The following is a 57,671-nucleotide window of genomic DNA, read 5'->3' as shown; positions in this document are numbered from 1 at the left end:
GGTGACGCGACTTCCCGGTGACGCCTGACACGCCCTGTCCCTTTCCGGGCTCTTCGCGACCACTTGCCCCAAATGCTTTGACCCGCCGTCGTGTGAGGGCTCAGGCTGGAGAGCCACGACGGGCACGGTCGGGCACGGTCGCGACACACGGAGGTGGGCATGGGGGAACCGGGCGATGTGGAGATCCTCAGCAGCAAGGAGTACGAGGCGAGGTACGGCGAGCACCGGGAACCCTCACCTCTGTCGATCGACCGCGTCAACGAGCTGTTCTCCGAGTTCCTCATGGCCGTCGCCCGCCCCAAGAGCGCCGACCCCGACGGCGGCCGAGACCTCGCCAAGCGCCTCCGCGACCATCTCGGCGCGGCCCCCACGGACCGCCCGGTGGTGAAGGCCGCGTACGCCTCCTTCGAACTGCCCAACGTCCATCTCGCCCTGGAGCGCTGGTTCGCCGCCGACGGTCGCACCCATGAGCTGATCGGCATGCGCGGCGGCCGGCACCACGGCGAACTCACCCTCGGCGACATCATCGACGCCGCCGACCGCTACGACCGCTTCGTCGTCGGCGCCGTCGACTACGCCCAGCTGCCCGTCTCCCCGGACGCCGAACTGGCCTGCGTCTCCTGTGGCTTCTACCTCGGCACGGACGGCGAGGAGCGGTTCGCCGTCCTGCTGCGCGGCCCGCAGGACGAGTACGGACGCAACAAGGTCGAGGTCGAAGTCCTCGCCGCCGAAAAGGAGTTCGCGGACCGGCTGCTCGCCGAGGTGGACGTGCTCGTGCGCGCGCACAGTGTCTTCCGCGGCCAGGTCCTCTCCTTCGAGGGTTCGGAGTTCGGGCACGGACTCGGTCCGTTCCGCTTCCACCGTCGCCCCGGTCTGACCCGCGACGACATCGTGCTGCCCGCCGGGCTGCTGGAGCGGGTGGAGCGCCAGGTCGTGGGGGTGGCCCGACGTCGTGATCAGCTCCTCGCGGCCGGTCAGCACCTGCGCCGCGGCCTGCTGCTGTACGGTCCGCCCGGCACCGGCAAGACCCACACCCTCCGGTATCTCCTGTCCCACCTGCCGCAGTTCACCGTGGTGATCCTGTCCGGCGAGAGCATCTCGGCCATCGGCCCCGCCTGTTCCCTCGCCCGGATGCTCCAGCCCGCCCTCGTCGTCCTGGAGGACTGCGACCTCATCGCCGAGGCCCGCGACTACGGCGGCGGTGAACAGCCCCTGCTCTTCCAGGTGCTGAACGAGATGGACGGCCTGGGCGATGACGCCGATGTCGCCTTCCTCCTGACCACCAACCGCGCCGACCTGCTGGAACCCGCCCTCGTCCAGCGCCCGGGACGCGTCGACCTGGCCGTAGAGATCCCGCTCCCGGACGCCGAGGGCCGCGCTGCCCTGCTGGCCCTGTACGGGGGTGGGCTCGGCCTGGGCGGGGAGATCACGGACGAGGTCGTGGCCCGCACCGAGGGCACGACCGCCTCCTTCACCAAGGAGCTCGTACGGCGCTCCGTGCTGATCGCCGCCGAGAGGGAGTCGGCGCGCACCGAGGCGGGCGATGTCCGCGAGGCCCTCGACGAGCTGCTGTCCGACCGCGACCGGCTGACCCGCAGGCTGCTGGGAGTGCGGGGCGCGAGGGACATCGAGGACGAGGAGTGGACGGAGGACTAGGACCCGCCGGGCAGGCCCTGACCGAGTGGCTCCAGCCGCGCCAGCTCCGGCCCGCTCAGCACCAGTTCCGCCGCCCCCGCCGAGTTCCGGATCGTTTCCGGGCGGCTGGCCCCGGGGATCGGGATCACCAACGGTGACTTCGCCAGCAGCCAGGCCAGGCCCACCTGCTGCGGGCTGACCCCGCGTTCGGCCGCCGTCTCGTGGAAGGCGGCGAACCGGACGGAACCCGTCAGGCCCGACGGGCCGTCCAGCGAGCTGCGGGAGAGGCCGCCCAGCGGGCTCCACGGCAGGAAGGCGAGGCCCAGCTCCGCGCAGAGCCGCAACTCGGCCTCACTGTCCCGGACCTCGGGCGAGTAGCGGTTCTGGACCGACACCAGACGGTCGCCCAGGATGCCGTGTGCCGCCCGGATCTGGTCGACGTCGGTGTTGGAGACGCCGGCCAGCCGGATCTTGCCCTCGTCGAGCAGTTCGCGCAGCGCGCCGACCGACTCCTCGAAGGGGACGGCGGGATCGGGCTTGTGGAGCTGGTAGAGGCCGATGGCCTCGACGCCGAGCCGCTTCAGGGAGCCCTCGGCGGCGCGCTTGAGGTGGCGCGGGTCGCCGTTCACCGTCCAGCTGCCGTCGGCCGGGCGGCCCCGGCCGCCCTTCGTGGCGATCAGGACGTCGGCGCCGGCCAGGGCGCGGGCCACGAGCCGTTCGTTGTGGCCGGGTTCGGCGCCGGGCAGGTGGTAGGAGTCCGCCGTGTCGAAGAGGGTCACCCCGGCGTCCAGCGCCGCCCGCACGGTCGCCAGGGCGCGCTCCTCGTCCGGCCGGCCCTCGATGGACAGCGGCATCGCGCCGAGCCCCACGGCACTCACCTTCAGCTCCCCGAGTGTGCGGTACCGCATGTCAGTCGCCGTCCTCTCCGAGGGTCTCCGCCACCGCCGCCGACAGCCACGCCGGTGCGGCGCGGAAGACGAAACCGAGGCGTGCGGCACGGGAGTTGTCCATGCCGTAGGAGCGGAAGAAGGAGAACGGCGAGACCTCGCCGACCTCGACGAGCTGGAGCACGACCTTGCCCTCAGGAATGCGTGCGACGACCGCCTCGCACAGGTCCACGGTGGTCAACAGGCCGTGGGAGGCCGCGTTGACGGGGCCCGTGAAGTCCTCGCCCACCGTCCAGGCCAGGAAGTCGGCGATCTCCTCGACGTGGATGTAGGTGGCGGGCTGGTTGGAGAAGGGCACCGCGATCGGCTCGCGGGTCCTGATCCGGGCGGCGTAGTGATCGAGGCGTCCCGTGAAGTCGTCGGCGCCGCCCAGCACATGGGCCACGCGCACGGCCACGTACGGGAAGTCGGGTGCGGCCGCGAACACCGCCTCCGCCTGCCGCTTGCCCTCGCCGTAGTGGGCGTCCAGGAACTCCGGCTCGTCCCAGGGGAGTTCGAGGTCGACGGCGACCGTCGACGGATCGACGGCGTCCTCCCGTACGGGCGCGAGCGAGTCCTCGTACTCGTACACCTCGACCGTCGACGTCATCACATAGCGGCCGGTGCGGCCCGTGAACACCCGGCGGGCGAGCGCCGCCTGGCGCGGGGTGTAGCAGACCTGGTCGACCACGACGTCGAACGTGCGCGAACCGAGCGCCTCCAGAAGGGATCTCTCGTCGTCGCGGTCGGCCACGAGATGCACCGCACCGGGCGGCGGCGCCGACGAGCCGCGGTTGAGGACCGTCACCCGGTCCCCGGCGGCCAGCAGCCGCGATATCAGCCGCTTGCCGAAATAGCGGCTGCCGCCGATGACCAGTACCTCTCGTGCCTTTTCCATGACCATAATTCTCCCGGCGTACACCCACGTCCTGAAGGGGGAACCATGGGAGTTCAGGCCGCGGCACCGAAAGAACCTCGGCATCTACGCCCCGCTGCCAGTGAAACCTCGGCGGGCTTCGACGCGCTGGACCGGGAGATCCTCCAGCTGCTCCAGACCGACGGCCGGATCAAGCTGAGCGAGCTGGGCCGCCGGGTCCGGCTGAGTCCCGCGGCCGTCACCGAGCGGGTGCGGCGACTGGAGGCGGCGGGCGTGATCAGCGGGTACGGCGCCCATGTGGTGCCGAGCCGGCTCGGGTACGGCATCCAGGCCTTCATCCGGGTCAACCCGCACGGCGGCTACAACCTCAAGCACCCGAGGACCCTGGAACTGATCGAGCGCCCGGAGATCATCGAGGTGCACCACGCGGTCGGTGAGGACTGCTGGATCCTCAAGGTCGCCGTCCGGGACACCGTCCATCTGGAGGAGGTGCTCGAAGGGGTCTCCGCCCTCGGCCGCACCACGACCTCGATCGTGCTGACCTCCCCGGTGGAGCGGAAGCCACTGTTGCCTTGACGTCGGCGTAAAGGACTACGTTCGTGGACATGCGCATCGGCGAGCTGGCCGCACGGGCCGGGACCACAACCCGGACGCTGCGGTACTACGAGTCACGCGGGCTGCTGCCCGCCCGGCGGGGCGGCAACGGATACCGGACCTACGACGAGAGCGATCTGCGGCTGCTGCGGCAGATCCGGACGCTCCAGGACTTCGGGTTCGACCTGGAGGAGACACGGCCCTTCGTGGAGTGCCTTCAGGCCGGTCACCCCGAGGGGGACACCTGTCCCGCCTCGATCGACGTCTACCGCCGCAAGCTGGCGGAGCTGGACGAGCTGATCGGCGAGCTCCAGGCGGTACGGGCGCAGATCGGCGTGCGGCTGGCCACGGCCGGGGGCGAGCCGCCCCTGTGCGAACTGGGAGGGCAGGAGCTGTGATGGATGTGACGGACGCGGACTTCGCGGACGAGGTGATCGGGGCCGAGCTGCCGGTGCTGGTGGAGTTCACGGCGGACTGGTGCCCGCCGTGCCGGCAGATGGGACCGGTGCTGCGCGCGCTCGCCGCCGAGGAGGCGGACCGGCTCAAAGTGGTGCAGCTGAACGTGGACCACAATCCACTGACCACGAACGCCTACAAGGTTCTCTCGATGCCCACGTTCATGGTCTTCCGCGGCGGTGAGCCGGTGAAGTCCATGGTGGGGGCCCGGCCGAAGCGGCGGCTGCTTGAGGAGATCGCCGACGTGATCTGATTCCGCCACAACGAAAGAATCCCCCCGGCAATTGCGCCGGGGGGATTCTTTTGCTTACACTCAATGGTTCGCGACTTTACGGGAATTGAGTCGCGAAGAAGTTCAGTAGGCACAGTATATCGGCGCGGGAGTGGAATTGTCAAACAGCGATGAAATTCGCGGTGAGCAGGAATTCATCGACACCCTGTACGCGCGCGTGGACGCCCTGCGCGCGGACACCGAGGTCGGAGTCACCGACGCCCTCGGCCAGGGCAACACGCCCATGCAGGCCCGGCTGGAGCGGGACATCCTGGTCGCCGAGCGCTCCGGGCTGCTCGCCGCGCTCAACGCGGTCGACGGCTCGCTGTGCTTCGGCCGGATCGACCTGACGTCCGGGACCAGCCACCACATCGGCCGTATCGGACTGCGCACGGACGACGCCGAACGCACCCCCGTCCTGATCGACTGGCGCGCGGAGGTCGCCCGGCCCTTCTATCTGGCCACCGGCCACACCCCGATGGGGCTCAGGCGCCGACGCCATCTCACCACCGAGGGCCGTACGGTCACCGCCCTGCACGACGAGATCCTCGACCTCGGCGACCAGGAGCGCACCGGGCACGAGGACCCGACCGGCGACGCCGTGCTGCTGGCCGCGCTGGACGCCGCGCGTACCGGCCGGATGCACGACATCGTCCAGACCATCCAGGCCGAGCAGGACGAGATCATCCGCGCCCCGCACCGCGGGGTACTGGTCGTCGAGGGCGGCCCGGGCACCGGCAAGACGGCCGTCGCCCTGCATCGCGCCGCCTATCTGCTCTACGAACATCGGGAGTTGCTCGCCAAGCGCGCCGTGCTGATCGTCGGCCCCAACCCCGCGTTCCTCGGCTACATCGGCGAGGTGCTGCCCTCGCTCGGTGAGACGGGCGTGCTGCTCGCGACGGTCGGGGAGCTGTTCCCCGGGGTGAGGGCGACGGCCGCCGACACCCGGGCCGCGGCGGCGGTGAAGGGGCGCGCCGACATGGCGGACGTCCTCGCCGACGCCGTACGCGACTGGCAGGCGCTGCCCGACCCGGTGATCGCGATCGAGCACGACCGGGAGGTGCTGATGCTCGACGACGGGCTGGTGAAGGTGGCCCGGGAGAAGACCCGGGACGCGCGGCTGCCGCACAACGTGGCGCGTGAGCACTTCGAGGGCCACATCCTCAACACCCTCACCGAGCTGTACGCCGAGCGGGTCGGCACCGACCCGTACGACGGCAGCAGCCTCCTCGACCCGGCCGACGTCACCCAGATCCGTGACGAGCTCGCCGAGAACCCCGAAGTATGGGCCGCCATCGACCAGTTGTGGCCCCGGCTCACCCCGCAGCGGCTGGTCGCGGACTTCCTCGCCGATCCCGTGGGCCATCTCCCCGACGAGGACGCGGCCGCGATCCGCCGTCCGGTGACCCGGAGCTGGACGGTCGCGGACGTGCCGCTGCTCGACGAGGCCGCCGAACTCCTCGGCGTGGACGAGCGGGTGGCGCGGGCCCGCGCCGAGCAGGAGCGGGAGACGCAAGTGGCGTATGCGCAGGGCGTCCTCGACGTGTCGTACGCCTCCCGTACCTATGAGTTCGAGGACATCGACGACGAGGACTCCGAGGTGCTGTCGGCGCACGACATCATCGACGCCGAACGGTTCGCCGAGCGGCAGGAGGAGGACGACCACCGCAGCGCCGCCGAGCGCGCGGCGGCCGACCGGACCTGGGCCTTCGGGCACATCATCGTCGACGAGGCGCAGGAACTGTCGCCGATGGCCTGGCGGTTGCTCATGCGGCGCAGCCCGACCCGCTCGATGACCCTGGTCGGCGACCCGGCCCAGACGGCGGAGGCGGCCGGTGTCGGCTCCTGGTCGGACATCCTGGAGCCGTACGTCGCGGACCGCTGGGAGCACACCCGGCTGGGCGTCAACTACCGCACCCCCGCCGAGATCATGGACCTCGCGGCGGCCGTCGTACGGGCCGAGAACCCGGACTTCGAACCGCCGAGTTCGGTCCGTTCCACGGGTGTACGGCCCTGGGTCCGCGCCACCGACGACCTGCCCGGCGCCGTCGCCAAGGCGGTCGAGGAGCTGACCCCCGCGGAGGGCCGGCTCGCGGTCATCGCCCCGCGCCATCTGCACCGCAGGCTGGCGGCCCGGCTGGACGGGGTCACGGCGGGCGCCGAGCCCGACCTCACCCGGACCGTCGTACTCCTCGAACCGCGCCAGTCGAAGGGCCTGGAGTTCGACTCGGTGCTGGTGGTCGAACCGGGGCTGTACGGGACCAGTGATCTGTATGTGGCGCTCACTCGGGCCACGCAGCGACTGGGCGTGCTGCACACCGGGCGGCTGCCGAAGGCGCTGGCGGTTCAGGAGGACGGGCTCGCCGTGGGTGAGGGGGAGTAGGTCGGGTGCAGCGACGGGGCCAGGGGCTCCAGGGATGCGCACAGGGCGGTCGGGAAGTCCGGCTCCCGGTCCTGAACCGCCTGGCAGCCCCCTTCCGTCGTCCGGAAGAACGGCTTCCAGCCCGACTCCTCGGCCTTGTAGAACCAGCGGTCGCCCAGCCGGGAGGTGCAGGCGCTGTCCGCCGGGTCGCCGCAGACCGGGCCGGTGCGCCAGGAGAGGTCCAGGACCAGCCACTTGCCGTCGCAGTGTTCCGCGTCGCGGTAGGTGTGCGCGGGCGCGTCGACCGCGTACACCGCCTGCTCGTAGGAGCCGGTGGTGCAGCCGGTGGCCGGGGGCGTGCAGCCCAGGTCGCCGCAGAGGCGCAGGGCGGGCGGGGTGGCGCCGTCGGTGGTGAAGACGGTGCCGGGGTAGCCGACCACCAGTTCGTGCCTGCCCAGTGGTGCGGTGAGCTTGACCCGGGCCCTGGCCGTGGTCGTCTTCGTGCAGCCGGAGGCCCGGTCGCCCGCCGGTGAGTCGTAGGTGACCTGGACGTGCACGGTGTTCCGCACGGGCTCGGTGAGGACGGCTTTGAGGTTGCGCACGCACGGCTTCGGGCCGCTGGGCACCGTCGCGGCGAGGGTCACCGTGCGCTGGTCGGAGCTGAGGGTCGCACCGGTGACCCCGATCGGCGCGGACAGGGTCCACGGGAGTGCGGTGGCCGACGGGGTGGGTCCGTCCTGACCGGCCACCTGAGTCCCGCACGCGCCGAGGAGCAGGACGGCGAGTGTGCTGAGCAGGGCGGCCAGGACCGCCCCGCGTCTGTCTCCGGACCGCACGTGCCGCCCCCGATTTCCCCGTGAATGACCCCGACCGGGCGACTCTACCGAGCGGCTCGGCCGGCTACGCGGGCCGTAGCCAGACCGTTGCCAGGGGCGGAAGCGTCAGTTGGACGCTGGCCGGGCGGCCGTGCCACGGGGTGGCCTCCGGTTTCACGGCGTCCGTGTTGGTGACGTCGCTGCCGCCGTACCTGGCGAGGTCGGTGTTGAGGGCCTCGTGCCAGGCGGGGATGTCGTCGGGGACGCCGAGGCGGTAGTCGTGGCGGACGACGGGGGCGAAGTTGGAGACCGCGAGCAGGGGTGTGCCCTCGGCGTCGTAGCGCAGGAAGGCGAAGACGTTGTCGTCGGCCGCGTCCCCGACGACCCACTGGAAACCGTCGGGAGTGGTGTCGCACTGCCACAGCGCCGGGGTGTGCCGGTAGCCGACGTTGAGGTCGCGGACCAGGTCACGGACGCCGCGATGGTCGGGTTCGGCGCCGTACGCCGGGTCGAGGAGCCACCAGTCCGGCCCGTGCGCCTCGGACCACTCGGCGCCCTGGGCGAACTCCTGCCCCATGAAGAGGAGTTGCTTGCCGGGGTGGGCCCACATGAAGCCGAGGTAGGCACGGTGGGTGGCGCGCTGCTGCCACCAGTCGCCCGGCATCTTCGACACCAGGGAACGCTTGCCGTGCACCACCTCGTCGTGGGAGATCGGCAGCACGTAGTTTTCGCTGTACGCGTAGACCATCGAGAACGTCATCTCGTGGTGGTGGTACTTGCGGTGCACCGGCTCGTGCTGGACGTAGCCGAGCGAGTCGTGCATCCAGCCCATGTTCCACTTCAGGCCGAAACCGAGGCCGCCGAAGCCGCCCGGACCGATGTGGTGGGTGGCCCTGGTGACACCGTCCCAGGCCGTGGACTCCTCGGCGATGGTGACCACGCCCGGGGCCCGCCGGTACACGGTCGCGTTCATCTCCTGGAGGAACGCCACCGCGTCCAGGTTCTCCCGGCCGCCGTGCTCGTTGGGCAGCCACTGGCCCGGCTCGCGCGAGTAGTCCAGGTAGAGCATGGACGCCACCGCGTCCACCCGCAGCCCGTCGATATGGAACTCCTCGCACCAGTAAAGGGCGTTGGCGACCAGGAAGTTGCGCACCTCACGGCGACCGAAGTCGAACTCCAGGGTGCCCCAGTCGGGGTGGGCGGCACGGAGCGGGTCCGCGTGCTCGTACAGCGGCCGGCCGTCGAACTCGGCCAACGCCCAGTCGTCGCGCGGGAAGTGGGCCGGGACCCAGTCCATCAGCACACCGATCCCGGCCTGGTGCAGGGCGTCGACGAGGAACCTGAAGTCGTCGGGGGTGCCGAGGCGGGCGGTCGGGGCGTAGAACCCGGTGACCTGGTAGCCCCAGGAACCGCCGAAGGGATGCTCGGCGACCGGCATCAGCTCGACGTGGGTGAAGCCGAGGTCCTTGACGTACGCCGGGAGCTGCTCGGCGAGCTGACGATAGGTCAGACCGGGTCGCCAGGAGGCGAGATGGACCTCGTACACCGACAACGGCGCCTCGTGCGCCGGGACGGCCGCCCGGGACTCCAGCCAGGCCGCGTCCTGCCACACATGGTGCGAGGCGTGCACGATGGACGACGTCTCGGGCGGGACCTGGGTGCGGCGGGCCAGTGGGTCGGCCCGCAGGGTCCGCGAACCGTCCGGACGCGTGATCGCGAACTTGTACAGCTCGCCCTCGCCGATGCCGGGCACGAACAGCTCCCAGACGCCGGAGCCGCCCAGTGAGCGCATCGGATGGCCCGTGCCGTCCCAGAAGTTGAAGGTGCCGGCCAGGCTGACGCCGCGGGCGTTCGGCGCCCACACCGTGAAGCGGGTGCCGGTCACGCCCTGGTGGGTCATGGGCTCGGCGCCCAGTGCCCGCCACAGTTCCTCGTGCCGCCCCTCGCCGATCAGATGCAGGTCCAGTTCGCCGAGGGCGGGCAGGAAGCCGTACGCGTCCTCGATCTCCTGTACCGATCCCTCGTACGTCACCAGCAGCCGGTACGCCGGAGCCTCCCCGAGCGGGAGGAGACCGCTGAAGAACCCGTCCCCGTCGTCGTGCAGCTCGGCGCGCAGGTTGTCGGCGAGGACGGTGACGGAGAGGGCGTACGGCCTGAAGGCGCGGAAGGCCGTGCCGCCGGGTACCGGGTGGGCGCCGAGGACGGAGTGCGGGTCGTGGTGGGTGGCGGAGAGGAGACGGTCGCGGTCGTGCGCGCCGACGGCGGGGGAGACAGGGGCCTCCGGCAGGGGGGCGGGCCTCGGGGCGACGGTCTTCTTCGCTTTCGCGGTGGGTTTCTCAGCCGCTGCCTTCTTGGCTGTCGCCTTCTTGGCAGTGGCTTTGCCGGCCGTCGCCTTCTTGGCCGTGGCTTTCTTGGCCATTGCCTCCTTGGCTGTTGCCTTCTTCGCGGCCGCCTTCTTCGCTGTCGCTTTCTTCTTCGGGTCCGATCCGCTGGGCGTGGGCGGAGTCACGGGGGAGCCTCCTCGGCGAGCGTGAAGTCAGAACAGGTCGGATGTGGCGTACCGCTCGATCGCCGCCAGCGGCACCGGCAGCCAGTCCGGGCGGTGCCTGGCCTCGTAGACGACCTCGTAGATCGCCTTGTCCGTCTCGTACGCGCGCAGCAGGACCGGGTCGGTCCGCGGGTCCGCGCCGCTGACCTCGGCGTATCCGGAGCAGTACGCGGCCCGGCAGGCGTGGGCCCAGCCCGGCGCCGGCGGGTCGGCGGAGAGCGCCGCGTAGTCGAAGGAGCGGAGCATGCCGGCCACGTCCCGGGCGGGCGGTTGCGGCATCCGCCGCTCGGCCAGCGGCTTGGACGGCTCGCCCTCGAAGTCGATCAGCGACCACTGTCCGTCGGGCGAGCGCAGACACTGGCCGAGATGCAGATCGCCGTGGACGCGCTGCGCGGTCCAGGTACGGCCCTCCGCGGCCAGGTCGGCCAGCGCGCTGAACGCCGAGTGCAGCCCCGGGCCGTACGACGTGAGCGCGGGCACCGCCTGGACGGCCGCGTCGAGACGCTCGATCATGCCGTCGACCAGGAGGCGCAGTTGCGCGGCGCCGAGCGTCACCGAGGGCAGGGCGCCGGCGAGCGCGGTGTGCACCTCGGCGGTGGCCCGCCCCAGCGCCCGCGCCTCCGCGCTGAAGTCCTCACCCTTGGCCAGCTCGCGCAGCGCCAGCTCCCAGCCGTCCGCCGCGCCCTTGACGAAAGGTTGCAGCACGCCGAGGACGTACGACTCCCCGTCCAGTTCGGCGCTCATCCACGCCGTCGGTGCCGGTACCCGGGGGCAGCCCTCGCGGGCCAGCGCCAGCGGCAGCTCCAGGTCGGGGTTGACGCCCGGCACGACCCGGCGGAGCAGCTTGAGGATGAACGTATCTCCGTAGACGACCGACGTGTTCGACTGCTCGGCGGTCATCACGCGGGGCACCAGACCCGACCGGATCTCCTGGCCGGGGTCCCGTTCACAACGGAGCCCGCCGATGCGGGTCCGGGAGCGCAGCGCCTCCAGGAGCACCTCGGCGGGCCGGGGGTCGTACAGGGCCTCGTACACCGTACGTCCGGCGAGGGGGCCCTCTTCCACATGGCCGATCAGCGCGGGCGCGAGATGGGGTGGCAGCGCCTCGCGCACGCCTATGAGGAGCTGGTAGCAGTCCCAGGGCGCGGCCGGCTGATGGGCCTGGACGAGCAGGTGGTACAGGCCCAGCTTGCGGTCGGCGGGCAGCAGTTCGGTCGCCGCGACCAGCGTGAAACCAGTGATCGGACGGCCCTTGCCGGCGAACCAGCGCTGCCGCGGCAGCCATTCCCGCAGCAGCGGATCAAGTGACGCAAGCAGGCCCGGATGTGTCGTGGCAGTACGGATGACGGCTTCCGACATGGCGTCGCGTCCTTTCCCCGGGTGGTCGGGGTGTTACTGATGCGTGCCCAGGGCGGGGCGGGAGAAACCGGGAATCCGCCGCCCCGCCGGGTCTCTCAGGCGGCGTCCTTGCGGAGCCGGAACCAGTAGAAACCGTGCCCTGCCAGCGTCAGCAAGTAGGGCAGCTCACCGATGGCCGGGAACCGCACCCCGCCGAACAGCTCCACCGGGTGCCGTCCGTTGAAGGTGCTCAGGTCCAGCTCCGTGGGCTGTGCGAAGCGGGAGAAGTTGTGCACGCACAGGACCAGGTCGTCCTCGTACTCCCGCAGGAAGGCGAGCACCGCCGGGTTCGACGATTGGAGCTCGGTGTAGGAGCCGAGGCCGAACGCCGGGTTCTGCTTGCGGATCTCGATCATGCGGCGGGTCCAGTGCAGCAGCGAGGAGGGCGACGCCATCGACGCCTCGACGTTGGTGACCTGGTAGCCGTGGACCGGATCCATGATGGTCGGCAGATAGAGCCGCCCGGGGTCACAGGAGGAAAAGCCTGCGTTACGGTCCGGGGTCCACTGCATCGGAGTGCGGACGGCGTCGCGGTCGCCGAGCCAGATGTTGTCGCCCATGCCGATCTCGTCGCCGTAGTAGAGGATCGGCGAGCCGGGCAGGGACAGCAGGAGCGCGGTGAAGAGCTCGATCTGGTTGCGGTCGTTGTCGAGGAGCGGGGCGAGCCTTCGCCTGATGCCGATGTTGGCGCGCATACGCGGGTCTTTCGCGTATTCGGCCCACATGTAGTCGCGTTCCTCGTCGGTGACCATCTCCAGCGTCAGCTCGTCGTGGTTGCGCAGGAAGATGCCCCACTGGCAACTGGAGGGGATGGCCGGGGTCTTGGCGAGGATCTCCGAGACCGGGTAGCGGGACTCCCTGCGTACCGCCATGAAGATGCGGGGCATGACGGGGAAGTGGAAGGCCATGTGGCATTCGTCGCCGCCGGACTGGTAGTCGCCGAAGTAGTCGACGACGTCCTCGGGCCACTGGTTCGCCTCCGCCAGCAGCACCGTGTCCGGGTAGTGCGCGTCGATCTCCTTGCGGACCCGCTTGAGGAACTCATGGGTTGCCGGAAGGTTTTCGCAGTTGGTGCCCTCCTGCTGGTACAGGTACGGCACCGCGTCGAGCCGGAAGCCGTCGATGCCCAGGTCCAGCCAGAAACGCAGGGCGGAGACCATCTCCTCCTGGACCGCCGGGTTCTCGTAGTTGAGGTCCGGCTGGTGGGAGAAGAAGCGGTGCCAGTAGTACTGCTTGCGGACCGGGTCGAAGGTCCAGTTGGACGCCTCGGTGTCGACGAAGATGATCCGCGCGTCCTGGAACTGCTTGTCGTCGTCGGCCCAGACGTAGTAGTCGCCGTAGGGGCCGTCGGGGTCCTTCCTCGACTCCTGGAACCACGGATGCTGGTCGCTGGTGTGGTTCATGACGAAGTCGATGATGACGCGCATGCCGCGCTGGTGGGCGGCGTCGACGAACTCGACGAAGTCGGCGAGGTCACCGAACTCGGGCAGGACGGCGGTGTAGTCGGAGACGTCGTAACCACCGTCGCGCAACGGCGACTTGAAGAAGGGCGGCAGCCACAGGCAGTCGACGCCCAGCCATTGCAGGTAATCGAGTTTGGCGGTGAGGCCCTTGAGGTCGCCGACGCCGTCGCCGTTGCTGTCCTGGAAGGAGCGGACGAGCACCTCGTAGAAGACGGCGCGCTTGAACCAGTCGGGGTCCCGGTCCTTGGCCGGGGTGTCCTCGAAGGTGTCCGGGACGGGCTCGTTGACGATCATGTTGTGGGTGACCCTCCGATCTGCGGGGTGGACGGTCGCAGGACGGTCAGGATGTGCGCGGGACGAGTACCCGGTTCGAGACGCACGTAGTTCGCCCTGCCCCAGTGATAGGTCTCGCCGGTGAGCTCGTCGCGCACCGGCACCGACTCGTGCCATTCCAGGCCGAGTTGCGGCATGTCCAACGAGACCGTGGCCTCCTGGGTGTGGTGGGGGTCGAGGTTGGCCACCACCAGAACCGTGTTCGAACCGCTCTGCTTCGAGTAGACGATCACCTCTTCCTTGTCCGCGTGATGGAAGTGGAGATCGCGCAGTTGCCGGAGGGCGGGGCTCGCCCGCCTGATCTTGTTGAGGCGGGTGATCAGGGGGGTGATGTTGTCCTTCTCCGATTCCCAGTCGCGGGGGCGGAGTTGGTATTTCTCGGAGTGGAGGTATTCCTCGCTGCCGTCCCTGAGGGGGGTGTTCTCGCAGAGTTCGTAGCCGCTGTAGATGCCCCAGGTGGGGGAGAGGGTGGCGGCCAGGACGGCGCGGACCTCGAAGGCGGGGCGTCCGCCGTGCTGGAGGTAGGCGTGCAGGATGTCGGGGGTGTTGGCGAAGAAGTTGGGCCGCATGGAGGCGGCGGCCTCGCCGGAGAGTTCGGTGAGGTACTCGGTGAGTTCCTCTTTGGTGTTGCGCCAGGTGAAGTACGTGTAGGACTGCTGGAAGCCGATCTGCCCCAGGGTGTGCATCATGGCGGGCCGGGTGAAGGCCTCGGCGAGGAAGATGACGTCGGGGTCGGTGGTGTTGATGTCCGCGATCACCCTCTGCCAGAAGAGGACCGGTTTGGTGTGCGGGTTGTCGACGCGGAAGATCCGTACGCCGTGGTCCATCCAGTGCCGCAGGATGCGCAGGGTCTCGGCGACCAGGCCGTCGAGGTCGGCGTCGAAGGCGATGGGGTAGATGTCCTGGTACTTCTTGGGCGGGTTCTCGGCGTAGGCGATGGTGCCGTCGGGGCGGTGGTGGAACCACTCGGGGTGTTTGTGGACCCAGGGGTGGTCCGGGGAACACTGCAACGCGAAGTCGAGGGCGATTTCGAGATCGTGCCTGCGGGCTTCGCTCACGAAGTGGTCGAAGTCCTCGAGGGTGCCCAGGTCCGGGTGGACGGCGTCGTGTCCGCCCTCCGGGGACCCGATCGCCCAGGGCACGCCGACGTCCTGGGGGCCGGCCGACAGGGTGTTGTCCGGGCCTTTGCGGAAGGTCGTGCCGATGGGGTGGATCGGGGGGAGGTAGACGACGTCGAAGCCCATGGCGGCGATCGCGGGGAGCCTGCGGGCGGCGGTGCGGAAGGTGCCGTGGGGGCGTTCGGGGGTGCCCTCGGAGCGGGGGAAGAACTCGTACCAGGAGCCGTACAGGGCCCGTTCCCGCTCCACCAGCAGGGGCAGTGGCTCGGAGGCGGTGACGAACTCCCGCAGCGGGTGCGCGGCCAGCACCGCGTCCACCTCCGGCGTCAACGCCGCCGCCAACCGGGCCGTGGCCGGGCGTGATTCGTCCCTGAGGGCGTTCACGGCGGCCCGGAGGATCTTGCGCTGTCCCTTGGGAGCGCCTTCGGCGGCCCGCTCGTACAGGCGCGCGCCCTCCTCCAGGACCAGCTCGGTGTCCATGCCGGCGGGGATCTTGATGCCGGCGTGGTGGCGCCAGGTGCTGATCGGATCGCCCCACGCCTCCACGTGGAAGGTCCAGTGGCCCACGGTCCCGGGGGTGACCTCCGCGCCCCAGCGGTCGGTGCCGGGGGCGAGTTCACGCATCGGCGTCCAGGGGCCGGGGCGGCCCTCGGGATCGGTGAGGACGACGTTGGCGGCGACCGCGTCATGGCCCTCACGGAACACGGTCGCGGTGACCTGGAAGGTCTCGCCGGTGACCGCCTTGGCGGGCCGGCGTCCTTGCTGGACGACCGGGCGGACGTCCAGGACGGGTATCCGTCCGATGCCGGAGGCGCCGGAGGCCCGGCCGATGTCAGGGGTGCCGTCCGTGGAGGGTGGCTCCGGTGGGGACGGTGGCCCGGTGACGGCGGGCCGGGTGCTGGACGTCGGGGGTGCTGACGAGTGGTGCGTGGCGGGCATGACCGCTCCTGTCCGCGTCAACTGGGGGTGGGCGGATGGCTGTGGGGAGGTGGGTCCTGCGTGGTGATCCCGAGTGGTGCCGTGTGGTCCCGTGATGTGGCTGGGGGTGTACCGGAGGAGCCTTCCCACCCTATTCGGGTGGGCAATCCGGCACTTTGTTAACTACTCACGCGTATGTCTACACACAAGACCGGCCCCGTCCGAAACGAACGGGGCCGGTGTTCGCAGAGCGTGCCCGCAGCCTCGCGCACGAGTGCTACGGGCCCGGAACCTGTAGGAGTCTGTCCGGTGAACCCGGCCCGCGTCCGGAGATCTCGCCGGACGCCGCCAGCGTGACCAGCGCCTTCGACACCTGAGCGGGCGTGGCCTTCGGGTGGCCGGCCAGATAGAGCGCGGCGGCGCCCGCGGCGTGCGGGGTCGCCATCGACGTACCCGAGTAGGTCGCCTTGGCGCTGTCGCCCCTGTGGGAAGATGACGTGATCGCGACGCCCGGGGCGAACAGGTCAAGGGCGGAGCCGTAGTTGGAGAAGCTCGCCCGGGTGTCCGTGGAGTCGGTCGCGCCGACCGTGATCGCCTCCTTCACGTCCGCGGGGGAGTAGAGGCCGGCCGGCAGCCCGTCGTTGCCCGCCGCGACCGCGTAGGTGACGCCGGACTTGATCGAGTTGCGTACGGCGGCGTCGAGTTGGGCGTTGTGGTTGCCGCCGAGGCTGAGGTTGGCGACGGCGGGCTTCCTGGCGTGTTCGGTGACCCAGTCGATGCCGGCGATGACCTGGGCCGTCGTACCGGATCCGGCGTTGTCGAGGACGCGGACGGCGACGACCTTGGCCTGCTTGGCGATGCCGTACTTGGTGCCCGGACGGTACCGGCGACATGCGTGCCGTGGCCGTTGCCGTCACCGGCGTACTTGTCGTCGCCGACGAAGTCCCAGCCGTAACCGGCCCGTCCGCCGAAGTCCTTGTGCGAGATGCGGATGCCGGTGTCGATGATGTACACCGTGACGCCGGAGCCCGCGGAATTCGGCCAGGTGTAGCTCTTGTCCAGCGGCAGATCCCGTTGGTCGACGCGGTCGATGCCCCAGGACGGCGGGTTCGGCTGGGTGCGGTCGAGGGTCACCCGGGTGTCCTGGACGACCGAGGCGACCCGGGAGTCCGCCGCGAGGAGCCTCGCCTGTCTCTCGTCGGCCCTGATCGCGTAGCCGTTGAGGACCGTGCCGTAGGTGTGGCTGATTCTCGCCCCGTACTTCTCGGCGATGCTCTGTCCCGCCGATGACGGAGCCTGCGTATCCCCCTTGAGTGTCACCAGGTAACTTCCGCCGACGGAGCCGGGGGCTCCGGCGCCGAGTATCCGCCCCTGGGGTGCGGCGTGCGCGGGCAGGGTGCTGGCCGAAAACGCGGCGGCACAGGTCACCGCGGTCAAGACCCCCGCCCGGCGCAGACGTCGGGTTCGCGTCCGTGCCATGGTGTGAGTTCCCCTCCTCGACTCGGCGTACGGCGGTCGTGGTGCGCCAGGAGTCACCGGCGGGTGACCGGTACGCCACTTGCAGCCTCTCGTGGGGTGTGAAGTCACCACAAGGACGCCTACCGGGGCGGAATCGGCCATATCGGCTACGGGGGGTGCGTGAAGGTTGCGGCGATTTCCGGCCCGATTCCGGTCAGATTCCGTTCTGTCCGCCTCCGCGGCACCGTGGTTACGGAGGCCCCTCACCGATACCGTCGGTGTCGACGACGGGACGCACAACGCGGTGCGTCCGCTTCCGCACGCCTGACGAGACGCCTGACGAGGTGGCAGTGGCAATGAAGGCTATCCGTCGTTTCACCGTCCGACCCGTACTCCCCGAACCCCTCCGCCCGCTGAGCGACCTGGCACGCAATCTGCGCTGGTCCTGGCACGCGGAGACCCGCGACCTCTTCCAGTCGGTCGACCCCGAGCAGTGGGCCGCCTCCGGCGGCGACCCGGTACGGCTGCTGGGCAGCGTGCCGCCCCGGCGGCTCGCGGAGCTGGCGGAGGACCGCCGCTTCCTGCGCCGGCTGACGGCGGTCACCGACGATCTCCACGACTATGTCTCCGGCGAGCGCTGGTACCAGGTCCAGCCCGGCGAACTCCCCGCCGCCGTCGCCTACTTTTCACCCGAGTTCGGCATCACGGCCGCGCTCCCGCAGTACTCCGGCGGCCTGGGCATCCTGGCCGGCGACCATCTGAAGGCCGCCAGCGACCTCGGCGTACCGCTGATCGGGGTGGGCCTGCTCTACCGCCACGGCTACTTCCGCCAGTCCCTGTCCCGGGACGGCTGGCAGCAGGAGCACTACCCCGTCCTCGACCCCAACGAGCTGCCGGTGGCGCTGCTGCGGGAGGAGGACGGCACCCCCGCGCAGGTGTCCCTGGCGCTGCCCGGCGGCAAGCAGCTGCACGCCCGCGTCTGGCTGGCACAGGTGGGCAGGGTGCCGCTGCTGATGCTCGACTCGGACGTCGAGGAGAACGACCTCGGCGAGCGGGGAGTGACCGACCGCTTGTACGGCGGCGGCAGCGAACACCGGCTGTTGCAGGAGATGCTCCTGGGGATCGGCGGGGTGCGGGCGGTGCGGACGTACTGCCGTCTGACCGGCCACGCCCAGCCGGAGGTCTTCCACACCAACGAGGGCCACGCGGGCTTCCTGGGCCTGGAGCGGATCGCCGAACTGTGTGCCGCCGAAGGGCTGGACTTCGACGCGGCACTGGAGTCGGTCCGGGCCGGAACGGTCTTCACCACCCACACCCCCGTCCCCGCCGGCATCGACCGCTTCGACCGCGAACTGGTCGCCCACCACTTCGGCCCCGACGCCGAACTCCCCGGCATCGACGTGGAACACGTCCTGCGCCTGGGCATGGAGACCTATCCCGGAGGCGAGCCGAACCTCTTCAACATGGCGGTGATGGGCCTGCGCCTCGGGCAGCGGGCGAACGGGGTCTCGCTGCTGCACGGTCAGGTGAGCCGCGAGATGTTCTCCGGCCTGTGGCCGGGCTTCGACGCGGACGAGGTTCCGATCACGTCCGTGACGAACGGGGTGCACGCTCCGACCTGGGTCGCCCCGGAGGTCTTCCGTCTCGGTGCCCGGCAGATCGGCGCCCAGCGCACCGAGGACGCGCTGACCGTCGGCGCCTCGGACCGCTGGGACGCGGTGGGCGAGATCCCGGACCAGGACATCTGGGAGCTGCGGCGCAACCTGCGCGAGCAACTGGTGGTGGAGGTGCGGCGGCGGCTGCACGCGTCCTGGCGGCAACGCGGCGCGGGCAGCGCTGAGTTGGGGTGGATCGACGGGGTGCTGGACCCGGACGTCCTGACGATCGGGTTCGCGCGCAGGGTCCCCTCGTACAAACGCCTGACCCTCATGCTGCGCGACCGCGACCGGCTGATGGACCTGCTTCTGCACCCCGAGCGACCGATCCAGATCGTGGTGGCGGGCAAGGCGCACCCGGCGGACGACGGCGGGAAGCGGCTGGTGCAGGAGCTGGTGCGGTTCGCGGACGACCCGCGGGTCCGCCATCGCCTCGTCTTCCTGCCGGACTACGGCATGGCGATGGCGCAGAAGCTCTACCCGGGCTGCGACATCTGGCTGAACAACCCGCTGCGCCCGCTGGAGGCCTGTGGCACGTCCGGCATGAAGGCGGCGCTGAACGGCTGCCTCAACCTGTCGGTGCTGGACGGCTGGTGGGACGAATGGTTCCAGCCGGACTTCGGCTGGGCGATCCCGACGGCGGACGGGACGGGCACGGACCCGGACCACCGGGACGACATCGAGGCCGCGGCCCTGTACGACCTGCTGGAACAGCGGGTCACCCCGCGTTTCTACGAGCGCGGCCAGGGCGGGCTGCCCGACCGCTGGATCGAGATGGTGCGCCAGACGCTGACCCTGCTCGGCCCCAAGGTGCTGGCCGGACGCATGGTCCGTGAGTACGTGGAGCGCCTCTACACCCCGGCCGCGCACGCGCACCGCGCGATGGATCCCGTGGCGGCGCGGGAGCTGGCGGGCTGGAAGGCACGGGTCCGCTCGGCGTGGCAGGGCGTGACCGTCGACCATGTGGAGACGTCCGTGACGACCACGACGGCGGAGCTGGGGACGACCCTGGGGCTGCGAGTCCGGGTCGGCCTGGGAGAACTCGGCCCCGAGGACGTGGACGTCCAGGCCCTCTCGGGCCGGGTCGACGAGGAGGACCGCATCACGGACGCGCTGACCGTGCCCCTGAAGCCGGTCGGCGGGCCTGATCCGGAGGGGCGGTGGGTGTACGAGGGGCCGCTGTCGCTCGACCGCACGGGGCCCTTCGGTTACACCGTCCGCATTCTGCCGGCGCACCGGCTGCTCGCCTCCGGGGCGGAGCTGGGGCTGATGGCGGTGCCTTCCGAGGAGGCGGTGGAGGCCGCGGGGGTGTTGCTGCGATGACGGCCGGAGGACTGGGCCCGGCTCAGTCCTCCTCCCCGCCGGACAACCGGCGCAGGACCACTCCGCAGCGGCGCGCGTAGGCGTGCTGCAACCCCCGGGTCGCCGGTCCGCCCGCCTTCGCGTACCACTTGGCGCCCCGGCTGAACGCGGACACCGTCAGCCACACCGTGCCGTCCCCGGTGCGGTCCACGACGAAGGACTCCTCGCCGCACTCCGGGTGGCCGGAAAGCGTCCCGTACGCCCACCCCGCGCGTCGCGGTTCCTCGACCGTCCACACCACCCGGCAGGGGGCCTTGATGACCCCGGCCAGGGTGACCGTGACATCCACGTCCGGTGCCGCCCGGTCCGCCGCCGCGTCGATGCCCACGCCCATCGCGCGGTGCATCTCCCAGGTCAGGACCGCTTCCGAGGCGCGGTCGAAGACGTCGTGGCCCTCGCCTATACGGGTGCGGACGTGGAGGGGGTGGAAGTCCGGGGGGCAGAAGCCGGGGCGGCGGGTCGCGCCCACGTCGGCGTAGGTGAAGGGGTTCGGGGGCTCAATCGGCGGCATGGGAGACAAGGGTAGGGCGGCACCCCGGAACGCCTTCCTCCCGGGTGCCGCCCGCCAGTCCCTCTCGGACTAGCTCACGTTCACGGCCGTCCAGGCCGCCGCGACCGCGTTGTACTCGGTGCTGCCGGAGCCGTACAGGGCGGCCGCCGCGGACAGGGTGCCCGTGCGCGCCGACTTGTAGTTGGTCGTCGACGTGAAGTACGTCGTCAGCGCCTTGTACCAGATCTGAAGCGCCTTGGCGCGGCCGATGCCGGTGACCGTGGAGCCGTTGTACGTCGGCGAGTTGTAGCTGACGCCGTTGATGGTCTTCGAACCGCTGCCCTCCGAGAGGAGGTAGAAGAAGTGGTTCGCGACACCGGACGAGTAGTGCACGTCCAGGTTGCCGACCGACGAGGACCAGTAGTTGGCGGAGCCGCCGTCCTTGCTGGGCTGGTCCATGTAGCGCAGCGGGGTGCCGTCGCCGTTGATGTCGATCTCCTCGCCGATGAGGTAGTCACCGACGTCGTTGGAGTTGGCCGCGTAGAACTCGACACCCGTGCCGAAGATGTCCGAGGTCGCCTCGTTGAGGCCACCGGACTCGCCGGAGTAGTTCAGGCCCGCCGTGTTCGAGGTGACGCCGTGGCTCATCTCGTGGCCGGCCACGTCGAGCGAGGTCAGCGGGCTGACGTTGCCCTCGCCGTCGCCGTACGTCATGCAGAAGCAGCTGTCGTCCCAGAACGCGTTGACGTACTGGTTGCCGTAGTGCACGCGCGAGTAGGCGGCGACACCGTTGTTCTTGATGCCGCTGCGGCCGAAGGTGGACTTGTAGAAGTCCCAGGTCTCCGCCGCGCCGTAGGCGGCGTCGACGGCCGCGGTCTGGTCGGTGGTGGAGCTGGAGGCCGCGCCGGTGCCCCACGTGTTGTCGGCGTCCGTGAACAGCGTGCCCGCGGAGGAGCTCGTGCCGTGGGCCTTGTTGTACGTCTTGTGGCCGCCGCGCGAGCCGTCGGTCAGCTGGTACGTCGAGCCCGACAGAGTGGTCGTCAGGCTGACCGTGCCCGAGTAGAGGCTCTTGCCGGTGCCGGTGGCGTTCTCGATGCCCTGGTACTCGAAGAGCTTCTTGCCGGTGGCGGCGTCGGTGATGACGTGCAGCTGGTTCGGGGTGCCGTCGTCCTGGAAGCCGCCGACGACGGTCTCGTAGGCGAGGACGGGGGTGCCCGAGCCGGCCCAGATGACCTTGCGCGCGCCGTCGGCGGCGGTCTTCTCCGAGCCCGCGGCCTTGGCGGCGGTCAGCGCCTGCTTCTCCGCCTTGGCGACGGTGAGCTTCGGGGTCAGGGAGGCGACCTTGATGGTTCTGGTCGTCGCCTTGGAGACGCCCTTGGTCGCACCGGACTTGGACGCGTGGACGACCAGGTCGCCGCCGAGGACCGGGAGGCCCGCGTAGGTGCGCTCGTAGCGGGTGTGGACCGTGCCGTCGGTGTCCTTGACGACGTCCTTGACGACCAGCTTCTCCTTGGCGCCGAGACCTATCTCCGCGGCGGTGTCGGCGGCGCCGGCCTGCTGCTGCTTGATGAGCGTGGTGCGCGCGGCCGGGGACAGCTGGAGGGGCGCGGCGGCGAGGGTGGCCTTGCCGCTCGTCTCCGCCGGGGTCTGGGCGGCGGCGGTACCGGTGGCCAGACCGGTGGTGAGGAGGGCTCCGGCGGCAACGGCGGTGGCGATGGCCAGAGTGGTGCGCTTGTGACGCGCGTAGACGGGGGTCACACAAGCTCCTTCGTGGGGGAGCCCGGCCTGACGTTGGGGTAGCGGGCCGGGGTAGTCGTGAAGTTGTGCGGCGGGTGTGAGGAAGCCTGGCATCAGGGCGCGTACATGTCAGGACCCTGAAGTGATGTTGGCTGAAAGTCGACTGTCGGGTGAATATTGCCGCAATGTAAAGCGACTTGACCTCGGCAAAGGCCCAACAAGCCGTCGGTAAGCGGCTGGCAAAAAGAGGGCGCCGCCCCGGGGAGTCGAACCACCGGGGCGGCGCCCTGTCCAGGAGGCCTCAGAAGGTGACGGCCTACGGGAAGGTGATCTTCCAGCTGTTGATGTAGCCGGTGTCGATGGCCGCGTTGTCCTGGACCCTCAACTTCCATGTCCCGTTGGCTACCTCGGAGGAAGCGTTCACGGTGTACGTGGTGTTGATGTTGTCCGCGCTGCCACCGGTGCCGTACGCCTTGAGGGTGTACGCCGAGCCGTCGGGGGCGACCAGCTGGACCTGGAGGTCACCGATGTAGGTGTGCACGATGTCGACCGCGACCTGGAGGTTGGAGGGCGCGTTGCCCGTCCGCCCGGAGACCGTGATCGACGAGGTCACCGCGGCCCCGTTGTCCGGAATCGATACGTCGGCGGTGTTCTCGAAGGACGTACCGCCGCCGCCACCGCCACCGGAGCGCGAACCGACCGCCACGGCCGCCCACGCGTCCTGCACCGCCTTGTACTCGGTGCTCGTGGTGCCGTACAGCTCACCGGCCGCCGCGAGGGTGCCCGTGCGGGCCGCCGCGTAGTTGGTGGTGGAGGTGAACTTCGTGGTCAGCGCGCGGAACCAGATCTTCTCCGCCTTGTCGCGGCCGATGCCGGTGACCGGGAGGCCGTCCGAGGTCGGCGAGTTGTAGCTGACGCCGTTGATGACCTTGGCGCCGCTGCCCTCGGACAGGAGGTAGAAGAAGTGGTTGGCCGGGCCCGAGGAGTAGTGGACGTCGACCGAGCCGATACCGGAGTACCAACTGTCCTTCGACGCGCCGTCCTTGCTCGGCTTGTCCATGTAACGCAACGGCGTGCCGTCGCCGTTGATGTTGATCTCCTCGCCGATGAGGTAGTCACCGACGTCGCTGGCGTTCGCCGCGTAGAACTCGACGGCCGTGCCGAAGATATCCGAGGTGGCCTCGTTCAGACCGCCGGACTCACCGCTGTAGTTGAGTCCCGCGGTGTTGGAGGTGACGCCGTGCGTCATCTCGTGGCCGGCCACGTCGATCGACACGAGCGGGTTGGTGTTGCCCGAGCCGTCGCCGTAGGTCATGCAGAAGCAGCTGTCGTCCCAGAACGCGTTGACGTACTGGTTGCCGTAGTGGACCCGGCTGTAGGCCGCCACCCCGTCACCGCGGATACCGCTGCGCCCGTGGATGTTCTTGTAGTAGTCCCACGTCAGCGCGGCACCGTAGTGCGCGTCCGCCGCCGCCGACTCCGCGTTCGACGCGCTGCCGTTGCCCCAGACGTCGTCGGAGCCGGAGAACAGCGTGCCGGTGCCGGAGGTGCCGCGGTTGAGGTTGTACGTCTTGTGGCCGCCGCGGGCGCCGTCGGTGAGGTTGTACGTCGAACCCGACTGCGTCGTCGTCAGGTTGACCGTGCCCGAGTACACCGTGTTGCCGGTGCCGGTCTCGATGGCCTCCCACTCGTACAGCTTCGCGCCGGTCGCCGCGTCGGTGATGACGTGCAGCTCCTGCGGGGTGCCGTCGTGCTGGAAGCCGCCCACGACCGTCTCGTAGGCGAGCGTCGGCTTGCCGTCGGCCGCCCAGATCACCTTGCGCGGTGCGTGGCTGACGGCGGGGCTCTTGGCCTTCTCCGCCTTGGCCGCGCTCAGCGCCTGCTTCTCCGCCTTGGCGGTCGACAGCTGCGGCTTCACGGAGGCGACCTTGATGGTCTGCTTCGTCGCCTTGGTGACGGACGCGGTGGCGTCGGCCTTGGTGCTGGTGACGACCAGGTCGCCGCCGAGCACGGGCAGCCCGCCGTAGGTGCGCTCGTAACGCGTGTGGACCGTGCCGTTGCCGTCCTTGACGACGTCACGGACGACCAGCTTCTCCTGGGCGCCCAGGCCGAGTTCCCTGGCGGTGTCCGCCTTGCCGGCGTTGGCCGTGCGCAGCAGCTCGGCGCGCTGGGCGGGCGTCAGCTTGACCGACTCGGCGCCCGGTATGACCTTGCCCGCGGCCGACGGTGCCTTCTCCGGGGCTGCGGACGCGGCGCCCGACTGGACGGCCGCGGCGATCAGGGCGGACACACCGACGAGCGCGACGGCGGCGGCACGGCGGTGCAGGGTGGTGCGCGGTGCGGTGTGGGAGGTGCGTCTGTGGGAGGAACTCTCTCTCAACACTGACTCCTTCTGCGGGCCGCGGGTCGCGCGGCCGGGGAGACCGGCCGGCTGGTGCGCCGACCGGGCACAACAAGGGCAGTACGCAGAACAGGGCAGTACGCGCGAAAGCGCGGCGGGCACTTCACACGGATGGAGCTGTGGGGTTGCTGTGAAGTTGCCGTGGGAAGAGTGGCAGGGGATCGCGGTTTCTGTCAGGACCGCGTCAGGAAGTTGGCCGGAAATCGTTCGTTGTCCGGGAGTTCATGTTCGTTATACGGAGTTCTCGTCACTCCCGGGGCAGGGTGCGGTCCCCGTGCCACGAGTGCCACAGCGCCGCGTACGCCCCGTCCGCCGCCACCAGCTCCTCGTGCGAACCGAGTTCGGTCAGCAGGCCGTCCGCCATCACCGCCACCCGGTCCGCGTCGTGCGCGGTGTGCAGCCGGTGCGCGATCGCGATGACGGTACGGCCCTCCAGTACGGCGGCCAGGGCGCGCTCGGTGTGCCGGGCCGTCGTCGGGTCCAGCAACGCCGTCGCCTCGTCGAGGATCAGCGTGTGCGGGTCGGCCAGCACCACGCGGGCCAGGGCGAGTTGCTGCGCCTGCGACCCGTCCGTACGGCAACCGCCCTCCCCGAGCGGGGTGTCGAGACCGTCGGACAGCTCACGCACCCAGGTGTCGGCGCCGACGGCGGCCAGCGCCGCCCACAACTCCTCGTCACCGGCGCCGGGTTCGGCGATCCGGAGATTGTCCCGGACCGTGCCCAGGAACACATGGTGCTCCTGGGTGACCAGCACGACCTGGCGGCGCAGCTGTTCGGGACCGAGCGCGCCGACCGGAACGCCACCGACGGTCACCGTGCCCTCGGTGGGCGCGTCGACGCCCGCCAGCAGCCGGCTCAGCGTGGTCTTCCCGGCACCGGACGGGCCGACGATCGCCAGCCGTTCCCCGGGTCGCACCGTCAGATCCACCCCGTGCAGCACCTCGCCGCCCCGGCCGTAGGAGTAGCGCACGCCGGTGACGTCGATCCGGTCGTCGGCGGGGGTCGGGGAGTCTCCGTGGAGGGCTTGAGGGGCTCGGGCCAGTCCCTCCACCCGGGCGAACGAGGCGCCGCTGCTCTGGAGTTGCTCGACCCGGACCAGGATCTGGTCCAGCGGGCCGGTGAGCTGCTGCAGATACAGGGCCGCCGCCACCACGGCCCCCAGGCTCATCGACCCGTGCGTGTGCAGCACACCGCCGACGATCAGGACCCCGGCGATCGGCAGGACGTAGGACACCTCGACGGAAGGGAAGAAGACACTGCGCAGGTAGAGGGTGTGCAGGCGGGTGCGGCGCGCGGTCGCGAGCGCGTCCCGGCTCGCCGCGATCCGCTCCTCCTCCAGCCGCAGCGCCTCCACCGTGCGCGCTCCCGACGCGGTCGACGCGACGATCTCGGCGACCTCCGACGTGGCCGCGCCCTCGGCCAGATAGCCGTCCCGGGCGCGGCGCAGATACCAGCGCAGCGCGAGCCAGATCGGCGCCAGGCAGAACAGGCCGACCACACCGAGCAGCGGGGCGAGCACGAACACCGCGACGAGCGCGATCAGGAAACGGACCGTGTTGATGAGGAGGTCGGGGCCGGCGTCGCGGAGGGTGGTGCCGACGGTGGAGACATCGGCGGTGCCGCGTGCCGTGAGGTCACCGGTACCCGCCCTCTCGACCGTCGACGCGGGCAGGGCCAGCGTGCGGTCCACGAACTCCTCGCGCACCCGGGCGAGGGTGCGTTCGCCGAAGCGGTGACCGACGAAGCGGGCCCAGCGGGCGAGCAGCAGCTCCGCCACGGCGCACAGGAGGAGGGCGAGGGCGAGGCGGTCCACCGCGCCCACGCCGGCCTTCGCCCGCACCTCGTCGATGATGCGGCCCAGCAGCCAGGGGCCGCCGAGCCCGGCGACGGCCGCGGCGGTGTTGAGGGCGAGGGTGGCGGCGAACGCGGTGCGGTCGGCGCGGATCAGACGTCGCGCCGCTTGCCGGACGTCTTTGGGGTCGGCTACGGGGAGGTGGCCGGAAGTCGTCACCGTACGGCCTCCTCAGTGTCGGTGTCCCTCGCGACGAGGGCCTTGTACGCGGGGTCGGTGTCGAGGAGGTCGTGGTGGGTGCCGGTGGCCGCGACCTTGCCGTCGACCAGGTGGATGACGGTGTCCGCGTGGGCCAGGACGAGGGGGGAGGTGGTGGTGACGACGGTGGTGCGGCCGGTGCGGGCCGCTTTGAGGCGGGCGGCCACGCGGGCCTCTGTGTGGGCGTCCAGGGCTGAGGTGGGTTCTACGGCGAGGAGTACCTCGGGGTCGGCGGCCAGGGCTCGTGCCAGGCGGATGCGTTGGCGTTGGCCGCCGGAGAGGTTGCGGGCGTTCGCGTCGATGGGGGAGTCGAGGCCGTCGGGGAGGGACTGGACGATGTCCTCCGCCGCGGCTGTGTGGAGGGCTTGGGTGAGGTGCGCGGTAGCGGGTGCCTCGGGTTGCGGTTTGGCGGGTGCGGCGCCGTCGTGGCTTGTCGCGCAGTTCCCCGCGCCCCTGAAAGCCCTGTACACACCGCCGATTACCTCGTGCAGGCGTCCCGCGAACACATCCGCCTCGTGGTCCGCCACCAGGATGCGCTGTCTGATCTGCGCCAAGGCGATCTCGTCCAGCGGTACTTCGGCCCACGTCGCCCTCGACGGGGCGTAGCGCCCGAGGCGGTCGATCACCTCCGCCGCGTCCGCAGGACGGGCTCCCGCCAAGGCCGTCAGGCGGCCCGGCAGGATCCGTACCCCCGACTCCGGGTCGTGCAGCGTCGACGGTTCCGCCGGGGCGTCCCTCGTTCCTCTGTCCTCCATCGGTTCCAGGTTCAGGAAACGTACGACCCTGCGTGCCGCCACCACACCCCGGCTCAGCATGTAGCCGCACTCGACCCAGAACGCCACCGGGCCCACCAGGACGGCGACATAGCCGTACACGGACACCAACTCGCCGATGCTGATGTGTCCTTGGGCGGCCAGGCGGGCCGCCAGCCAGGTCACGACCGCGAGGAAGAGCGTCGGCAGGCCGACGCCGAGGGCCTGGACCCAGCTGGTCACCGCACCGACCCGGTAGCCCTGTTCGCGCAGCCGTCCGGAGTCGCGCCGGAAGGCGTCGGCGAACAGGCCCTTGCCGCCGAGGCCGTTGAGGACGCGCAGGCCGCCCGCGAGGTCGGCGATGCGGGCGGTGAGGACGCCCTGGCGTTCGCGGTACTCGGTCTCGGTGCCCTGGAGGCGGGTGAGGAGCGGCCCGACCACGCCGACGATCAGCGGCATGCCGAGCAGGACGACCACGGCGATGACCGGCGAGACCGAGACCAGCAGGCCCGCGACCACGAGATAGGCGATCACCGCGCCGACACCAGGGCCGACCACGGTCAGGGCGGAGGCGATCGTCTGTACGTCGCCCACCCCGATCGTGACGACCTCCCCGGCCCCCGCCCGGCGGGAGAGCGCGGCGCCCAGCCGGACCGCGTGGCCCACGACCACCTTCACCGTACGGAAGTTGGCGTCCATCCGGACCCGGGTCATCGTGCGGTGCCGCATGATGCTCAGCCACGCGTTGAAGGCGCCCACCAGGAACAGCGCGGCCGACCAGACGGTGAGCCGGCCGAGGTCGCCCGGCTCCAGGCCCTCGTCGATCGCCTTCGCCATCAGATACGGCGTCGCCGCCAGCAGCACCATCCAGGTGCTGGCGATCAGCGCCCCGAGAGCGGAGCGGCCCGGCTGGCAGCGGACCAGCCACCACAGGTAATGCCAGCCGCCCCGGCGGTCGGGTGTGCCGGGATCCTCGTATGCGTCGATCATGTCCCCCCTGCCCAGAGCCGTGTCACGCCAGGCTGTCCCGCCACGCCCGGTGCAGATCCGCGAACCGGCCGGTGCCCGCGATGAGTTCGGCCGGAGAGCCGTCCTCGACGATGCGGCCGTGCTCCATCACCAGGACCCGGTCGGCGATCTCCACCGTGGACAGCCGGTGCGCGATGACCACCGCGGTTCGGCCGTACAGCACCGTCGACATGGCGCGCTGCACCGCCCGTTCGCCGGGGATGTCCAGGGAGCTGGTCGCCTCGTCGAGGATCAGGACCGCCGGGTCGGCCAGCAACGCCCGTGCGAAGGCGACCAGTTGACGCTGGCCCGCCGAGATCCGGCCGCCGCGCTTGCGTACGTCCGTGTCGTAGCCGTCGGGCAGGGCGCTGATGAACTCGTGGGCGCCGATCGCTTTCGCGGCCCGCTCGATCTCCTCGCGGGAGGCGTCGGGGCGGCCGAGGGCGATGTTGTCGGCGACCGTGCCGGAGAAGAGAAACGCTTCCTGCGTCACCATGACGACCCCGCGCCGCAGTTCGGGCACGGACAGGTCCCGCAGGTCGACGCCGTCGAGCAGGACCCGGCCCTCGGTGGGGTCGTAGAAGCGGGCGAGGAGCTTGGCGAGGGTCGACTTGCCGGCGCCCGTGGAGCCGACGACCGCCACCGTCTGCCCGGCCGGGAGGGTGAGGTCGAAGGTGGGCAGGACCTCGCCGCCGGTGCGGTAGGCGAAGCGGACGTCGTCGAAGACGACCTCCCGGCCGGGATGCTCGGACTCCAGGGGCGGGAGTTCGCGGGGTGCGGCCGGCTCGGGGACCGACGGGGTCTGGGCCAGCAGGCCCGCGATCTTCTCCAGCGAGGCCGCGGCCGACTGATAGGAGTTGAGGAACATGCCGAGGCGGTCGATCGGGTCGTACAGCCGGCGCAGATAGAGCACCGCCGCCGCCAGCACACCCAGCTCCAGTGAGCCGTCCGCCACCCGGTAGGCGCCCCACAGCACGATCAGCGCGACCGCCGTGTTGGCGACCAGCCGGGACCCGACGACATAGCGGGCCATCTCCAGCAGCGCGTCGCCGTTGGTGCGTTCGTGACGCTTGTTCAGTACGGCGAAGTCGGCGTCGTTGGCGGCCTCGCGCCGGAACGCCCGCACCGGGCGGATGCCGTTCATCGTCTCGACGAACTTCACGATCACGGCCGCGATGGCCGTGGAGCGCAGCGTGTACACCCGGCCCGCGCGCTGCCGGTACAGCCGTACCAGGAGGTAGAGCGGCACGAACGAGGCCACCGCGACCGCGCCGAGGCCCAGGTCGAGCCAGAGCAGCAGCGTGGAGATGTAGACGAAGGACAGGATGACCGTGATCAGTTCCTGGAGGCCCTCGCTGAGGAGCTCGCGCAGCGACTCGACGTCCGTGGTGGAGCGGGAGATCAGCCGGCCCGAGGTGTAGCGCTCGTGGAAGTCGACGCTGAGCGCCTGGGCATGGCGGAAGATCCGGCCGCGCAGATCGAGGAGGACGTCCTGGTTGATCCGGGCCGAGGCGCGGATGAACGCGTACTGAAGCCCGCCGGACGCCACCGAGCACAGCAGATAGGCCACGCCCACCGCGATCAGCGGCCCGTGCCGGTCCTCCCGGAACGCCGGTACGGCACGGTCGATCGCGTACGCCACCAGCAGCGGGCCCGCCTGCACCGCCGCCTGCTGGAGCAGCAGCAGAAGGGTCGTGCCGACGACCCGGGCCCGCATCGGCGCGAGCAGGGAGCGCAGGAGGAGGGAGGTCGCGCGGGGCGGGGTGGGCAGGACATCACGGTCGAAGGGGTCGCCGCCGCCCGCGCTCCTGCGGACGTCCGGTTCCTCGTCGTCGGCGGGGGCGGGCGCGGCCGTCGTCGGCGCGGTCATCGGGCGTCCTCCGTCGCGGGCAGGAGAGGGGCCTCGGAGCCGGACCCGGGGCGGTCCTCGGAGCCCGACATGAGATGGGCGTACTCGGCGTTCGTCCGCAGCAGTTCGTGGTGGGTGCCGACGGCGGTGATACGGCCCTTCGACAGCAGCGCCACCCGGTCGGCGAGCAGCACGGTCGACGGGCGGTGGGCGACGATCAGGGCGGTGGTGTCCGCGAGCACGTCGCGCAGGGCGGCCTCGACCGCGGCCTCCGTGTGCACGTCCAGCGCGGACAGCGGGTCGTCCAGGACGAGGAACCTGGGCCTGCCGACGACCGCGCGGGCCAGCGCGAGACGCTGGCGCTGGCCGCCGGAGAGGCTCAGGCCCTGCTCGCCGATCTGTGTGTCGGTGCCCTGGGGGAGGGTGTGCGCGAAGTCGGCCTGCGCGATGGACAGGGCACGGTCCAGTTCGTGGTCGGCGGCGCCCATCAGGACGTTCTCGCCGACGCCGGCCGAGAAGAGGGTGGGCTCCTCGAAGGCCATGGCGACCAGGGAGCGCAGCTCTTCGCGGGACATGGCGGTGATGTCCTCGCCGTCGAGGGTGATGCGGCCCTCCGTCACCTCGTGCAGGCGGGGGACGAGGGCGGTGAGCGTGGTCTTGCCGCTGCCGGTCGCGCCGACCAGGGCCATCGACTCACCGGGGCGGATGTGGAGGTCGACGAGGTCGAGGGTGGGCGCGGAGTCCGGGGCGGCGTCGGGGTAGCGGAAGCGGACGTTGTGGAACCGCAGCCCGGTGCTCTTGGCGCTCATGGCCCGGGCACTGGAGACGACGGTGTCCTCCGGCGCCTCGTCCATCACCTCGAAGTACCGCTCCGTCGCACTCGCCGCGTCCTGGCTCATCGCCAGCAGGAAGCCGATGGAGTCGATCGGCCACCGCAGCGCCAGCGCGGTCGACAGGAACGCCACCAGCGTCCCCGCCGACAGCTCCCCGTCCGCCACCTGCACCGACCCCAGCACCAGCGCCGCCCCGATCGCCACCTCCGGCAGTGTCACGATGACGGCCAGGATCGCGGCGAGCAGCCGGGCCTTGCGCAACTCCGTCCCGCGCAGCGTCCGGGACAGTTCCCAGAACGCCCGCGCCTGGCTGCGATGGCGGCCGAACCCCTTGATGATGCGGATGCCGAGGACGCTTTCCTCGACGACGGTCGTCAGATCGCCGACCTGGTCCTGGGCCTGCCGGGCCACGGAGGAGTAGCGCTGCTCGAAGAGCAGACAGGAGACGATCACCGGGATCGCGGGCCCCAGGATCACCAGCCCGAGCGTCCAGTCCTGGATCAGCATGATGATCACGCCGGCGAGGATCGTCACGCTGTTGACCAGCAGGAACGTCAACGGGAACGCGAGGAACATACGCAGCAGCATCAGGTCGGTCGTGCCCCGCGACAGCAGCTGGCCGGACGCCCAGCGGTCGTGGAAGGCCACCGGCAGCCGTTGCAGATGCCGGTAGAGGTCGGCTCTCATCTCCGCCTCGACATGCGACAGCGGCCGGGCCACCAGCCACCGCCGCAGCCCGAACAGCAGCGCCTCCCCGAAGCCCAGCAGCAGCAGGAACAGCGCGCCGAGCCACACGCCCGCCGGGTCCTGGTCGGCGACCGGGCCGTCCACCATCCACTTGAGGACGAGCGGGATCACCAGGCCGGTACAGGAGGCGAGGACCGCCACGAACGCGGCGGTGAACAGCCGCGCCCGCACCGGTCTGACGTACGGCCAAAGACGCAGCAGAGTCCTGACGGCGGAGCGTTTCCTGGTGGTTGCACGTGTCGTGGGCATCAGCAGCGAGCCTACGGATCGGCACTGACAACGCCTACCGAGTTTTGGCCCGACCGGGGTCGGGCGCTGGTCCTACGACCTGCGCGTTCGAAGGGGTCGTAGCGCGGCATCGACCGATCGGTTGATGCCCGTTCGAGCGCGACGGCCGATGTGCGCGACCCCTGCTCGCCGCGACGCTGAGGTCATGTCCGTCATCGAAGTCAGCGAGCTGCGCAAGTCCTACGACGGCCGAACCGTCGTCGACGGTGTCTCCTTCGCCGTCGAGGAGGGCGAGATCTTCGGCGTCCTCGGCCCCAACGGAGCCGGCAAGACCACCACCGTCGAGTGCGTCGAGGGCCTGCGGGTCCCCGACGCGGGCCGCGTCCGGGTCACCGGCCTCGACCCGGTCGCCGACCACGAGCAGGTCGCCCGTGTCCTGGGCGCCCAGCTCCAGCAGAGCGAGCTCCAGGCCAAGCTCACCGTCCGCGAGGCCCTGGAGCTGTACGCCTCCTTCCACGTTCGCCCCGCCGACTGGCGGCCCCTCGCCGAACGCCTCGGTCTCACCGACCGGCTCACCACCCGGTTCGCCAAGCTGTCCGGCGGGCAGAAGCAGCGCCTGTTCATCGCGCTCGCGCTCATCGGCGACCCTCGGATCGTCGTCCTCGACGAACTCACCACCGGCCTCGATCCCCGCGCCCGGCGCGACACCTGGGAACTCATCGAGGACGTCCGGGCCGGCGGCGTCACCGTCCTGCTCGTCACCCACTTCATGGAGGAGGCGCAGCGGCTGTGCGACCGGATCGCGGTGATCGACAAGGGGCGGATCGCCGCCCTGGACACCCCGGCCGGTCTCATCCGGCGCTCGGCGGGCGCCACGGTCATCAGCTTCACCCCGTCCGCGCCGCTGGGCGACCGTGAGCTGAACACCCTCCCGGGGCTGGCCTCCCTCGCCCACCACGACGGCCGCGTCACCTTGTCCGGCACCGACGAGACCGTCAGCGCGGTACTGACCCTCCTCGCCCGGCTCCACGTCACCGCCCATCAGCTTCGCGTCACCGACGCCACCCTCGACGACGCGTTCCTCGACCTGACGAAAGAGGCCGCGGCATGAACACCGCCGTCCTGCGCACCGAGATCCGCCTCTTCCGCCGCGAGCCCGGCGCCCTCTTCTGGATCCTGCTCTTCCCGACCCTGCTGCTGGTGATCCTGGGCTCGGTCCCCTCCTTCCGGCACGCGGAGGCCGACCTCGGCGGGCTGCGGACCATCGACGTCTACGTCCCCGTGGCCGTCCTGCTCGGGCTGATCGTGAGCGGCCTCCAGGCGATGCCGCAGACCCTCACCGGCTACCGCGAACGCGGCATCCTGCGCCGGATGTCGACCACTCCGGTCCGCCCGTCCGCCCTGCTCACCGCCCAGATGGCGGTGTTCGCCGGGGCCGCCCTCGGCTCCGCGCTGCTGGCCCTCGCCGTCGGCCGGCTCGCCTTCGACGTACGCCTGCCCGAGCAGCCTCTCGGCTATCTCCTCGCCCTGGTCCTGGCCGTCCTCGTCGCCCTCGCGCTCGGCGCGGTGGTCTGCGCGCTGTCCCGGACCACGAAGATCGCCGGTGCCATCGGCTCCGCCGTGTTCTTCCCGGCGATGTTCTGCGCGGGACTGTGGGCGCCGGTGCAGACCATGCCGGACGTCCTCGCCCGGATCGTCGGCTGCACGCCCTTCGGGGCGGCGGCCGAGGCGCTGAACCGGGCGGCGGCGGGCCACTGGATCGGCTGGACCCACCTGGGCGTCCTGGTCGCCTGGACGGTTCTGCTGACGGCCGGCGCCGCGCGCTGGTTCCGCTGGGAGTAGGCGGTCCACCGTGCAGACTGGGGGCATGACCGCGGCGGACGAGCAGATCGAGCGGCGCTGGAACCAGTTCCACACCTGGGGCGCCTACGGGCTGCTCGCCATCGGCAGCTTCCTCTCGGCCGTCACCGGCGACCTGATGATGGGGCCCGCCGAGTGGTACGCGGCCGGGGCCCTGGTGATCGCCGCCCTGGTGCTCCAGCTGTGGCACGGACCCCGCCGGGGCCGCCGGGTCCCGTCCCGGCGCGGGGTCGTCTACTACGTCCTGCGCTGGGCCATCGCCTTCGTCCTCACCTGGATCAACCCGTTCTTCGCGTTCTACGCGGTCACCGGCTACTTCGACGCCGACGAGGTCATCCCGGGCGTACGGCGGCAGCGGCTCGGGCTGTTCGCCACCTCGATCGTGGTGGCGGGCTCACAGTCCGGTGGGCTGCCGTTCCGCAGCTGGGCCCAGGTCGCGGTGTTCGGCGGACTGCTGGTCGCCAACAACGCGCTGCTGATGGCCGTCGCCCACCTCACCTTCCAGGAGGAACAGCGTTCCCGGGAGCGCGCGGCCACCATCGAGGCGTTGCGCCAGGCGCTCGACGAAAACGCCTCCCTGCACTCCCAACTCCTGGTCCAGGCAAGGGAAGCGGGCGTCGCCGACGAGCGCCGACGGCTCGCCGCCGAGATCCACGACACCATCGCGCAGGGCCTGACCGGCATCATCGCCCAGCTCCAGGTCGTCGCGAACGCCCCCGACCTGGACCTCGCCCGCACCCATCTGGCCCGCGCCTCCGACCTGGCCCGGCACAGCCTGGGCGAGGCCCGCCGCTCCGTGCACAACCTCGCCCCGGTGGCGCTGGAGAACGCGGGACTCGCCGAGGCCCTGAAGAAGACGGTCGCCGAATGGGGTGAACGGACGGGCGTACGCGCCGAGTTCACCGTCACCGGCACCGCCGAGCAACTCCACGACGAGGTCTCGGCGACGCTGCTGAGGATCGTCCAGGAGGCACTGTCCAACGCCGCCCGGCACGCCCAGGCCGGCCGGGTCGGCGTCACCCTCTCCTACCTCGGCGACGAGGTCATCCTCGACATCCGCGACGACGGCCGGGGCTTCGACCCCGCCACCGTCCCCGAACGCACCCGCACCGGCGGCTTCGGCCTGGACGGCATGCGCGCCCGCGCCGAACGCATCGCCGGTTCCCTCACCGTGGAGTCGGAGCCCGGCCAGGGCACGGCCCTGTCGGCTCGCGTACCGTTGGTCCGCCATGACCGCTGACATCTCGCTGCTCATCGTCGACGACCATCCCGTCGTACGGGACGGTCTGCGCGGCATGTTCGAGAACGCCCCCGGCTTCCGTGTCCTCGGCGAGGCGTCCAACGGGGTGGAGGCGCTGGAGCGCTCCGCCGTCCTCGACCCGGACGTCATCCTGATGGACCTGCGCATGCCGGGCGGCGGGGGAGTCGACGCCATCCGCGAGCTGACCCGCCGCGGCGCCCGCGCGAAGGTGCTCGTCCTGACGACGTACGACACCGACTCCGACACCCTGCCCGCCATCGAGGCGGGTGCGACGGGCTATCTGCTCAAGGACGCCCCGCGCGACGAGCTGTTCACCGCCGTGCGGGCCGCCGCCGAGGGCCGCACCGTCCTCTCCCCGGCGGTCGCCACCCGGCTGGTCTCCGCCGTCCGCACCCCCGGCAACGAGCCGCTCTCCGCGCGCGAACGCGAGGTGCTGACCCTCGTCGCCAAAGGCACGTCCAACCGCGAGATCGCCCGTGAACTCTTCATCAGCGAGGCCACCGTGAAGACCCATCTCACGCACCTGTACGCCAAGTTGGGCGTCAACGACCGCGCGGCGGCGGTCGCGACGGCGTACCGGCGGGGGATTCTGGGCTGATGACCTCTTCTCATCGGACCGGCGGCGAGGAGGAACTCGCCGCCGCGAAGAAGCGGCTGAGCCTCCCGCGTATCGTCGTGATCTGCGGCTCGACCCGTTTCATGGCCGAGATGGCCGAGGCCGATCTGCGGGAGACCACAGCCGGAAGGATCGTCGTCAAGCCGGGCTGCGACCTGAAGTCGCCGCACGCACTCTGGTCCGATCCTGTCGAGGCCGAGGCGCTGAAGGCTCGACTCGACGACCTGCACCGAGCCAAGATCCGGCTCGCCGATGAGGTGCTCGTGGTCGGCGACCACATCGGCGACAGCACCCGAGCCGAGATCGCCTACGCCCGGTCGCTGGGCAGGCCCGTGCGGTTCACCCACCCCGAAGTCGACCCCAAGTGATCACCTAGGCGGGATACGGCAGCAAGGTGGCGGCCTTCTTCTCCCACGCCGTCCTCAGCTCGGCCAGCAACTCCGGCTTGTCCGCGGCGAGATCGGCCTGCTCGCGGGCGTCGGCGGCCAGATTGTAGAGGTGGTCGGCCTTGTCGGCGTCCTGGTAGTACTTCCAGTCGCCGCGCCTGAGCGCCCGGTTGGCCCGCACCCGCCAGAACAGGTCGCGCTCCGGCAGCTCCTCGCCGCGCAGGAGATAGCCCGCGAGGCTCGTGCCGTCCAGGGGGTACGCCGGGTCGGGGCGGGCGCCGCCGAACTCCAGCAGGGTCGCCGTCCAGTCGGGGGAGAAGTTCGGCTCGTGGCTGACCTGGTGGCCGTCGATGCGGGCGGGCCAGCGGACGATCGTCGGGACCCTGATACCGCCCTCCAGGAGGACGAACTTCTCACCGCTGAGCGGCCAGTTGTAGGAGTAGCGTTCGCCGCCGTTGTCGCTGGCGAACACCACGACCGTGTTCTCCTCCTGCCCGGAGCGGCGCAGCGCGGCGAGCACCTCGCCGACGGCCGCGTCCAGGGACTCCACCATCTCCGCGTACTTCTCGACCGAGCCGCCGTCGTAGTGGTTGAGCGCGGCCACGACCTCGGCCTGGGACTTGGCGGCACGGATCTTCGCCTCGATCTCGGCGCCGGTCTCCTCGTCGCCCTCCGCGAGCCAGGGCCAGTGCGGGGTGGTGAAGTTGAGGTTCAGCAGCCAGGGCTTGTCGTGCTCGCGGCCCACGTACTCGACGGCCCGCTCGGTCAGGACCTCCGTGTAGTAGCGCAGGTCCTTGTAGGTGGCGTCGCCCTCGTAGAGGTCGTACTCGCCGAGCTGGCCGAGCTTGGAGAAGTACTCCAGCACGCCGCCGTGGTTGCCGAAGAACTCGTCCCAACCCGACTTGGTGGGGCTGTAGTCGGGCAGCCAGCCGCAGTGCCACTTGCCGATCAGGGCGGTGGCGTAACCGGCCTTCTTCAGCAGCGAGGCGAGCGTGGGATGGTTCGGGTCGAGGCCCTGCGTCCTGTTGCCGATCGGCTCGGCCAGCCCACCCGGCGTACGGCCCGGATAGCGTCCGGTGTAGAGGCTGAACCGCGTCGGGGAGCAGGTCGCCGACCCCGAGTACGCGTCCGTGAACCGCACGCCCTGCCGGGCGAGGCGGTCGAGGTGCGGCGTCTTGATGTGGGGGGCGCCGTAGGAGGAGAGGTCGGCCCAGCCGAGGTCGTCACCGAGGATGACGAGGATGTTGGGACGCCGGCTCGCACCGCCGACACGTGCGGTGAACGGGCGCTCGGCGGGAGCGGCTTCGGCGGCGGTGGTCGTACCGGCGACGGCGGTCACGGCACCGCCACCGACGAGACCACCGAACGTACGGCGGGAGATCTTCGGCATGCGGCCGAGTCTGATCGCCGGACCGGTGCCCTGGCCAGGAATCACAGACGGAGTTCACAGGGCTGCAACGGCCCCGCAACGCCGGGCCTCAGCGGCCGGGTGGGAGCGCCTCCAGCCGGTCCAGCACGGGGTCGAGCTCACGCCGCAGCAGCTTGCGCACCGAGAACACGCTCGGCACCCGCAGCGTCGACGGATCGAAGCGCACGAACCGCGGCTGCCAGTCGGGACCGAAGACGATCACGCCCTTCAGCGCGAAGTCCCAGAGCAGCCGTTTGCGGCCGCCGTTCATCAGCACCTCCCACCGGGGCCGCTCCGGACGGGCGGGGGGCGGGTACTCCGGCAGGGCGCACCGCTCCGCCACGACCTCGCGGAACGCGTCGTAGGCCGTCCGGTCGCAGTAGACCAGCAGCACCAGCCGCTCGGGCGGCAGCACGCGCAGGGACTCCACGAACTCCCACACCGTGCCCCGCCCCGTGCCCACCGACAGCGTGACCACCCGCGCCCGCGCGATGAGCCCGCTCACCACCCGCTGCCACTCGTGGTCGGCCACGTACATGCGCTCGGCGCCGGCCTCCGGCAGCTGCTCGCCGGGGCGGCCGATCGCGACCACCCGGCCGAGCCGCCCGAACCGCCGGACCAGGTCCTCCTCCTGAGTGCGCCCGGAGAGAAAGAAGAGGTTGGCGGCGCCTGCCCCGCCGCCGGAGAGTTCCAGGGGCATGGCGGACATGACCTGGTCGAGGTCGAAGGGGCGCAGATACAGGACGTGCCCGGTCGAGTGGGCCGCCCGCAGCGGGTCGAGGATCTGGGCGGTGTGCCGTCTGCCGCTCTGCGCCCAGACCCGCCCCAGGGCGAACGCGCCCCAGCCGAGGAAGAACACGGGGACGCACACGAGCAGGGCCGTCAGCCACCCGCCCCGGTGCGAGGTGCCTTCGAGAAGGTGGCGGACAGAGGCCTGGGCGACGAAGACGCTCCCCAGCCCGAACACGGCCCCGCTCACTCGCAGCACCCACCCGACGACGATCAGCCGCCGCCCCACGGCACGGTCCTGTCGCCCGCGTGGCGACCGGTCGTTGTTCCGCAGGAAGTACGTGTTCCCGTTGGTCACCGCCGACTCCTACCCGACGCGCAGCAGCAGAACCGCCCGCGCCGGAACCGTGATCGCCGCCCCCGCGCGGTGCACCACCCCCGGCGCCGACCCCTGCTCCTCCCGCGAGGTGTCGACGACGACCTCGTACCGTTCCGCCCACGGCGGCCCCGGCAGCACGAAGCTCGCCGGACGGTCCCCGGCGTGCAGCACGGCCAGGAAACTGTCGTCGAGGACGGGATCGCCGCGCTCGTCGCGGCCCGGGATGTCCCGCCCGGAGAGATACATGCCGAGCGTGGCGGCCGGCGCGTACCAGTCCCGCTCCGTCATCTCGGCGCCCCGTGCCGTGAACCACGCCAGATCGCGCAGCCCGTCCGCGGAGTGCGCCCGCCCCGAGAAAAAGGCCCGCCGCCGCAGCACCGGGTGCCGGTGGCGCAGCGCGATGAGCCGGGACGTCAGCTCGAACAGCGCCTTCCAGCCCGGCTGTTCCAGCAGCCCCCAGTTCAGCCAGCTGATCTCGTTGTCCTGGCAGTACGCGTTGTTGTTGCCCCGCTGGGTGCGCCCCAGCTCATCGCCCGCGACCAGCATCGGCACGCCCGTCGACAACAGCAGCGTGGTGAGCAGATTGCGCAACTGGCGGCGCCGCAGCGCCCGTACCCGCTCCTCGTCCGTCTCGCCCTCCGCGCCGCAGTTCCACGACCGGTTGTCGTTCGAACCGTCCCGGTTCCCCTCGCCGTTGGCCTCGTTGTGCTTGCGTTCGTAGGACACCATGTCGCGCAGCGTGAAACCGTCGTGCGCCGTCACGAAGTTGACCGAGGCGTACGGCCGCCGCCCGCCCCACGCGTACAGATCGCTCGACCCCGACAGCCGGTAGCCGAGATCCCGTACGTCCGGCAGCGCGCCGCGCCAGAAGTCCCGTACGGCGTTGCGATAGCGGTCGTTCCACTCCGTCCACAGCGGGGGAAAGGCGCCCACCTGATAGCCGCCCGACCCGACGTCCCACGGCTCGGCGATCAGCTTCACCCGGCGCAGCACCGGGTCCTGGGCGATCACCGCGAGAAACGGGGACAGCATGTCGACGTCGTGCATCGACCGCGCCAGCGCCGCCGCCAGGTCGAAGCGGAAGCCGTCGACGCCCATCTCCGTGACCCAGTAGCGCAGCGAGTCGGTGATGAGGCGCAGGACGTGCGGCTGCACGACGTGGAGGGTGTTGCCGCAGCCGGTGTAGTCGGCGTACCGGCGGGCGTCCGACTGGAGCCGGTAGTAGCCCCGGTTGTCGATGCCCTTCAGCGACAGCGTCGGGCCCAACTCGCCCGCCTCCGCCGTGTGGTTGTAGACCACGTCGAGGATGACCTCGATGCCCGCCTCGTGCAGTGCGCGCACCATGTCGCGGAACTCGCCGACCTGCTGGCCGGTGGTGCCGGAAGCGGCGTAGCCGGCGTGCGGGGCGAAGTAGCCGATGGAGTTGTAGCCCCAGTAGTTCTTCAGGCCACGGCGCAGCAGATGGTCCTCGTGGGCGAACTGGTGGACGGGCAGCAGCTCGACGGCCGTGACACCGAGCTTGGTGAGGTGCTCGATGGCCGCCGGATGCGCCAACCCGGCGTAGGTACCGCGCAGTTCCTCGGGGATGCCGGGGTGCAGTTTCGTGAAGCCCCGTACATGCAGCTCGTAGATGACCGAGTCCGCCCACGGTGTCTTCGGGCGGCGGTCGTCCGCCCACTCGTCGTCGGGGGCGTCGTCGTGGACGACCACGCCCTTGGGGACGTGAGGGGCCGAGTCCCGGTCGTCGCGCACGGTGTCCGCGACCTGCTGCTGGGGCCAGTCGCGGACATGCCCGTAGACCTCGGGCGGCAGGCTGAAGTCGCCGTCCACGGCACGGGCGTACGGGTCGAGAAGCAGCTTCGCCGGGTTCCAGCGCCCGCCGGTCCAGGGGTCCCAGCGTCCGTGCACCCGATAGCCGTACCGCTGACCGGGCCCGACGCCCGGCACGAACCCGTGCCAGATCTCGTGCGTCAGCTCGGTCAGCGGGGCCCGGGTCTCCTTGCCGTGCTCGTCGAAGAGGCACAGCTCGACGCCCTCCGCGCCGCCGGCCCACAACGCGAAGTTGGTGCCCGCGACCCCGTCCGGGCCCACCCGGAACCGGGCCCCCAACGGCACGGGCGCACCGGGCCACACGGGCACGGCCGGCGCCGACGGCGTGCGCCGCGCACCGTTCACGACGGCCGGCCGTACGTCGTCGGCCACCGCCTCCTGCTCGGCTGCGCTGGACACCTCAGGCCTCCCACGGCTCGCGGAACGACGCGAAAACGAGCGCACGGCGTCCCGGCCGCGGCTCCCCGTCGCGTCGTCCTCCCCACTGTTCTGCCCAGCGCTTGGGCAAGCGACCCCGAGGAGATGCAGGCACGCCCCCACGCCGCCCGGCACGCCCTCTCGCCGCACCGGACAAAGGCCCTAGTAGCTCCGCTACGAGAGCCTTCGCCCGGCACGCCGAGAGCACGCACCGAACGACGCGGGAACGCACCCGCACCTCCCCGGGGCCGCTTCCACTCACGTTTCCCCAGGGCGGGGCCGATCGTTGGGCCCTCCGTGAGGCATGCACACAGGCGCGCTCGGCGCGCAGGGGCCGCTCTGGCCGCCGTACTGACATGGGCAGGACTGCTGGCCGGCTGCACTTCGGAGTCGGGCGGGCTCGACCTCGGGGGGTTCGGGAAACCGCCCGCACCGCAGGACGTCATCCAGGTCACCCCGGACGACGGCAGCAAGGGCGTGGAACAGGACAGCCGGCTGCGGGTGCGGGTGCCCAGCGGGCGGCTCGAATCGGTGCGGGTGGTGAAGTCCCAGGACGCGCAGGACACCCCGGTGCCCGGTCACGTCTCCGAGGACGGGCTGAGGTGGGAGCCCGACGACGGGCGGCTCGCCCTCGCCGCGAAGTACACCGTCGACGCCGTCGCCCTCGACGGCCACGGCCGCCGTTCCGCCCGGCACACCACGTTCACCACCTACGTCCCGGAGGAGCGCTTCATCGGGTACGTCACCCCGGAGAACCGCTCCACGGTCGGCACCGGGATGATCGTCTCCCTCGGCTTCAACCGCGACATCGAGAACCGCGCGGCCGTCGAACGCGCCGTCCACGTCACCGCCGAGCCGCCCGTGGAGATCCGCCCGCACTGGTTCGACAAGGGCCGCCTCGACTTCCGCCCCGAGCACTACTGGAAGCCCGGCACCCGGGTGACGGTCTCGCTCCGGCTCCGCGACGTCGAGGGCGCCCCCGGCGTCTACGGCCTCCAGTACAAGACGTTCTCCTTCACCGTCGGCCGCCACCAGGTCTCCCTGGTCGACGCCGCCAAGCACACCATGCAGGTCAGGCGGGACGACGAACTGCTGGCCACGGTGCCGATCACGGCCGGGGCACCCCGGACGACGACCTACAACGGCAAGATGGTCATCACCGAGATGCTCGAAGTGACGCGTATGAACAGCCGCACGGTCGGCTTCGGCGGCGAGTACGACATCCCCGACGTCCCGCATGCCCTGCGCCTCACCGACTCGGGCACCTTCCTGCACGGCAACTACTGGGCACCGGACGCCCCCGGCAAGGTCAACGTCAGCCACGGCTGTGTCGGTCTGAGGGATGTGAAGGGCGGCGGTTCGGACACCCCCGCGGGCTGGTTCTTCGACCGCAGCCTCATCGGCGATGTCGTCGAGGTCGTCCACAGTGATGACAAAAAGGTCGCTCCTGACAACGGGCTCGGAGGGTGGAATATGGGATGGAAGGAGTGGAAGGCGGGCAGCGCGGTGAAGTAACCAGGTGGGGGGCCGGGTTGACGGGCGGGGAGGGGGTCACGGTTGGGACCGAACGGTGACAGTCGCACCCCGCCGACGGCCGGGATCTTCTGGTTAATATGCGCCGAGTGCGCGGGACGCGCAGGGGGTTGCGGGCCTGGACCGGGCCCGGCGAGGGGAGAAACACTTTGAACGTGCGACCGATATCGGGGGCGTCGGTTGACGCACGCGTGCGGCGGCGCAAGGGCTGGATGGCCGTGGTGTCCGGAGTGATGCTGGTCGCCGTCACCGCGTGCGGGGGCGGCGGCGGTGAGTCGGACGGCAAGGCCGGGACCGGCAAGGGCGAGGACGCGAGTGCCGCGGAGAGCAAGCAGTCGGCGGCCGTCGTCGCCATCGCGCCCAAGGACGGCGCGAAGTCGGTGGAGACCAGTGGCGCCCTCAAGGTGAGCGCCACCAAGGGCAAGCTGACGACGGTCGAGGTCAAGACGGCCAAGGGCGACAAGGTCGACGGCGAGATATCCGCCGACGGCGCCTCCTGGACGCCGTCCACCCACCTGGCCGGTGCCACCACCTACGCGGTGCACGCGGTCGCCAAGGACTCCGAGGGCCGTGAGGCCGCCGAGGACTCCAGCTTCACCACCCTGACGCCGAAGAACACCTTCGTCGGCAACTTCACGCCGGAGGACGGCTCGAAAGTCGGCGTCGGGATGCCCTTCTCGATCCGCTTCACCCGGGGCATCACCAACCCGGACGACGTCGAGAAGGCCATCAGCATCAAGACCGAGCCGGCCGTCGACGTCGAGGGCCACTGGTTCGGCAACGACCGACTCGACTTCCGCCCCGAGGACTACTGGGCCGAGGGCACCAAGGTCACCGTCGACCTCAACCTCGACGGCGTCGAGGGCCGTGACGGGGTCTACGGCAAGCAGGCCAAGACGGTCTCCTTCACCATCGGCCGCAACCAGGTCTCCGTCGTGGACGCCAAGAAGCACACGATGAAGGTCATGCAGGACGGCAAGGTCATCAAGACCCTCCCGGTCACCACCGGCAAGCCCGGCTACGACACCTGGAACGGCCAGATGGTCATCAGCGAGCGCCTCCGGGTGACCCGGATGAACGGTGAGACGGTCGGCTACGGCGGCGAGTACGACATCAAGGACGTCCCCGACGCCATGCGCCTGACCAACTCGGGCACCTTCATCCACGGCAACTACTGGGGCGGCGACGCCTTCGGCAACTACAACGCCAGCCACGGCTGCGTCGGCCTGCGCGACAACCGCGGCGGCGGCGACCGCTCCGCCCCGGCCGCGTGGTTCTTCGACCACTCGATCATCGGCGACGTGGTGGTCGTGAAGCACTCCAACGACGCCACGGTCGCCCCGGACAACGGCTACAACGGCTGGAACATGTCCTGGTCGGAGTGGAAGAAGTAGTCCGAGAAACAGTCCTGCGACGCTCGGCGTGCGGCCCCGGTGTGAGCTACTCCACCGGGGCCGTTGTCGTTAGTGGCCGTTAACCTTCCCCCATGACCGTAACTCTGGAAGTCGCCGAAGGCGTCGGCACCATCCTTCTCGACCGTCCGCCCATGAACGCGCTGGACGTCGCCACCCAGGACCGGCTCAAGGACCTCGCCGAGGAGGCGACGCGTCGTGACGACGTGCGGGCCGTGGTGGTCTACGGCGGGGAGAAGGTGTTCGCGGCCGGCGCGGACATCAAGGAGATGCAGGCCATGGACCACACCGCGATGGTCCTGCGCGCCCGCGCCCTCCAGGACTCCTTCACGGCCGTGGCCCGCATCCCCAAGCCGGTCGTCGCGGCCGTCACCGGCTATGCGCTGGGCGGCGGTTGCGAGCTGGCGCTGTGCGCGGACTTCCGGATCGCCGCCGACAACGCCAAGCTGGGCCAGCCCGAGATCCTGCTCGGTCTGATCCCGGGCGCCGGCGGCACCCAGCGTCTGGCCCGGCTCATCGGCCCGTCCAAGGCGAAGGACCTCATCTTCACCGGCCGGATGGTCAAGGCCGACGAGGCGGAGCGGCTGGGTCTGGTGGACCGGGTGGTCCCGGCCGCCGAGGTGTACACCGAGGCGCGGGCGTGGGCGGCGAAACTGGCACAGGGGCCGGCGATCGCGCTGCGGGCCGCGAAGGAGTCGATCGACACGGGTCTGGAGACGGACATCGACACCGGGCTCGCCGTCGAACGGAACTGGTTCGCGGGCCTGTTCGCCACCGCCGACCGGGAGATCGGCATGCGCAGCTTCGTCGAGGAGGGGCCGGGGAAAGCGAAGTTCCTCTGACCGTCCGGGCGGAAAAGCCGGTGGTGAAACTTCCCTGAACCACTTGCAATTGACGGGATGTCTCATCCGGGTCCCTCGATGGGGCGGTTTATGGGAGCCTTAACGCAACCTTAAGTCTGCCTTGTCGAGGGGGACCGTCGATTGCCACCAACCGAGCCTCCGTCGCAGGTCAGTGAGGCCGTCGACCACTCCGAACTGCCGCTGGCATATGCCGATCGAAAACAGCGGAACGGTGGATTCCGGGGGGCGTATTCGGCAGGAACGGCCCCGGAGGGCGCCCGGTGCGGCCATGATGGGGGCATGGCGGGGCTGGAGGGTATCGAACAGCCGCGGGGACACGGCCGTGCGACCGCGGCGCGCTGGTCGCCCACGGTCGAGGACGAACACGCGCAGAAGGCGCTGGAGTTGTTCGGAGATCCCACCGAGGCGGAGGTTCCGCTTCCGTCCCGCCCCGAGTCCGCGGCCACGGCCCGCCGGCTGACCCAGGTCGTCGTCCTCCGTCAGTGGGGGCTCACCCCGAAGATGACCGAGGACGCCGTTTTACTCGTCTCCGAACTCGTCGGCAACGCGGTCCGGCATACGGGCGCGCGGGTGTTCGGGCTCCGGATGCGCCGGCGGCGGGGCTGGATCCGCGTCGAGGTGCGCGACCCCTCGCGCGGGCTGCCGTGTCTGATGCCGGTGCAGGAGATGGACATCAGCGGGCGGGGGCTGTTCCTGGTGGACAAGCTGTCCGACCGCTGGGGCGTCGATCTGCTGCCGCGCGGGAAGACGACGTGGTTCGAGATGCGGGTCGCTGATCGGTAGCCGGGGCAAACCGCCCTTAAATGGGGCAAGTGACCACTACCGATCGTCGGACAGTGCTCCGCGCCACCGCCGGACTCGCGTTCACCGCCGGGTGCGCCACCCATGGTGCCGTCGCTCATCCGGCCCCCTCCCGGTCCGCCGGCCCCTCGGCCGGACCCCCCGCCCCCGGCCCCCGCCGCTTCCCCGGCCTTCCCGCCCAGCTCACCCACGGCCCCCGCGACCGCCCCCGCGTCGCCCTCACCTTCCACGGCAACGGCGACCCCGCCACCGCCCGGGCACTGCTCTTGGCAGCCGAGGCGCACGGCGCCCGTATCACCGTCCTCGCCGTCGGCAGCTGGCTCGACGCGCACCCCGAGCTCGCCCGCCGCATCCTCGACGGCGGCCATGACCTCGGCAACCACACTCTCCACCACCTCGGCGTCAACGACATGTCCGAGGCCGACGCGCTCGCCGAGATCGAGGGCTGCGCCGACCGGCTGCGCGGCCTCACCGGCTCCATCGGCAGCTGGTTCCGGCCCTCGCGTGCCGCCCGGGCCTCGCCGCTCGTCGAACGGCTGGCCCGCCGCGTCGGCTACCCGCACGTCCTGTCGTACGACGTCGACGCCCTGGACTTCACCTCGCCCGGCGCCCCCGCGATCACCCGCAAGGTGCTCGGCGAGGTCCGGAACGGGTCCGTGGTGAGCCTGCACTTCGGGTACGCCGACACGGTCGCCGCCCTCCCCGCCGTACTGGAAGCACTCGACCGCCGCGGCCTTGCCGCGGTGACCACCACGGAGCTGTTCAGCTGATGCACCGCCTTGTGAAGCAGACCCTGGCCACGGGGGCCGTCCTCGCCGCCCTCGCCGCCTGTGGCACCGACACCCGCGACCACGCCGCGCCCCACCGCACTCCGACCCAGGCGGCTCCGACCCGGGCGGCCGTCCCCGCGCCGCCGAGGAAGAAGCCCGTCCACGGACTGCCCGGCATGCCGCCGGTCCTCGATCCGCGGGACGTCTACGCCGCCGACCGCCCCAACAAGCTCTCCCCGGTCGTCAAGGACTTCCCGTCGCGGGTGTACGTCCCCAACACCGAGTCCGACACGGTCTCCGTCATCGACCCGAAGACGTACAGGATCATCGAGACGATCCATGTCGGCCGCCAGCCCCAACACGTCGTCCCCTCCTGGGACATGAAGACCCTGTGGGTCAACAACAACCGCGGCCACACCCTCACGCCCATCGACCCGAGCACCGGGAAGGCGGGCAAGCCGGTCGAGGTGCACGACCCGTACAACCTCTACTTCACGCCCAACGGCAAGTACGCCGTCGTCATGGCCTCCCTCGACCGCGAACTCGTCTTCCGCGACCCGCACACCATGGAGCGCAGGAAGACCGTCCCGGTCACCTGCTACGGCGTCAACCACGCCGACTTCTCCCTCGACGGCCGGTACTTCATCGTGTCCTGCGAGTTCAGCGGCGAGCTGCTCAAGGTCGACACCGAGAAGATGAAGGTCGTCGGACAGCAGAAGCTCCCCTTCCGCGGAGCCATGCCGCAGGACGTGAAGATCTCGCCCGACGGCAAGCGGTTCTACGTCGCCGACATGATGGCCGACGGCATGTGGGTCCTCGACGGCGACACGTTCGGCAAGCCGAAGCTGATCCCCACCGGCAAGGGCACCCACGGCCTCTACGTCAGCCGCGACTCGCGCGAGATGTACGTCTCCAACCGGGGAGAAGGAACCATCTCCGTCTGGGACTTCGCGCAGGACAAGGTGACGAAGAAGTGGCGCCTGCCCGACGGCGGCAGCCCCGACATGGGCGGTGTCTCGGCCGACGGCAAGGTGCTGTGGCTGTCGGGGCGTTACGACGCCGAGGTGTACGCCATCGACACCCGCACCGGCACCCAGCTGGCCCGCATCAAGGTCGGCAGCGGCCCGCACGGGCTCGCCGTCTACCCGCAGCCCGGACGCTACTCACTGGGCCACACCGGCATCTTCCGCTGATCCGCGGTCAGTTGACACGCCGCCGCACGAGTGAAGATCCGCAACCCGACCGGCCCGGACCGGGAGGGTGCTCCCATGATCACCACTCGTCTGCGGCGGCGTGCCGCTGCCGCCGTCCTGTCCCTCGCCGCCGTCTTCGCCACCACGGCGGCCACCGCTCCCTCGAAGGCCCCCACGACCCCTGACTGCAAGGTCCAGTTCGACGACCCGATCAAGGCCGCCGCCGACCGAACCGTCGACGTCGGTCGCATCACCCCCGAGCCGGTCTGGCGCAAGAGCTGCGGCACCCTCTACCGCAGCGACGGCCGCGGCCCGGAGATCGTCTTCGCCGAGGGCTTCAAGCCGAAGGACGTCGTCGACGGCCAGTACGACATCGAGAAGTACGTGCTGGTCAACCAGCCTTCCCCGTACGTCTCCACGACCTACGACCACGACCTGTACAAGACGTGGTGGAAGTCCGGCTACAACTACTACATCGACGCCCCCGGCGGCGTGGACGTCAACAAGACCATCGGCGACACCCACAAATGGGCCGACCAGGTCGAGGTGGCCTTCCCCGGCGGCATCGCCCGGAAGTACATCATCGGCGTCTGCCCGGTGAACAAGACCACCAAGGTCGAGATCATGAGCGGCTGTCAGAGCAACCCGCATTACGAGGCGTGGCACTGAGCAGCAGCACCTCCGCCCCCACCGGCCGGTAACCGGCCGCCTGGAACGCCCGCATGCTGCGGGCGTTCCCCGGCGCGACCTGCGCCCACAGCGGCTCGGCGACGAGCTGGCGGGCGGCCGTCACCAGCAGCCGCCCCAGCCCCCGGTGCCGTACGCCCTCGTCGACCTCGACCGAGACCTCCAGGCGCCCACCGATCCCGCGCCCCATGACGAGCACCCCGCCGTCCGCCGTCCAGGCCCGCACCTCGTCGCGGCGCCCGCGCGCGTAGACGATCCGCGGATGACCGGCGTCCTCGATCTCCCGCAACGCGAGCGGCGGTTCGCCGGGCAGGGGCGGGCCGACCAGCATCGTGTCGATCGTCTCGGCCCGACGCCCGGTCCGCTCCAGGAAGGCCGCCAGGAACCGCGGGTTCATGGTCGCGGCGAGCGGATCGCAGTCCAGCCCGCGCAGCGTCTCGTGCACCCAGTCCGGATCCTCGTCGGTGAAGACGACGGAGTGCGCGGTGAAGGCGAGCACCCCCGCGTCCCGAGGTGACGCCTGCGCCACGACCGTCGTACGGCCGTCCGCCGACGGGAAGACCCCGCGGGCCGCCGCGTCGAGAATGTCCCGAAGAGTCTCCACCGCACCCGCCCTTGAGTCTCCACCCACTGGAAGGCCCAGACTCACACACATGATCGACGACGGCACCGGACTTCTCACCATCGGCGAGCTGGCCCGGGCGACGGGCCTGACGGTCCGGACCATCCGCTACTGGTCCGACGAAGGCGTACTCGTGCCGGTGACCCGCTCCGCCGGGGGCTACCGGCTCTACGACACCTCGTGCGCCGCCCGCCTGGAACTGGTCCGCACCCTGCGCGAGCTGGGCCTCGGCCTGGACGACGTACGGAAGGTGCTGGACGGGGAGCGGACCGTCGCGGAGGTGGCGGCGGCGCATGTGACGGCGCTGGACGCGCAGATCCGTTCGCTGAAGGTGACCCGGGCGGTGCTGTCGACCGTGGCGCGACGCGGTTCGACCGCAGAGGAGATGACCCTGATGAACAAGCTGGCACGGCTGTCGGCGGCCGAACGGGCCCGGATCGTGGAGGACTTCACGACGGAGATCTTCGACGGGCTCGACACCGCCGACCCCGACATCCGCACGCGGCTGCGGTTCGCCCCGGCGGATCTGCCGGACGACCCGACGCCCGAGCAGGTCGACGCGTGGGTCGAGCTCGCCGAGATGATGCAGGACCCCGAGTTCCGGACGCTGATGCGCAGGATGATCGAGTTCAACGCGGCCGACCGCGGCCCGGACGTCCCCGCGGGCACCTCGCTGTGGTTCATGAGCCGCCTGGTGCAGCTCGCGGGGGAGGCGCTGGAGCGGGGGATCACGCCGGACGCGCCCGAGGCCGCCGACCTGCTCCGGGGGCTGCTCGGCGACGCGGACCCGACCGAGGTGCTGACCCGGCTGGAGGCGGGCTCCAACGTGCGGGTGGCCCGCTACCGCCGGCTGTGGGCCGCGGTGGCGGGGCTCGGACCGCAGGCGGCGTACGAGGAGGAGTTCGCGTGGGTGGTCGCCGCGCTGCGCTCTCGGACCGCCGGTTAATCTGACCCCCGGCAACAAGCCAAGCAAGGTACGACGAAAAGGGGCGGATCGGTGGCGAACATCGACGAGGCACGCAAGGACTTCGAGCGGATCGACACGGACGGTGACGGCTTCATCACCGCCGCGGAGTTCAAGACCGCCCTCGCTCAGGAAGGCGACTGGAACGTCACCGAGTCGGTCGCCGAGGTGATCATCAAGACCCGTGACCTCAACGGCGACAAGGTGCTCTCCTTCGACGAGTTCTGGGCGTACCTGAGCAAGTGACGCGAGCGGGAAGGGGGCGCCCGAGAAGCCGGAAGAGGCTTTTGGGGGCGCCCCCTTCGTCATGCCCGGCGCACGCTCCAGCGGCCGTCCCGGCGGTCCAGGACCAGGGGCAGGTCGAAGCACTTGCCGACCTGGTCACCGGTGAGGACCTCGGCGGCCGGACCCCGGGCGAGGACCCTTCCCTCGCGCAGGAGCAGGGCGTGGGTGGTGCCGCCCGGGAGCTCTTCCAGATGGTGGGTGACCAGGACCGTCGCCAGCGTCGGATGTTCCCGGCGCAGCTCGTCCAGCGCCCCGATCAGCTGCTCCCGTCCGGGCAGATCGAGGCCGGTCGCCGGTTCGTCCAGGAGCAGCAGCCGCGGTTCGGGCATCAGCGCCCGCGCGATCAGGGTGCGCCCGCGCTGCCCCTGCGAGAGCGTGGGCCAGCGGGCGTCGCGGAGCTCCGCGAGACCGAGCGTGTCGATGAGCCGCTCCGCCCGTTCCTCCTGCGCGGGCGTCGGACGCCAACGCGGCAGCGGGGCCACGGAGTTGGTCAGCCCGGTCAGGACGACGTCCCGGGTGCGCAACGGCTGTGTGAGCGGATGGCGCGGATCGACATGACCCACGTACGCCCGCAGCTCCCGCAGATCGACCCGGCCCAGGCGGCGCCCGAGCACCTCCACCGTCCCGTGCGTGGGATGGACCACCGCGCCCAGCAGGCTCAGCAGCGTCGACTTGCCCGCCCCGTTGGCGCCGAGGAGCGCCCAGTGCTCGCCGGCCCGGACGGTCAGACTCACCTCCTGGAGAATCGGCCGCCCCTCCCGTACGACGTCCACACCCTCCGCGCGCAGCACCTCCGTCACCGCAGCCCCCGGTTCACCGCGGACAGCACCGCCGCCGTCGCGCTCTCCCCGGCGCCCCACGCGGTGCGGCCGTTCACCTCGACCTCGGCGTAGGCGGCACCGGCGTCCTCGGTGAAGTCCAGGACGCGGACCGTGAACCCGGCGCCGGCGAGGGCGTCCACGAAGGCGGACACCGGGCCCGCGCCCGTGCCCTCGTAGTCGCCGACCCGGTCGCCCGTGCGCAGGGTGCAGACGAAGCGGTGTCCACCGGAACCGTCCGGTTGGGTGGACCAGGTCTCCAGCGCCACCTCGCCGTCCGCGACGACGTACGTCGAGCGGAACAGGTCGTGCAGCTCCTTCGGCGTCATCTCCCGCCCGCTGTCGTCCGTGGCCTCCTGCACGACCCGGGAGAAGTCCGGACGCATGCGCGGCGGCAGGTCGACACCGTGGTGGGTCTTCAGCAGGTACGCCATGCCGCCCTTGCCCGACTGGGAGTTCACCCGGATCACCGCCTCGTAGGAGCGGCCGATGTCGGCCGGGTCGATCGGCAGGTACGGGACGTTCCAGGGCTCGTCCGGGTGCGCGGCCCGATGTGCGAAGCCCTTGCTGACGGCGTCCTGGTGGGTGCCGGAGAACGCGGTGTGGACGAGGTCGCCGGCGTAGGGGTGGCGGGGGTGCACCGGCAGGCGGTTGCAGTGCTCGACCGTCTCCTTGACGCGGTCGATGTCGCTGAAGTCGACCATGGGGTCCACGCCTTGGGCGTACAGGTTCATGGCGAGGGTCACCAGGTCGACGTTCCCGGTGCGCTCGCCGTTGCCGAACAGACAGCCCTCGACGCGCTGCGCACCTGCCAGGACGGCCAGTTCGGCACAGGCGACGCCGGTGCCGCGGTCGTTGTGGGGGTGCACGGAGAGGATGACCGAGTCACGGCGGGACAGGTTGCGATGGACGTACTCGATCTGGTCGGCGTAGACGTTCGGGGTCGCGATCTCCACCGTCGCCGGGAGGTTGTGGGTGACCGGACGGTCCGGGCTCGCGTCCCACAGCCCGGTCAGCAGGTCGCACAGCTCCAGCACGAAGTCCGGCTCGGTGAGGTTGAAGGTCTCGGGGGAGAACTGGAACCGGACACCGGGGTGCCGGCCGAGCCGGGCCATCCGCTCGGCCGCCTCCCGGACGGTCCGCCGGATGTCCGCCCGGTCACGGCCGAGGACGAGCTCGCGCCACACCGGCGACGTGGCGATGTACAGATGGACGACGGCCCTCGGCAGCCCCTCGACCGACGCGAAGGTCCGGTCGATGAGGTCGGCCCTGGCCGGGGTGAAGACGACGGGGGTGACGTCGTCCGGTACGGCGTCGGTGGTCACCAGATGCCGGACGAAGTCGAAGTCGGTGCGGCTGGCGGACGGATAGCCCACCTCGATCTCCTTGAACCCGGTCGCGACGAGCAGGTCGTACAGACGGCGCTTGCGCGGGGTGTCCATCGGTTCGGCCAGCGCCTGGTTGCCGTCGCGCAGGTCGACGGGGACCCAGAGCGGGGCGCGCTCGATCCGGGCGGAGGGCCAACTCCGGTCGAGTGCGGGGACGTTCACCCGCTCGTCGAACGGGCGATAGCGGTGGTACGGCATGGGACTCGGGCGCTGTGGATTCCAGACGCTGGTCATGGCTTCGGCGTTTCCTTCGGCTCGGTCGCAGGAGACCGGCGGCAGCACGGCGCCCGCGGCGGGGTGCCGGTCGCGTCAGGCCCCGCCGCGGCAGCCGAGAAGAAGGAGACCACGGAAGATCATGGGAGTACGCTAGCCACTCCTCAGGTCCTCAGACAAGTGGGAAACGTGAAGTGAGTACGTCGTCATCGCCCCTGGGCCCCCTCCGGCCCAGCCCCCTGGTGGAACAGGCCGCCGAACGCCTGCGCGCCCAGATCGCCGCCGGCCACTGGGAAGTCGGCGGCAAGTTGCCCGGCGAGACCACCCTGGCCAGGGAGTTGGGAGTGGGCCGCTCCACGGTCCGTGAGGCCCTGCGCGCCCTGGCCGGGGCGGGGCTGGTCCAACCCCGGCAGGGCGCCGGGGTGTTCGTCCTCGCCACGGAGCCGACGGCGGACTGGCCGACCCGGCTGCGGCGGGCCGCGGTGACGGATGTCTACGAGGTGCGGATGGGTCTGGAAGTGCACGCCGCCCGCCTCGCCGCGCGGCGCCGGACACCGGAGGACGTGGCGGCCATGGAACTGGCGCTGCGGGGCCGCAGGGCGGCTTCGCAGCGGGACGACGAGGCGTTCATCGACGCCGACATCGCCTTCCACGCGACGGTGGTGGCGGCCGCCCACAACCCCGTACTCGCCGATCTGTTCACGGAGTTCACCCCGGTCCTGCGACAGGGCTTGATCGAACTCCTGACCCTGACCGGCCTGCGCACCGACGACCCCAACACGGCCGACGAGGCCCATGAGGCGCTGGTGCGGGCGGTCGCGGACGGGGACGCGGAAGCGGCGGCGGAGGTGGTACGGGCCGAGCTGGAGGACCCGTTCGCGACTTAGGAGGCGTGCCTGCGGTACTGCCCCGGCGCCACCCCGTACTCCCGCTTGAACGCCTTGGCGAAGGCGAACTCCGAGGTGTAGCCCGAGCGTTGGGCGACCTGGCGGAGCGGCAGGTCCGCCTCGCGCAGCAGTCGGCCGGCCGTCGTCATGCGCCACCACGTCAGATACGCGAGCGGTGGCCGCCCCACCAGCGTGGTGAACCGGCGGGCGAACGCCGCCCGGGACAGGCCGCCGTGGGCGCCGAGTTCCTCCACCGTCCAGGGGTGGTCCGGCGCGGCGTGGATGGCCTGCAACGCCGAAGTCACCGCGGGGTCGGCGAGCGCCGCCGCCCAGCCGGTGGGATGCCGGTCGGTGCGCGCCTCGCCCTGCCACCAGGCGCGCAGGATGTACAGCAGCAGGGTGTCCAGGAGCGAGGCGATGATGGTGTCCGCGCCGGGCCGCGGTTCCTCCAGCTCGGTGCCCAGCAGCTCCACGGTCGCCCGCAGGGACCGGTGGGCGCCGACCGTGGCGGGCAGATGCACGACCTCCGGCAGCTCGGTGAGCAGGGGGTGCGCCCGGCTGCGGTCCAGCCAGTAGGCGCCGCACAGCAGGACCGTGTCCGGCACCGCGTCCCGCACGGGAGGCGGGGGCGGGGACGGGGGTTCGTCCGGCCGGAACCGGACGACCGTCGGCTCCACGTGCGGACCGCTGGTCAGCGCGTACCCCCGCCCGTGCGCCAGGAACACCACGTCCCCCGGCGCGAGCGCCACCGGCTCGCCCGCCGAGGGCAGCAGCCAGGCCGACCCGCGCAGCACCACATGGAACCCGGCGCCCTCCGAGTCCTCGATCCGCATGCCCCACGGCGCGTACTTGTCCCGCCTGCCCGAGTGCGGCCGCCCGGTGCGCATCGCGGCGATCGCGTCGCTGAGTACGTCCATGTCCGCCACCGTAGCCGGGAGTCGGCGGGGGAAGACGCTGGGACAGGAAACGGAGATCGACGGACATGGATCGTCCCGGCCGTGGCTCCTAGCGTGGACGACATGCCAACTACCGCACGTACCGTGCTCTTTCATGACCTGGGCGGACCCGAGGTACTGACGATCGAGGACATTCCGGTGCCCGCCCCCGGCCCCGGTCAAGTAACCGTCCGTGTCGAGGCGTTGGGCCTCAACCGGGCCGAAGCCCTTTTCCGCTCCGGCGCCTACTACTACCAGCCCGCCCTCCCCGCCTCCCGCCTCGGCTACGAGGCGTCCGGAGTCGTCGAGGCGGTCGGCGAGGGCGTCACCGCACTCACCGTCGGCGACCCGGTGACCACCGGACCCGGTATCGAGATGAGCGCCCAGGGCGTGTACGCGGAACGGGTCGTCCTGCCCGAGACCTCGGTACTGCCCCGCCCCGCTTCCGTGGACGCCGTCACGGGCGCGGCGTCCTGGCTGACCTACACGACCGCCTACGGAGCCCTCCTGGAGACGGCCGGGCTCAGGCCCGGCGACCACGTCCTGATCACCGGGGCCTCCAGCGGGGTGGGCACGGCGGCGATCCAGGTGGCCCGCCGCATCGGCGCGGTCCCGCTGGTCACGACCCGTACGGAGGCCAAGCGGCAGGGGCTGCTGGAGGCGGGGGCGGCGGAGGTGATCGTCTCCGAGGGCGGCGCCGAGACGGTGGCGAAGGAGGCCAGGCGGCTCACCGGCGGCCGGGGCGTCGAGGTGATCTTCGACGCGATCGGCGGCCCCGGCTTCCGTCCCCTGGCCGAGGCGCTCGCGGAGGGCGGTTCGGTGGTGGCCTACGGCTGGCTGGACAGCCGTCCCGCCGAGATCCCCCGGAACTGGCCCTTCACGATCCACACGTACGCCAACATGATCCTCACCGCGACACCGGGCGGGCGCCGCCGCTCCACGGCCTTCCTGAACGCGGGCCTGTCCGACGGTGGCTTCCGGCCGGTGATCGCCGAGGTCTTCGAGGGCCTGGACCGGATCAGGGACGCCCACGCTCTGATGGAGTCGAACCGCCATACGGGGAAGATCGTGGTCCGGATCTGAGCGCGCCGGAATACACCCTGGCCGACCGGGGTTGATGCCACTCGGACGTATGCACATGCATAAAATCTGGAGGGCTTGTCATGAAGATCGGCATCATCGGCGCGGGCAACATCGGCGGCAACCTCACCCGTCGGCTCACCGCCCTCGGGCATGACGTGGCGGTGGCCAACTCCCGCGGCCCCCAGACCCTCACCGCGCTCGCGCAGGAGACGGGCGCGACGCCGGTCCCCGTCGAGGAGGCCGCGCGCGGCGCGGAGGTGGTCGTCGTCACGATCCCGCTCAAGGCGATCCCGGACCTGCCGAAGGGCGTCCTCGACGGGGCGGCGGACGGGGTGGCGGTGATCGACACCGGCAACTACTACCCGAAGCAGCGGGACGGCCGGATCGCCGGGATCGAGGACGAGGGTCTGACGGAGAGCCGCTGGACGGAACAGCACCTCGGCCACCCCGTCATCAAGGCCTTCAACGGCACCTACGCCCAGGACATCCTGGACCGCCACCGCCCGGCCGGCGCCCCCGACCGCCAGGCCCTCCCGGTCGCCGGCGACGACGAGGCGGCCAAGGCGAAGGTCCGCGCCCTCATCGACGAGCTCGGCTTCGACACGGTCGACGCGGGCGGCCTCGACGACTCCTGGCGCCAGCAGCCGGACACGCCGGTGTACGGACTTCAGGAGGGCGTGGACGCGGTGGCGAAGGCCCTGGCCGACGCGAGCCCGGAGCGCCCTGAGGGGTTCCGCGCCTGACGCCTGCCGACGTTCAGACGATCTCCAAGGGCACGTGCGGCCCGTCCGGCAACTCCACCACGATCCCGTCGCCGGGCCGCACGACCCCGCCCTCCAGGACGACGCTCATGATCCCGCCCTTGAGCCGGAGCTTGCCGTCGGAGTCCCGGGTGACGACCTGCTTCAGCAGCCCTTGCCGGAAGGTGTCGATCTGAAGGCAGGGGTTCCGCAGCCCGGTGACCTCGACGACGGCCCGCTCGCCGAGGTGCAGCCGCGTTCCGACGGGCAGCGCGAGCAGATCGATGCCCTGTGTGGTGACGTTCTCCCCGAGCTCCCCGGCGCCGACCTCGATGCCCGCTTCCCGGACCTCGTCGAACAGCTCCTGGTGAAGGAGGTGCACCTGGCGCAGATTCGGCTGCGAGGGGTCCCTCGCCACCCGGGACCGGTGCTTGACCGTCACCCCGGCGTGCACATCCCCTTCGACTCCCAGCCCGGCGAGCAGCGTGATGCTCTCCCGGTTGGGTTTGGTGAAGGAGTAGGTCCCGTTGCTGCTGACCGCAGTGATCTTCCCGCCCATGGCACGGACTCTACGTCAGGCGTCCTCGGCCCATTCGCGCAGCGCCGCCTTGCTCGCGAAGTCCGCCACGTTCTTGTCCAGCGGGTCGTCGGTGTACTGGTGGAAGCGCCACTCCGCCTTGATGCGGGGCTTGCCCGCCGTCACGTAGTCGGCGATCCAGAGACCGTCCCCCGCGTAGGAGGTCGTGTCGATGTTCAGCCAGTAGTTCCGGTTCGTGTAGAGGACGACACGGTTGTCCGGCCGTAGCTCCTTCACCTTCCGGATGAACCGGTCCTTCTCCGCGTTGGTCGCGTGCGTCCCCTCGCCGGTGGTCTCCCAGTCCACGGCGAGGATGTCGCCCGCCCGCTCCGGGGCCTTGCTCACGAAGTACTCCGCCTGGGCCGTCAGGTTGCCCGGCCAGAGGAAGTGGTAGAAGCCGACGACCAGACCCGCGTCCCGGGCCCGCTTCGTCTGGGCCGCGAGTTTGGGGTTGGTGTACGTCCGTCCCTCCGTCGCCTTGACGAAGACGAAGGAGAGGCCGTCGGTGCTGTAGGAGGAGGACTGGTAGGCGCTCACGTCGATGCCGCGCAGCATGGGGGCTCCCTGAAGTGCCGTCGGGGGGCAGGGGTCGGCGGGTGAATCGCCAACCACCTTGGCATGGAGGCCCCTTGCCCGTTCAGCACTCGATGATGTTCACCGCGAGTCCGCCGCGGGCGGTCTCCTTGTACTTGACGCTCATGTCGGCGCCGGTCTCCTTCATGGTCTTGAT

General features: G+C 70.9%; 47 protein-coding genes and 1 pseudogene (1 of these 48 running past the window's edge). 24 read left to right on the top strand and 24 right to left on the bottom strand.

Annotation, left to right across the window (positions count from 1 at the left end; genetic code table 11):
- A protein-coding gene (locus tag ACIHIX_RS00240) for a maleylpyruvate isomerase family mycothiol-dependent enzyme (RefSeq protein WP_399948132.1) crosses the window boundary here: on the top strand, positions 1-5 show its 3' end. It extends 634 nt beyond the left edge of the window; the window shows 5 of its 639 coding nt (coding positions 635-639); the start codon falls outside the window, past its left edge; it ends in the stop codon at positions 3-5.
- A 154-nt stretch (positions 6-159) separates the two neighbouring features.
- The gene (locus ACIHIX_RS00235; protein ID WP_399948130.1) at positions 160-1,656 is read left to right on the top strand and encodes an AAA family ATPase; all 1,497 of its coding nucleotides are present in this window, start codon (positions 160-162) and stop codon (positions 1,654-1,656) included.
- Here the strand turns inward: ACIHIX_RS00235 and ACIHIX_RS00230 are convergent.
- Both ACIHIX_RS00230 and ACIHIX_RS00225 read right to left on the bottom strand, forming a co-directional pair.
- The gene (locus tag ACIHIX_RS00230; RefSeq protein ID WP_399948128.1) at positions 1,653-2,543 is read right to left on the bottom strand and encodes an aldo/keto reductase; all 891 of its coding nucleotides are present in this window, start codon (positions 2,541-2,543) and stop codon (positions 1,653-1,655) included. The two genes, ACIHIX_RS00235 and ACIHIX_RS00230, sit on opposite strands and share 4 nt — an antisense overlap.
- A 1-nt stretch (position 2,544) precedes the next feature.
- Entirely contained in the window at positions 2,545-3,459 is a 915-nt protein-coding gene (locus tag ACIHIX_RS00225) for an NAD-dependent epimerase/dehydratase family protein (protein WP_399948126.1), read from the bottom strand.
- 45 nt (positions 3,460-3,504) lie between these two features.
- On the opposite strand from ACIHIX_RS00225, the gene ACIHIX_RS00220 reads away from it, so the two are divergent.
- The 4 genes from ACIHIX_RS00220 to ACIHIX_RS00205 all read left to right on the top strand — a co-directional run bounded on the left by ACIHIX_RS00220 (position 3,505) and on the right by ACIHIX_RS00205 (position 7,142).
- Positions 3,505-4,014, top strand: a complete 510-nt coding sequence (locus tag ACIHIX_RS00220) for an Lrp/AsnC family transcriptional regulator (protein WP_399948124.1) — start codon at positions 3,505-3,507, stop codon at positions 4,012-4,014.
- Between the two features lie 29 nt (positions 4,015-4,043).
- Entirely contained in the window at positions 4,044-4,430 is a 387-nt protein-coding gene (locus ACIHIX_RS00215; protein ID WP_329344077.1) for a MerR family transcriptional regulator, read from the top strand.
- Entirely contained in the window at positions 4,427-4,741 is a 315-nt protein-coding gene (locus ACIHIX_RS00210; protein WP_399948122.1) for a thioredoxin family protein, read from the top strand. The genes ACIHIX_RS00215 and ACIHIX_RS00210 overlap by 4 nt, the downstream gene beginning before the upstream one ends.
- A 154-nt stretch (positions 4,742-4,895) precedes the next feature.
- Entirely contained in the window at positions 4,896-7,142 is a 2,247-nt protein-coding gene (locus ACIHIX_RS00205; RefSeq protein ID WP_399949974.1) for a HelD family protein, read from the top strand.
- On the opposite strand, the gene ACIHIX_RS00200 is transcribed toward ACIHIX_RS00205, so the two are convergent.
- The 6 genes and pseudogenes from ACIHIX_RS00200 to ACIHIX_RS00175 form a co-directional block, all read right to left on the bottom strand.
- Positions 7,106-7,957, bottom strand: a complete 852-nt coding sequence (locus tag ACIHIX_RS00200; protein WP_399948120.1) for a hypothetical protein — start codon at positions 7,955-7,957, stop codon at positions 7,106-7,108. The genes ACIHIX_RS00205 and ACIHIX_RS00200 overlap by 37 nt on opposite strands.
- Positions 7,958-8,021: 64 nt before the next feature.
- On the bottom strand, positions 8,022-10,355 hold the full coding sequence (glgB, locus tag ACIHIX_RS00195; RefSeq protein ID WP_399949971.1) for a 1,4-alpha-glucan branching enzyme: 2,334 nt from the start codon (positions 10,353-10,355) through the stop codon (positions 8,022-8,024).
- Positions 10,356-10,472: 117 nt separating this feature from the next.
- Positions 10,473-11,843, bottom strand: a complete 1,371-nt coding sequence (locus ACIHIX_RS00190) for a maltokinase (RefSeq protein WP_399948118.1) — start codon at positions 11,841-11,843, stop codon at positions 10,473-10,475.
- Positions 11,844-11,938: 95 nt separating this feature from the next.
- The gene (treS, locus tag ACIHIX_RS00185; protein WP_399948116.1) at positions 11,939-13,639 is read right to left on the bottom strand and encodes a maltose alpha-D-glucosyltransferase; all 1,701 of its coding nucleotides are present in this window, start codon (positions 13,637-13,639) and stop codon (positions 11,939-11,941) included.
- A complete protein-coding gene (locus ACIHIX_RS00180; RefSeq protein WP_399948114.1) occupies positions 13,636-15,735 on the bottom strand; it encodes an alpha-1,4-glucan--maltose-1-phosphate maltosyltransferase in 2,100 nt (699 codons plus the stop codon). Before ACIHIX_RS00180 ends, treS begins: the two co-directional genes overlap by 4 nt.
- Positions 15,736-15,991: 256 nt before the next feature.
- A pseudogene (locus tag ACIHIX_RS00175) lies at positions 15,992-17,193 on the bottom strand (S8 family peptidase).
- 335 nt (positions 17,194-17,528) lie between these two features.
- Here ACIHIX_RS00175 and glgP point away from each other — a divergent pair.
- Positions 17,529-20,150 (top strand): alpha-glucan family phosphorylase, encoded by a 2,622-nt coding sequence (glgP, locus tag ACIHIX_RS00170; protein WP_399948113.1) that lies wholly within the window; start codon positions 17,529-17,531, stop codon positions 20,148-20,150.
- Between the two features lie 22 nt (positions 20,151-20,172).
- Here the strand turns inward: glgP and ACIHIX_RS00165 are convergent, their stop codons facing one another.
- The 7 genes from ACIHIX_RS00165 to ACIHIX_RS00135 all read right to left on the bottom strand — a co-directional run bounded on the left by ACIHIX_RS00165 (position 20,173) and on the right by ACIHIX_RS00135 (position 32,305).
- Positions 20,173-20,700 (bottom strand): DUF1990 family protein, encoded by a 528-nt coding sequence (locus tag ACIHIX_RS00165; protein WP_399948111.1) that lies wholly within the window; start codon positions 20,698-20,700, stop codon positions 20,173-20,175.
- A gap of 69 nt (positions 20,701-20,769) precedes the next feature.
- On the bottom strand, positions 20,770-22,437 hold the full coding sequence (locus tag ACIHIX_RS00160) for a M4 family metallopeptidase (protein ID WP_399948109.1): 1,668 nt from the start codon (positions 22,435-22,437) through the stop codon (positions 20,770-20,772).
- A gap of 295 nt (positions 22,438-22,732) precedes the next feature.
- Positions 22,733-24,796 carry a M4 family metallopeptidase gene (locus ACIHIX_RS00155; RefSeq protein WP_399948107.1) on the bottom strand — a complete coding sequence of 688 codons (2,064 nt, stop codon included), beginning with the start codon at positions 24,794-24,796 and terminating at the stop codon, positions 22,733-22,735.
- A 268-nt stretch (positions 24,797-25,064) separates the two neighbouring features.
- Positions 25,065-26,828: an ABC transporter ATP-binding protein gene (locus ACIHIX_RS00150; protein WP_399948106.1), complete on the bottom strand. Its 1,764-nt coding sequence runs from the start codon at positions 26,826-26,828 to the stop codon at positions 25,065-25,067.
- Positions 26,825-28,609: an ABC transporter transmembrane domain-containing protein gene (locus tag ACIHIX_RS00145; RefSeq protein WP_399948104.1), complete on the bottom strand. Its 1,785-nt coding sequence runs from the start codon at positions 28,607-28,609 to the stop codon at positions 26,825-26,827. Before ACIHIX_RS00145 ends, ACIHIX_RS00150 begins: the two co-directional genes overlap by 4 nt.
- Before the next feature lie 22 nt (positions 28,610-28,631).
- The gene (locus ACIHIX_RS00140; RefSeq protein WP_399948102.1) at positions 28,632-30,497 is read right to left on the bottom strand and encodes an ABC transporter ATP-binding protein; all 1,866 of its coding nucleotides are present in this window, start codon (positions 30,495-30,497) and stop codon (positions 28,632-28,634) included.
- Positions 30,494-32,305, bottom strand: a complete 1,812-nt coding sequence (locus ACIHIX_RS00135; protein ID WP_399948100.1) for an ABC transporter ATP-binding protein — start codon at positions 32,303-32,305, stop codon at positions 30,494-30,496. The genes ACIHIX_RS00140 and ACIHIX_RS00135 overlap by 4 nt, the downstream gene beginning before the upstream one ends.
- 184 nt (positions 32,306-32,489) lie before the next feature.
- Here ACIHIX_RS00135 and ACIHIX_RS00130 point away from each other — a divergent pair, with 184 nt between their 5' ends.
- Genes ACIHIX_RS00130 through ACIHIX_RS00110 form a run of 5 tightly spaced genes read left to right on the top strand, consistent with a single transcriptional unit; the run spans position 32,490 to position 36,389 of the window.
- Positions 32,490-33,395, top strand: coding sequence for an ABC transporter ATP-binding protein (locus ACIHIX_RS00130; RefSeq protein WP_399948098.1), 906 nt, complete (start codon positions 32,490-32,492; stop codon positions 33,393-33,395).
- Positions 33,392-34,126 (top strand): ABC transporter permease, encoded by a 735-nt coding sequence (locus ACIHIX_RS00125; protein ID WP_399948096.1) that lies wholly within the window; start codon positions 33,392-33,394, stop codon positions 34,124-34,126. The genes ACIHIX_RS00130 and ACIHIX_RS00125 overlap by 4 nt, the downstream gene beginning before the upstream one ends.
- A 25-nt stretch (positions 34,127-34,151) precedes the next feature.
- Positions 34,152-35,384, top strand: coding sequence for a sensor histidine kinase (locus tag ACIHIX_RS00120; RefSeq protein WP_399948094.1), 1,233 nt, complete (start codon positions 34,152-34,154; stop codon positions 35,382-35,384).
- The gene (locus ACIHIX_RS00115) at positions 35,374-36,003 is read left to right on the top strand and encodes a response regulator (RefSeq protein ID WP_399948092.1); all 630 of its coding nucleotides are present in this window, start codon (positions 35,374-35,376) and stop codon (positions 36,001-36,003) included. Before ACIHIX_RS00120 ends, ACIHIX_RS00115 begins: the two co-directional genes overlap by 11 nt.
- Entirely contained in the window at positions 36,003-36,389 is a 387-nt protein-coding gene (locus tag ACIHIX_RS00110; RefSeq protein WP_399948090.1) for a hypothetical protein, read from the top strand. The genes ACIHIX_RS00115 and ACIHIX_RS00110 overlap by 1 nt, the downstream gene beginning before the upstream one ends.
- Positions 36,390-36,393: 4 nt before the next feature.
- Here the strand turns inward: ACIHIX_RS00110 and ACIHIX_RS00105 are convergent, their stop codons facing one another.
- The 3 genes from ACIHIX_RS00105 to glgX all read right to left on the bottom strand — a co-directional run bounded on the left by ACIHIX_RS00105 (position 36,394) and on the right by glgX (position 41,152).
- A complete protein-coding gene (locus tag ACIHIX_RS00105) occupies positions 36,394-37,797 on the bottom strand; it encodes a sulfatase (RefSeq protein WP_399948088.1) in 1,404 nt (467 codons plus the stop codon).
- An 88-nt stretch (positions 37,798-37,885) separates the two neighbouring features.
- Positions 37,886-38,902, bottom strand: a complete 1,017-nt coding sequence (locus tag ACIHIX_RS00100; RefSeq protein ID WP_399948086.1) for a hypothetical protein — start codon at positions 38,900-38,902, stop codon at positions 37,886-37,888.
- A 9-nt stretch (positions 38,903-38,911) separates the two neighbouring features.
- Positions 38,912-41,152 (bottom strand): glycogen debranching protein GlgX, encoded by a 2,241-nt coding sequence (gene glgX / locus ACIHIX_RS00095; RefSeq protein WP_399948084.1) that lies wholly within the window; start codon positions 41,150-41,152, stop codon positions 38,912-38,914.
- Positions 41,153-41,467: 315 nt separating this feature from the next.
- On the opposite strand from glgX, the gene ACIHIX_RS00090 reads away from it, so the two are divergent.
- The 7 genes from ACIHIX_RS00090 to ACIHIX_RS00060 all read left to right on the top strand — a co-directional run bounded on the left by ACIHIX_RS00090 (position 41,468) and on the right by ACIHIX_RS00060 (position 48,411).
- Positions 41,468-42,685, top strand: coding sequence for an Ig-like domain-containing protein (locus ACIHIX_RS00090; RefSeq protein ID WP_399948082.1), 1,218 nt, complete (start codon positions 41,468-41,470; stop codon positions 42,683-42,685).
- A gap of 167 nt (positions 42,686-42,852) precedes the next feature.
- Positions 42,853-44,097, top strand: a complete 1,245-nt coding sequence (locus ACIHIX_RS00085; protein ID WP_399948080.1) for an Ig-like domain-containing protein — start codon at positions 42,853-42,855, stop codon at positions 44,095-44,097.
- Positions 44,098-44,189: 92 nt separating this feature from the next.
- Complete coding sequence (locus ACIHIX_RS00080) at positions 44,190-44,957, top strand: enoyl-CoA hydratase/isomerase family protein (RefSeq protein WP_399948078.1); 768 nt, start codon at positions 44,190-44,192, stop codon at positions 44,955-44,957.
- A gap of 300 nt (positions 44,958-45,257) precedes the next feature.
- On the top strand, positions 45,258-45,761 hold the full coding sequence (locus ACIHIX_RS00075) for an ATP-binding protein (protein WP_329334479.1): 504 nt from the start codon (positions 45,258-45,260) through the stop codon (positions 45,759-45,761).
- Positions 45,762-45,781: 20 nt separating this feature from the next.
- Positions 45,782-46,549 (top strand): polysaccharide deacetylase family protein, encoded by a 768-nt coding sequence (locus tag ACIHIX_RS00070; protein ID WP_399948076.1) that lies wholly within the window; start codon positions 45,782-45,784, stop codon positions 46,547-46,549.
- Positions 46,549-47,742: a PQQ-binding-like beta-propeller repeat protein gene (locus ACIHIX_RS00065; RefSeq protein WP_399948074.1), complete on the top strand. Its 1,194-nt coding sequence runs from the start codon at positions 46,549-46,551 to the stop codon at positions 47,740-47,742. Before ACIHIX_RS00070 ends, ACIHIX_RS00065 begins: the two co-directional genes overlap by 1 nt.
- Positions 47,743-47,817: 75 nt before the next feature.
- On the top strand, positions 47,818-48,411 hold the full coding sequence (locus ACIHIX_RS00060) for an ADP-ribosyltransferase (protein ID WP_399948072.1): 594 nt from the start codon (positions 47,818-47,820) through the stop codon (positions 48,409-48,411).
- Here ACIHIX_RS00060 and ACIHIX_RS00055 read toward each other — a convergent pair.
- Complete coding sequence (locus tag ACIHIX_RS00055) at positions 48,365-49,033, bottom strand: GNAT family N-acetyltransferase (RefSeq protein ID WP_399948070.1); 669 nt, start codon at positions 49,031-49,033, stop codon at positions 48,365-48,367. The genes ACIHIX_RS00060 and ACIHIX_RS00055 overlap by 47 nt on opposite strands.
- Before the next feature lie 49 nt (positions 49,034-49,082).
- On the opposite strand from ACIHIX_RS00055, the gene ACIHIX_RS00050 reads away from it, so the two are divergent.
- Positions 49,083-49,997, top strand: a complete 915-nt coding sequence (locus tag ACIHIX_RS00050; RefSeq protein WP_399948068.1) for a MerR family transcriptional regulator — start codon at positions 49,083-49,085, stop codon at positions 49,995-49,997.
- Positions 49,998-50,048: 51 nt separating this feature from the next.
- Positions 50,049-50,261: an EF-hand domain-containing protein gene (locus ACIHIX_RS00045; RefSeq protein WP_126274470.1), complete on the top strand. Its 213-nt coding sequence runs from the start codon at positions 50,049-50,051 to the stop codon at positions 50,259-50,261.
- Between the two features lie 59 nt (positions 50,262-50,320).
- Here ACIHIX_RS00045 and ACIHIX_RS00040 read toward each other — a convergent pair whose 3' ends face one another.
- Complete coding sequence (locus ACIHIX_RS00040) at positions 50,321-51,100, bottom strand: ABC transporter ATP-binding protein (RefSeq protein WP_399948066.1); 780 nt, start codon at positions 51,098-51,100, stop codon at positions 50,321-50,323.
- Entirely contained in the window at positions 51,097-52,740 is a 1,644-nt protein-coding gene (locus ACIHIX_RS00035; RefSeq protein WP_399948064.1) for a 2-isopropylmalate synthase, read from the bottom strand. Before ACIHIX_RS00035 ends, ACIHIX_RS00040 begins: the two co-directional genes overlap by 4 nt.
- A 173-nt stretch (positions 52,741-52,913) precedes the next feature.
- Here ACIHIX_RS00035 and ACIHIX_RS00030 point away from each other — a divergent pair, with 173 nt between their 5' ends.
- Positions 52,914-53,606: a FadR/GntR family transcriptional regulator gene (locus tag ACIHIX_RS00030; RefSeq protein ID WP_399948062.1), complete on the top strand. Its 693-nt coding sequence runs from the start codon at positions 52,914-52,916 to the stop codon at positions 53,604-53,606.
- On the opposite strand, the gene ACIHIX_RS00025 is transcribed toward ACIHIX_RS00030, so the two are convergent.
- Complete coding sequence (locus ACIHIX_RS00025; RefSeq protein WP_399948060.1) at positions 53,603-54,523, bottom strand: AraC family transcriptional regulator; 921 nt, start codon at positions 54,521-54,523, stop codon at positions 53,603-53,605. The genes ACIHIX_RS00030 and ACIHIX_RS00025 overlap by 4 nt on opposite strands.
- A 102-nt stretch (positions 54,524-54,625) precedes the next feature.
- On the opposite strand from ACIHIX_RS00025, the gene ACIHIX_RS00020 reads away from it, so the two are divergent.
- Positions 54,626-55,624, top strand: coding sequence for a zinc-dependent alcohol dehydrogenase family protein (locus ACIHIX_RS00020; RefSeq protein WP_399948058.1), 999 nt, complete (start codon positions 54,626-54,628; stop codon positions 55,622-55,624).
- An 80-nt stretch (positions 55,625-55,704) separates the two neighbouring features.
- Positions 55,705-56,367, top strand: coding sequence for an NADPH-dependent F420 reductase (locus tag ACIHIX_RS00015; protein WP_399948056.1), 663 nt, complete (start codon positions 55,705-55,707; stop codon positions 56,365-56,367).
- Between the two features lie 13 nt (positions 56,368-56,380).
- Here the strand turns inward: ACIHIX_RS00015 and ACIHIX_RS00010 are convergent, their stop codons facing one another.
- Together ACIHIX_RS00010 and ACIHIX_RS00005 are read right to left on the bottom strand one after the other, a co-directional pair.
- Entirely contained in the window at positions 56,381-56,923 is a 543-nt protein-coding gene (locus ACIHIX_RS00010; RefSeq protein ID WP_399948054.1) for an MOSC domain-containing protein, read from the bottom strand.
- 15 nt (positions 56,924-56,938) lie between these two features.
- Positions 56,939-57,496 carry a glycoside hydrolase family 25 protein gene (locus ACIHIX_RS00005; RefSeq protein WP_399948052.1) on the bottom strand — a complete coding sequence of 186 codons (558 nt, stop codon included), beginning with the start codon at positions 57,494-57,496 and terminating at the stop codon, positions 56,939-56,941.
- Between the last annotated feature and the right edge of the window lie 175 nt (positions 57,497-57,671).

It is taken from the genome of Streptomyces sp. NPDC051913, from assembly GCF_044593635.1.
GTDB lineage: Bacteria > Actinomycetota > Actinomycetes > Streptomycetales > Streptomycetaceae > Streptomyces.
This window is presented reverse-complemented; position numbering and strand designations above follow the sequence as displayed.

Bases quoted from the DNA above. Each gene is read 5' to 3' on its own strand.
- ACIHIX_RS00235 (WP_399948130.1), top strand. From the start codon at position 160: ATGGGGGAACCGGGCGATGTGGAGATCCTCAGCAGCAAGGAGTACGAG.
- ACIHIX_RS00230 (WP_399948128.1), bottom strand. From the start codon at position 2,543: ATGCGGTACCGCACACTCGGGGAGCTGAAGGTGAGTGCCGTGGGGCTC.
- ACIHIX_RS00225 (WP_399948126.1), bottom strand. From the start codon at position 3,459: ATGGAAAAGGCACGAGAGGTACTGGTCATCGGCGGCAGCCGCTATTTC.
- ACIHIX_RS00220 (WP_399948124.1), top strand. From the start codon at position 3,505: ATGGGAGTTCAGGCCGCGGCACCGAAAGAACCTCGGCATCTACGCCCC.
- ACIHIX_RS00215 (WP_329344077.1), top strand. From the start codon at position 4,044: ATGCGCATCGGCGAGCTGGCCGCACGGGCCGGGACCACAACCCGGACG.
- glgB (WP_399949971.1), bottom strand. From the start codon at position 10,355: ATGGCCAAGAAAGCCACGGCCAAGAAGGCGACGGCCGGCAAAGCCACT.
- ACIHIX_RS00190 (WP_399948118.1), bottom strand. From the start codon at position 11,843: ATGTCGGAAGCCGTCATCCGTACTGCCACGACACATCCGGGCCTGCTT.
- treS (WP_399948116.1), bottom strand. From the start codon at position 13,639: ATGATCGTCAACGAGCCCGTCCCGGACACCTTCGAGGACACCCCGGCC.
- ACIHIX_RS00180 (WP_399948114.1), bottom strand. From the start codon at position 15,735: ATGCCCGCCACGCACCACTCGTCAGCACCCCCGACGTCCAGCACCCGG.
- glgP (WP_399948113.1), top strand. From the start codon at position 17,529: ATGAAGGCTATCCGTCGTTTCACCGTCCGACCCGTACTCCCCGAACCC.
- ACIHIX_RS00165 (WP_399948111.1), bottom strand. From the start codon at position 20,700: ATGCCGCCGATTGAGCCCCCGAACCCCTTCACCTACGCCGACGTGGGC.
- ACIHIX_RS00145 (WP_399948104.1), bottom strand. From the start codon at position 28,609: ATGATCGACGCATACGAGGATCCCGGCACACCCGACCGCCGGGGCGGC.
- ACIHIX_RS00140 (WP_399948102.1), bottom strand. From the start codon at position 30,497: ATGACCGCGCCGACGACGGCCGCGCCCGCCCCCGCCGACGACGAGGAA.
- ACIHIX_RS00135 (WP_399948100.1), bottom strand. From the start codon at position 32,305: ATGCCCACGACACGTGCAACCACCAGGAAACGCTCCGCCGTCAGGACT.
- ACIHIX_RS00130 (WP_399948098.1), top strand. From the start codon at position 32,490: ATGTCCGTCATCGAAGTCAGCGAGCTGCGCAAGTCCTACGACGGCCGA.
- ACIHIX_RS00125 (WP_399948096.1), top strand. From the start codon at position 33,392: ATGAACACCGCCGTCCTGCGCACCGAGATCCGCCTCTTCCGCCGCGAG.
- ACIHIX_RS00120 (WP_399948094.1), top strand. From the start codon at position 34,152: ATGACCGCGGCGGACGAGCAGATCGAGCGGCGCTGGAACCAGTTCCAC.
- ACIHIX_RS00115 (WP_399948092.1), top strand. From the start codon at position 35,374: ATGACCGCTGACATCTCGCTGCTCATCGTCGACGACCATCCCGTCGTA.
- ACIHIX_RS00110 (WP_399948090.1), top strand. From the start codon at position 36,003: ATGACCTCTTCTCATCGGACCGGCGGCGAGGAGGAACTCGCCGCCGCG.
- ACIHIX_RS00105 (WP_399948088.1), bottom strand. From the start codon at position 37,797: ATGCCGAAGATCTCCCGCCGTACGTTCGGTGGTCTCGTCGGTGGCGGT.
- ACIHIX_RS00080 (WP_399948078.1), top strand. From the start codon at position 44,190: ATGACCGTAACTCTGGAAGTCGCCGAAGGCGTCGGCACCATCCTTCTC.
- ACIHIX_RS00075 (WP_329334479.1), top strand. From the start codon at position 45,258: ATGGCGGGGCTGGAGGGTATCGAACAGCCGCGGGGACACGGCCGTGCG.
- ACIHIX_RS00070 (WP_399948076.1), top strand. From the start codon at position 45,782: ATGGGGCAAGTGACCACTACCGATCGTCGGACAGTGCTCCGCGCCACC.
- ACIHIX_RS00065 (WP_399948074.1), top strand. From the start codon at position 46,549: ATGCACCGCCTTGTGAAGCAGACCCTGGCCACGGGGGCCGTCCTCGCC.
- ACIHIX_RS00060 (WP_399948072.1), top strand. From the start codon at position 47,818: ATGATCACCACTCGTCTGCGGCGGCGTGCCGCTGCCGCCGTCCTGTCC.
- ACIHIX_RS00050 (WP_399948068.1), top strand. From the start codon at position 49,083: ATGATCGACGACGGCACCGGACTTCTCACCATCGGCGAGCTGGCCCGG.
- ACIHIX_RS00035 (WP_399948064.1), bottom strand. From the start codon at position 52,740: ATGACCAGCGTCTGGAATCCACAGCGCCCGAGTCCCATGCCGTACCAC.
- ACIHIX_RS00025 (WP_399948060.1), bottom strand. From the start codon at position 54,523: ATGGACGTACTCAGCGACGCGATCGCCGCGATGCGCACCGGGCGGCCG.
- ACIHIX_RS00020 (WP_399948058.1), top strand. From the start codon at position 54,626: ATGCCAACTACCGCACGTACCGTGCTCTTTCATGACCTGGGCGGACCC.
- ACIHIX_RS00015 (WP_399948056.1), top strand. From the start codon at position 55,705: ATGAAGATCGGCATCATCGGCGCGGGCAACATCGGCGGCAACCTCACC.
- ACIHIX_RS00010 (WP_399948054.1), bottom strand. From the start codon at position 56,923: ATGGGCGGGAAGATCACTGCGGTCAGCAGCAACGGGACCTACTCCTTC.
- ACIHIX_RS00005 (WP_399948052.1), bottom strand. From the start codon at position 57,496: ATGCTGCGCGGCATCGACGTGAGCGCCTACCAGTCCTCCTCCTACAGC.